This is a genomic window from Brevibacterium linens ATCC 9172, assembly GCF_900169165.1.
Classification (GTDB): Bacteria; Actinomycetota; Actinomycetes; order Actinomycetales; family Brevibacteriaceae; genus Brevibacterium; species Brevibacterium linens.
This window is the reverse complement of sequence record NZ_FXYY01000014.1, coordinates 1-57,044: the sequence shown is the minus strand read 5'-3', so window position 1 is coordinate 57,044 and position 57,044 is coordinate 1. Positions and strand designations below refer to the sequence as shown.

Below are 57,044 nucleotides of genomic sequence, written 5' to 3'. Positions count from 1 at the left end.
ACTTCATGGACTCGATCTTCGTTCCTCTGCTCGCTCCGCGCCCCGTCGTCTACCTGGCGAAGAAGGACTACTTCACCGGTCGCGGAATCAAGGGCGCGGTGACGCGCTGGTTCTTCAAGCTCAACAACCAGCTGCCCATGGACCGCGGCGGCGGATCGGGATCGCAGGCCTCTCTCGAATCCGGGCTGAAGGTCCTCCGCGAAGGCAATTCCCTGGGCATCTACCCCGAAGGCACCCGCTCGCCCGACGGCAAGCTCTACCGCGGACGCACCGGCATCGCACGCCTCGTCCTCGAGTCGGGGGCTCCCGTGGTTCCGGTGGCGATCATCGGCACGGACAAGCTGCAGCCGGCCGGTCGCCTCGTCCCCAAGCTCGGGCGTGTCGGCGTCGTCTTCGGCACACCGATGGACTTCTCGAAGTATGCGGGACTGCCGGTCGACCGTTTCATGCTGCGGTCAGTCACCGATGAGATCATGTACGAGATCATGCGCCTGTCGGGTCAGGAATACGTCGACACCTATGCGTCGACGGTCAAGACCAAGCTGCTGACGAGCGCGAAGCCGAAGAAGTCGGAATCCGATAAGGACGCGGCCACGGGCGCGTCCAAGGACGGCGATGCCGCGACAGGCAATGGAGAGGCGAAGACGCAGGGATCCTCCGGCCGGGGCGCGCCCGAATCCGACAGCGACGAGCCGTCGCCGTCGGCCTGATTCCCTGATTCCTCGCCTCGGCCCACCCTCAGCCGCCTGAATGACATCCATGTGACATGTTCGAATACTGCGGTAACAGCGACACGCGGAAATTGTTACCTCGGGGTGTTTGTCCTGGCCGGGACGGCAGAATAACTTGGAGTTGTTGAATCCCACTGTAGGTTCGCTGGGAAGAGGGCTAGAATGACTATGTTCTCGGTCCTTCCAAGCGACCTTCGCTTCCCCCAGGGACTTAAAGGAGGAGTCGGTGTGAACCGCTCAAGTCATGAAAGCGTCGACATGACGCCGATGCCGTCAGCGGCCCAGGGCCTGCTGTTCGATGATGATCTGCCCGTGCTCGATGAAGAGGCCGGCTACCGTGGTCCCACCGTCTGCAAGGTCGTCGGCATCAGCTATCGTCGTCTCGATTACTGGGCGCGCACCGATCTGGTGACCCCGTCGATCCGCAATGCGACCGGATCCGGCAGCCAGCGGCTCTACAGCTTCCGTGACATCCTCGTCCTCAAGATCGTCAAGCGACTCCTCGACACCGGCGTCGGGCTGCAGTCGATCCGCACGGCGGTTGAGCACCTGCGCTCTCGCGGCGTCGAGGATCTTTCCCAGATCACTCTCATGTCCGACGGCGCGAGCGTCTTCGAATGCACGTCACCCGATGAGGTCGTCGACCTCCTCCAGGGTGGTCAGGGCGTCTTCGGGATCGCCGTGGGGCGCGTCTGGAACGAAGTCGAGGGAACGCTCTCCGAATTCCCGAGCGAACGCATTCCCGAAGACGATGCGGCGCTCGAAGCCATGGACGAACTCGCAGCACGACGCGCACGCAAGTCCGGCTGACAGCCGACAGAGTTTCTGCACCACCACCGAGGCGGCCCGCTCAGATCGAGCGGGCCGCCTCGGTTCTTGGCTGGGTCGTTCCGAACGCGGTCGCTCCGATCGCGACCTGAGAGTTCTCATCAACTGCAGAACTGCCGCCGCGAACCTGGGTTCGGGGCGGCAGTCGACGATCTGCTGGGGGAGCAGCGGCTCAAGCGTTCACTTCTTCTCGGTCTGCTGAGCGCCGTTCTTGGCCGGGGCCGCACCGCGTCGGCCCCGGATGTTCTCCGAGCGCAGCGCACGCTCCAAAAGAGCGTCGAACGAGCCGGCGACCTCTTCAGCCGGTTTGCCGGGCCAGGAGTGGATCGGTCGCGCCGAACCCTGAGCCTGCTGCATGACCGCGCGTTCGGCCAGAGGGGGATTGAGCACGAGCGGACCGAACATCTCACGCATCTCCTGGATGCGATAGTCGTGTTCGGTCGAACCGGCCCGCACCCGGTTGACGACGAGTCCGAGAGGCTGCAGGTCGGAGGCACCGCGCTGCCGCAGCTCATCGGTCGCGCGCAGGGCCCGATCGGCGGCCGCGACGGAGAACAGACTGGGCTCGGTCACGACCGCGACGCGATTGCTCGCCGTCCACGCCGTGCGGGTCAGGCCGTTGAGGCTGGGCGGACAGTCGATGAGGACGAGCCGGTAGCCTTTGGCGATCCGCGTCAGGGCGTCTTCGAGTCGGCGCAGATAGCGCTCGGACAGTGAAGGCCGATCGAATTCCGCAGCGCGCGGAGAACCGGAGATCACGTCGAGGTGGCCGAGCCGGTCTCCGACCCACCCGGAGGGGATGATCGCCTCGGACAGGATCTTCTGGGACTTCGGAGCAGCGAGCACATCGGCGATGTCGACACGCGTCGAGGTCGGCACATCGAGGCCGGTCGACGAGTCCGCCTGCGGGTCCATGTCGACGACCAGAGTGGGAATTCCTCTGTTGTAGGCCGCCGAGGCCAGACCGAGCGTCACGGATGTCTTACCGACTCCGCCTTTGAGGCTGCTGATACTGAGGACAAGCACGCTCCTACGTTAACGTATCGGCGGCTGCCGAGCCGTGCCGACCACGCCGAGACTCACGTCTCAGTCCAAAGTCGACCCCCGGGCGCAGGGGTGTTCCAGGTCACTTGTAGAGTATGTTTCCGACAGCTTGTCGACCAGTCGCCCAGTGCGGCCGATACAGAAGTGAGAGACACCTATGTTCTCCAAAGTCCTCGTGGCCAACCGCGGAGAGATCGCCGTCCGCGCTTTCCGTGCCGCCTATGAGCTCGGAGCCTCCACCGTCGCAGTCTTCCCGTATGAGGATCGCAACTCCGAACACCGGATGAAGGCCGACGAAGCCTACATGATCGGCGAGGAGGGCCACCCCGTCCGCGCGTACCTCAGTGTCGAAGAGATGCTGAGGGTGGCGAAGGAGAGCGGCGCCGACGCCATCTACCCCGGGTACGGATTCCTCTCCGAGAACCCCGATCTGGCACGTGCCTGCGCTGACGCGGGCATCACCTTCATCGGGCCCAAGGCCGATGTGCTCGAACTGGCGGGAAACAAGGTCCAGGCGCTGGCGGCCGCACGCAATGCGGGCATTCCGGTGCTCGACTCGACACGACCCTCGGCCGATATCGCGCAGCTGCTGGCCGATGCCGAATCGATGGAATACCCGCTCTTCGTCAAGGCCGTCGCAGGCGGCGGCGGCCGCGGAATGCGTCGCGTGGCTCAGGCGACCGAGCTCGAGGATGCGCTGAAGGCCGCCATGCGCGAGGCCGAAGGCGCCTTCGGCGACCCCACGGTCTTCATCGAGCAGGCCGTGCAGCGCCCCCGACACATCGAGGTCCAGGTGCTGGCCGACAACGATTCGAACGCCATCCACCTCTTCGAACGCGACTGCTCCGTGCAGCGCCGCCACCAGAAGGTCGTCGAGATCGCTCCGGCGCCGAACCTCGACCCCGAGATCGCGGCCGCCCTGCACGCCGATGCCCTGAAGTTCGCAAAGGCGCTGGGCTATCAGAACGCCGGCACCGTGGAGTTCCTCCTCGAGACCGACGGACCGCGCGCAGGCAAGCATGTGTTCATCGAGATGAACCCGCGCGTTCAGGTCGAACACACCGTGACCGAAGAGATCACCGATGTCGACATCGTCGCATCTCAGATGCGCATCGCCGCCGGAGCCGGCCTCGAAGAGATCGGCCTGCGACAGGAAGAGATGCGCATCAAGGGTGCCGCCCTCCAGTGCCGCATCACCACCGAGGATCCTGCCAACTCGTTCCGTCCCGACACCGGAACGATCACTGCCTACCGCTCGGCCGGCGGTGCCGGCGTGCGCCTCGACGGTGGAACCGTCCACGCCGGTGCCGCCGTCAGCCCCCATTTCGACTCGATGCTCGTGAAGCTCTCCTGCCGCGGCCGGGACTTCGCTCAGGCCGTCGGCCGGGCCAAGCGGGCGCTGGCGGAGTTCCGCATCCGCGGGGTGTCGTCGAACATCGGCTTCCTGCAGGCCGTTCTCGACGATCCCGCATTCGTCGCCGGCGACCTCTCCACGTCCTTCATCGAAGAGCGCCCGCAGCTCTTCGACGCACGCGTGAGCGCCGACCGCGGGTCGAAGCTGCTCGACTACCTCGCCGACGTCACCGTCAATCGGCCCCATGGCGAACCGGGGCTGCGCATCCGCCCGGGCGACAAGCTCCCGAACATCGACCTCTCGCAGGCTCCCGCCCCCGGCAGCCGCGACCGCCTCGCCGAGCTCGGTCCGGAGGGCTTCGCGCGTGCCCTGCGCGAGCAGACCGCGCTGGGCGTCACCGATACGACGTTCCGTGACGCTCACCAGTCACTGCTCGCCACCCGCGTGCGCACCCGCGATCTGCTGGCCGTGGCCTCACACGTGTCCCGGATGACGCCCGAGCTGCTGAGCATCGAGGCCTGGGGCGGTGCCACCTATGATGTGGCTCTGCGCTTCCTCGGTGAGGATCCCTGGGAACGCCTCGAGGCTCTGCGCGCCGCGGTGCCCAACATCAATCTGCAGATGCTGCTGCGCGGCCGCAACACCGTCGGCTACACCCCGTACCCGACCGAGGTCACCGACGCCTTCGTCGACGAGGCCGCTCGCACGGGCATCGACATCTTCCGCGTCTTCGATGCGCTCAACGACGTCGAGCAGATGCGCCCGGCGATCGAAGCCGTGCGCGGAACGAACTCGGCGCTGGCCGAGGTGGCTCTGTGCTACACCTCGGACATCCTCGACCCGACCGAAGAGCTCTACACGCTCGACTACTACCTGCGCCTGGCCGAGCAGATCGTCGAGGCCGGAGCCCATGTTCTCGCCATCAAGGACATGGCCGGTCTGCTGCGCCCTGCTGCCACGACCAAGCTGGTGACGGCTCTGCGGGAGAACTTCGATCTGCCCGTCCACGTCCACACCCACGACACCGCCGGCGGCCAGCTGGCCACCCTCTATGCTGCGGCCGCTGCCGGGGCCGATGCCGTCGATGCCGCTTCGGCGGCCATGGCCGGAACGACCAGCCAGCCGAGTCTCTCCGCCCTCGTCGCCGCGTTCGAGAACACCGACCGCGACACAGGCATCAGTCTCGACGCCGTCAGCGATCTCGAGCCCTACTGGGAGTCGGTGCGCAAACTCTACGCACCCTTCGAATCCGGTCTCGCCGGACCGACCGGTCGCGTCTACCGCCACGAGATCCCCGGCGGTCAGCTGTCGAACCTGCGGCAGCAGGCCGTGGCCCTCGGGCTGGGGGAGCGGTTCGAAGACATCGAACACATGTACGCGGCCGCCGATTCGATCCTCGGCCACCTCGTCAAGGTCACCCCGTCGTCGAAGGTCGTCGGCGATCTGGCGCTCCATCTCGTCGGTGCCGGCGTCTCACCGGAGGAATTCGCTGAGAACCCGGACAAGTTCGATATCCCGGATTCGGTGATCGGCTTCCTCAGCGGCGACCTCGGTGACCCTCCGGGCGGATGGCCCGAGCCGTTCCGCACGAAGGCTCTCGCCGGCCGCTCCGCCAAGCCGCTCGTCGAACACCTCGAACCCGCGGATGCCCAAGCCCTGCAGTCACCGGGCCGGGAGCGGAAGGACAAGCTCAACGAGCTGCTGTTCCCCGGACCGACGAAGGAATTCCGGACGATGCGCTCGAACTACGGGGACCTGTCCGTCGTCGAGACCTCCGAATACCTCTACGGCCTCACCGGCGGCGAAGAACACGCCGTCGAACTGGCGAAGGGCAAGAACCTGCTCATCGGCGTCCAGGCCATCGGCGGAACCGACGAACGCGGAATGCGTTCGGTCATGTTCACCCTCAACGGACAGCTGCGTCCGCTGCAGGTGCGCGACCGGTCCGTCGAAAGCGAAGTCAAGACGGCGGAGAAGGCCGACCCGAACAACCGCGGTCATGTCGGCAGCCCGTTCGCCGGCGTCGTGACCATGCAGGTCCACGAGGGTGACACGGTCGCTGTCGGAGACACCATTGCCACGATCGAAGCCATGAAGATGGAAGCGACGATCACCACGCAGACGGCCGGAACCGTCTCCCGCGTGGCCATCGCTGATGTCCAGCAGCTCGAAGGCGGAGACCTCGTCGTGGTGATCGATGCCTGAACGCGAGATCCGGCTATGGGGCGACCCCGTGCTGCGCAGCAGGTGTGAGACGGTGACCGTCTTCGACGATCACGTCGAAGCCCTGGCCGCCGACCTCGTCGACACCGCACGGCCCGAGGGCCGTGCGGCCGTGGCCGCCCCGCAGATCGGGGTCGGCCTGCGGGCTTTCGGCTACGACCTCGACGGTCGCACCGGCTATGTCATCAACCCGGAGATCGTCGAGCTCGGCGGGCAGCTGCGTGACATCGAAGAAGGCTGCCTGTCCGTGCCCGGACTGTTCTTCCCCACCCCGCGCTACGAGTTCGCTCGGGTGCGCGGGGTGGATGCGCAGAATCAGCCGATCGAGATCGAGGGCACGGAGGTCTTCGCCCAGATGCTCCAGCACGAGGTGGGTCACCTCGACGGGCAGGTCTACATCCAGACTCTGCCCGGAGAGCGCCGGCGGGAAGCTATGAAGGCCATCCGCTCGGCCGACTGGTTCCTCGCGCGGATGTCCTGAGCACATCGATACGCACACCATCGACCACAATGACCTGAGAAGGAGAAGTTCTTGAGCATTCAGCGCACAGCCGTCATCGGCAGCGGACTCATGGGAGCCGGAATCGCCGAGGTGCTGGCGAAGTCCGGTCTCGACGTCATCGTCCGTGAGATCAACGAGGAGGCATCGGCCGCCGGTCGGGCCCGCATCGAGAAGTCCCTGGCCCGCGCCGTGGACAAGGGAAAGCTCGATGCCGCTGCCCGCGACGAGACCCTCGGCCGCCTGCGGTTCACCACCGACATCGGCGATCTCGCCGACCGTCAGCTTGTCATCGAAGCAGCCAGCGAGAACGAAGACATCAAGAAGTCGATCTTCGCCGAACTCGACCAGGTCGTCACCGACCCGGAGGCCATTCTCGCGTCGAACACCTCGTCGATGCCGATCATCCGCTTCGCGCAGTCGACCTCGCGTCCCGAACGCGTACTCGGCGTCCACTTCTTCAACCCGGCACCCGTGCAGCCGCTGGTGGAGATCGTCTCCTCGGTCCTCACCGCCGACGACGTCCGTGACACCGTGACCTCGTTCGTCGCCGAGGTGCTCGGGAAGAACCCGATCCAGGCTGATGACCGCCCCGGGTTCATCGTCAATGCCCTGCTCATCCCATACCTGCTCAGCGCGGTGAGGATGCTCGAATCCGGGTTCGCGACGAAGGAGGACATCGACGCAGGCATGGTCGGCGGCTGTGCCCACCCGATGGGCCCGATCAAGCTCGCCGACCTCGTCGGTCTCGACACCTGCCTCTACGCTGCCCAGAGCATGTATGAGGAGACCGGTGATCCGGCCGCGAAACCGCCGATCCTGCTGTCGCGTATGGTCGATGCCGGTCTGCTCGGTGTGAAGTCCGGACGCGGCTTCTACGACTACTGAGCCGGCGACCATGGACCAGACAGGTCCGCCCCGAACCATTCGGTTCGGGGCGGACCTGTTTTAAGTCTGCAGGCAGCGTAGGTCTTTCAGCCGGCCAGCAGCTTCTCATAGCTGGCCAGTCGCACGCATGCCACGAGACCCTGAGCCGCGAGTTCGACCTCATCGAGTGTCGGCATCGTCGGGGCGATGCGGATGGTGTTGTTGTGCGGGTCGAGTCCGTACGGGTGAGTGGCTCCGGCCGGCGTCAGTTTCACACCCGCCTCCCCGGCGAGTTTGACCACTCGATCCGCGATGCCCTCCATCGTCGTCAGAGTGATGAAGTAGCCCCCGTCCGGTGAGGTCCACTGTGCCAGTTCATCTGATCCGAGGCCGTCTTCCAGCGCCGCAAGTACGGCGTCGAACTTCGGGGCGACGATTTCGGCATGCCTGCGCATATGCTCTTCGACCCCGGCGGGTTCGGAGAAGAACCGGACATGGCGCAGCTGGTTGATCTTGTCGGGGCCGATCGCGACCTTCCCGAGGTTCGCTCGCATCCAGTCGACCGTGGCCGGGCCGCCTGCGAAGAACGACACACCGGCACCGGCATGCGTGATCTTCGATGTCGAAGCGAAGATCCATGCTCGTTCGGGATTGCCTGCCTCGGCGCACAGAGAGAGGATGTCGAGATTGTCCGGATGGTCCTCACGCAGATGGTGCACCCCATAGGCGTTGTCCCACAGCAGAGCGAAATCGTCCGCCGCGGTCGGCATGGCCGCGAGCTCCCGTGCCCGCGCCTCGGTGATGGTGATTCCGGTCGGATTGGAATACATCGGCACCAACCACATGCCTTTGACCGCCGGGTCCTCGGCCAGACGCTGCGCCTCGGAGATGACCGGTCCCTCGTTGTCCATCGGGATGGTCAGAAGCTCGAATCCGAGGGATTCGGCCAGGGTGAAATGACGGTCGTAGCCGGGCACGGGGCACAGCAGTTTGTGCGGTCCCCGACCCCACGGGCGGTCGTCGACTGCTGTGCCGTGCATGAGCGCGAAGGTCAGGGCCTGGGCCATGAAGGTCAGCGACGCATTGCCTCCGGCCAGCAGCTGATTCGCCGGCACCTTGAGCAGCGGGGCGAAGATCTCACGCAGTTCGATGAGCCCGTCGAGCCCACCGTAGTTGCGAGCGTCGACACCACCTGGGGTGAACACGTCGTCACCGCTGACCGCGGTGAGCAGATCGGCGGCGAGGTCGAGCTGCTCGGGTGCGGGCTTGCCGCGGGTGATGTCGAGGTCGAGGCCGCGTGAGGCGAATTCCTCATAGGCAGCGGAGGCCTCATCCAGTCGGGACTGGAGATCGGACGGTGCGGACATGCTGACTCCTCAGGGCTGGGAACGGGCCGTTGACTCCATCCTATCGACTCGCTGGCTGACAACGACGCTAGAGTGGTCTGCAGCGGTCGCCAGGACGACCGACATAAGTTCGGTGAAAGGCAGGGGCAGATGGTGCGACCACGCGCGCAGGCCGCACACGGGCGCCGTTTCGGTGCTCAGGCCGGAGTCTATGACGAGGTGCGCCCCGGCTATCCGCAGACGGCTCTGGATCTGGCGCTGACCGGCTGGGACCGGAGTTGGTCCGATCTGCAGGTCTGCGACCTCGGTGCGGGCACCGGGATCCTCAGCCGTCGGCTGCTTGCCCTCGGCACCGATCTCATCGCCGTCGATCCCGACACGGCCGCGCTCGAGCGCAATCCTGCGCCCACCATGGTCGGCACGGCCGAGGCCACGGGCCTGGAAGCCGAGAGCTTCGACCTCGTCACGGTCGCACAGGCCTGGCATTGGTTCGACGAGTCGAGAGCCGCCGCCGAGGTGGCCCGCATCCTCCGTCCGGGAGGCCGACTGCTCATCCTCATCAACCAGCTCGATGTCCGTGTCGACTGGGTGCTGCGCCTGAGCCGGATCATGCACGCAGGAGACGTGTACCGGCCCCAGTACCGGCCTCAGCCCGGCAGCGGTCTGACTCTCAACGAGAACAGACTCGTCGAATTCGCAACGGAGGTCTCCGTCGATGGAATCGTCGACCTCGCTCGCACACGCTCCTATTGGCTGCGCTCGGACGAGAAGACCCGGAACAGAGTCGAATCGAATCTGCGCGAATATCTCCGTGTCGAACATCCGATCCCGGACAGGGCGGAGCTGCCGTACATGTGTCTGGCCTACCTCCTTCAGCGCCGCTGAATGCACGAAGCGGGCCCCACCCGCGTTCGGGTGGGGCCCGCGCTCACGGAGTCAGCTGCCGGCGCCGGGGGAGCGGGGTTCGTCCGCCGAGGACGATTCGACCACTTCGGGGGCGGTCTGTCCGGAAGCGTGCGAAACGGAGATCTTCCGCGGACGGGCCTCCTCGGCGACGGGGATCGTCAGTGTGAGGACGCCGTCGCTGTAGTCGGCGCGGATGCGATCCAGGGCCACCCGGTTGCCGAGCGTGAGCTGGCGGGCGTAGGTGCCGTTGGTGCGTTCCCTGGTCAGCCACTTCACGTCCTTGTCGGCGACCTCGGATTCGCGGCGGGCGCGGACCGTGAGCGTGCGGTCTTCGACGTCGACGTCGATGCTGCTCGGATCGACTCCGGGCATGTCGATGCGGGCGATGAAGACTTCGCCGTCACGGTAGAGGTCCATCGGCAGAGTGGTGGCATTCGGGGTGCGGGTGACCTCGGAGAAGAATCGGTCGAGGTCGCGGATGGGGTCGAAACGTGTAGCCATGTGCTTCCTTTCGTTCGGGTCCTACATTGAGTCAAACACACTCAACTTTGAATTGATTCCGAACTCATGAAATTCTCAGTCTGTGAGCCTGGTTCCCATACTCCTCGCCCTCCTTCCCGTCACGGTGCTCATCGCCTTCGGCCTGGTGCTGAAGAGACTGCCGGGTTTTCGGAGTCCCGAGTTCTGGTCGGGCGCGGAGAAGCTCGCGTACTACTGTCTGCTTCCGGTGCTGCTCTTCACCTCCGTCGCCGAGGTGGATGTGGCCCATGTCCCGCTCGTGCGGTTGGCGGCGGCGCTCGTCGTTCCCACCGCGGTCGTCTCCGTGGGCATCATTGTGACCCGTCGGGTCATCGCTCGTGATCTTCCCGCCTTCACCTCTGTTCTGCAGGGAGGCATCCGCTTCAACACCTATATCGGGCTGTCCTTGGCGGGCAGCCTGTTCGGCTCCGAGGGCAGCGCCGTTGCCGCGATCGTCGCAGCGATCCTCGTCCCCACGGTCAACGTCGTCTCGAGTCTCGGTTTCGAGTTCCTCCGCACCGGGCCGAGCTCGCTGTTCGCGCTGCTGAGGGCGATCGTGACGAATCCTCTCGTGCTCGGCTGCGTCGCCGGAGCAGCTGCCAACGTCAGCGGGCTGGGCCTGCCCGACGTGGCGTCCACGGTTCTCGATCCCCTGGCGTCGGCCTCGCTGCCCATCGGTCTGCTGTGCGTCGGTGCCGGCTTGCAGACATTCTCGCTGCGCTCCCATACCCGGGCCATCATCGCCTCCACGGCGATCAAGCTGCTTCTGCTGCCGGGCCTGTCGCTGGCAGCCCTGGCCCTCTTCGGCGTCCCGACGGTGCCTGCACTGGTCGGATTGGTCTTCCAGTCGATTGCGACGGCGAGCTCGGGCTACGTCATGGCGAGGCAGCTCGGGGGAGACGCGAAGCTCATGGCCGCACTCATCGCCGGACAGACCGTCATCATGCTCGTCACTCTGCCGGTCGTACTCCTCATCGGCCAGTCGGTGCTCGGCTGAGTACGGAGTCCGGTGCCGACGTCACAGGGGCCGACAGCACAGCGGCCGACCCCGCACTGGGATCGGCCGCTGAGTACTCGATTCGAGTCCACCCTCGACTCACGCGACTCGAGATGAGCGCTGAGCCTCAAGTGGTCGGTCTGCAGATATCACTCGCCGTCGGCGGTGATATCGGGGTGGCGTGAGCCGAGCTCGGAATCGATGCGCAGGACACCGGCACCGTCGGTGCCGACACGCTCGAGGCGACCGACGATCTCCGAGATGCTCGACTCCTCCTCGACCTGCTCGTCGATGAACCAGTGGAGCAGCGGCAGCACGTCGAGGTCGGCTTCGTCCTGGGCGGTGCGGTAGAGATTGCGGATGGATTCCGAGACCTTCTCCTCGTGCGCCAGAGCGGCCTTGAAGAAGTCGATCGGCTGCGAGCCGGAGACCTTCGGAGCGGCGATATCACCGATCTGAGGGGCGAATCCGCGGTCGAGGCAGTGCTGGGTGAACTTCGCGGCGTGCACCTGCTCTTCTTCGGACTGGGCGCGCATCCAGCGCGTCATTCCGGGCAGATCCTGATCGTCGAGCTGGATGGAGAGCTGGAGGTAGACCAACGAGGCTTCGAGTTCGAGGGTGACCTGCTCGTTGAGGACCTTCTGCATAGCGGGGCTCAGGTGCATCTGTTACTCCTTTGCTGTTCGAGGCGGATCCATTCCGCCTGCTTAGAGAATATCCTGACACCTTTTCTAGAACCGTTCCAGTGTGGAAAGGCTCGGCAAACTCTGCCCAGGTTTGCCATACCTGTCCCCGTCCGTCCCGCGCTGCGCCGACTCCGGCGCGACGTTCCGCTCAGAGCTCCGGCCGCCGACGGTGGTGACCGGTCGCCGATTCGAAGGCATGAGCGACTCGGAGCAGTTCGACGTCAGCGCCCGGTTTCGCCACGATCTGCACACCCACCGGCAGGCCGGAGGCCGAGAATCCTGCCGGCACCGAGATCGCGGGGCACCCGGTCGCCGAGATCAGGCACAGGGCCCGCATCCAATCGAGGTAGTTCTCCAACTGCACACCGTTGATCTGCGTCGGATATTCGATGTCGGCATCGAACGGCAGGACCTGGCAGGTAGTGAGCACGAGGACATCGTGTCCGGCGAAGTATCGGTCGATCTCACCGTGGAGGCGGGTGCGTGCGGATTCGGCCGCAACCACCTCGGCGCCGGTGAGATCGAGGCCCATGCGGATATTCCACCTGACCGATTCCTTGATGTGCTCCGGGTGCGCTTCATACAGCCCGCCCCAGGACCCGACGAAGTCGAGGGCACGGCGCACATTGAATACCTCATCGGCGTCCGTGAGATTCGGAATCTCCGCGTCCACCTGCGCGCCGAGACCGCTGAACACCTGAGCCGTGGAGGCGACGATGTCCTTCACCTCGGCCTCGACAGGCAGCAGTCCGTCCAGGTCGGGGCTGAATCCGACCCGAAGACCGGTGAGGTCGGGGGAGTGGTCGGCGGCACGAGCGAATTCCGGGAGGTCGAAGACTCTGCCCGATTCCAGGATCGATGCCGGCGCCGAGGGGTGCGGCCCTGAGGCCACCGACATCAGCAGTGCGACATCCGAGACCGTGCGTGCCATGAACCCGCTCTGCCCAAGCCACGCATAGGGGTTGCCCGGGGCAGTGTGCGGGATGCGGCCGTTGCTCGGTCGCAGCCCGACGACGTTGTTGAACGATGCGGGCGAACGCAGTGATCCGCCCATGTCCGATCCGTCCCCGGAGGCTTGGATCCCGGCCGCGAGCACCGCCCCCACTCCGCCGGAGGACCCCGATGCCGATTTCGTTCGGTCGTAGGGGTTCACCGTCGTGCCGAACACCTCGTTGAAGGTGTGCGAACCGGCGGCGAACTCGGGGACATTCGTCTTGCCCGTCGTCGTGATCCCGGCGGCTTTGAGTCGGGCGATGATGAGCGCATCCGATTCGGGAACCCGATCGGCCATGAGCGGCGATCCCCAAGTCGTGCGCATTCCCGCAGTGTCGTGAGTGTCCTTGTGCGTCATCGGCACCCCGTGCAGGGGCCCGAAGCTCTCACCGCGAGCGGTCGCTGAGTCCGCCGCCTCGGCCTGGGCGAACGCGGCCTCGTCGTCACGGGTGACGACGGCATTGAGGACGGGGTTGACTGCGTCGATGCGGTCGAGGTGGACCTGCAGTGCTTCACGGGCGGAGACCTCTTTGGCGGCGATCCGGGCGGCCAGTTCACGGGTCGACCACCACAGCATCTCCTCACTCATGCGCGGTCCTTTCCGACCTTGCTCAGCACTGCTGACAGCGCGGCTCGGATGCCCGTCTCGAGCGTGGTTTCGACATCGTCAGGAGCGAAGAACGGGGAGTGGTTGCCGGCCGGGGTCTGTCCGCCTTCGAATTTCGCAGGGGAGTAGCCGCCGAAGAACCAGTAGACGTACGGCACACCGATGTCATCTCCGAACGCTCCGACATCCTCGCTGCCGGTGGCAGGCTCGGTCAGGTGGACCTGCTCGGCACCGAGCTCGGCTCCGACGTGAGTGAGGAACGACTCGGTTTCGTCGGGGTCGTTGAAGCAGCGCGGGAACCGATACATCTCCTCGATCTCCGGTTCCGGGGCGCCGGAAGCCTGCGCCTCGGCGAGAACGATCCGGCGGACCCGGTCGAGGACGACTGCGCGGACCTCCTCGGTGAAGGTGCGGATATTGAGTTTGAACTCGGCGGAGTCCGGGATGATGTTCTCCTTGAGCCCGCCGTGGAACGTGCCGACGGTGACGACGGACATGTCGCGGCCGGAGATCTCACGGGACACGACCGACTGGAGCCGGGTGATCATATAGGCGCCGAGGACGATCGGGTCGATCGCATTCTCCGGCTGGGATCCGTGCGCCTGTTTGCCCTTGACGGTCACGCGCAGGCAGTCGGACATCGCCATGGCGGTGCCGCTGCTGGCGTAGATGTGGCCGGCCGTTCCGGGCCACACATGCTGACCGAAGATGACTTCGGGGCGCACGATCTCATCCCAGAGTCCGTCGTCGAGCATGGCCCGCGCACCTTGGCCGGTCTCTTCCCCCGGCTGGAAGATCATGACGACCGTGCCCGACCACAGGTCCTTGTGTGTGACGAGGTGCTTGGCGAGGTAGAGCCCGACGGTGATGTGCGTGTCGTGGCCGCAGCCGTGCATGACCTTCGTGGTCTCCCCGTCGGGCAGAGTGCCCTCTGCGGCGGAGGCGTAGTCGAGTCCGGTGTCCTCGCTGATCGGCAGGCCGTCGATGTCGGCGCGGTAGCCGATGACGGGCCCGTCGCCGTTGTCGATCACGGCGACGACGCCGGTTCCGCCGAAGGTGCGGGTGGTCAGTCCGAGGGCGTGGAGGCGGGAGGCGATCTCGGCGGCGGTGTTCGTCTCCTGCATCGACAGCTCGGGAGTGCGGTGGAAGTGTTTGTAGTCGGCAATCGTCTGGTCGAGATCGGCGCTGATCGACGCGCGGAGAGCGGGCTTGAGCGACATGATGTCCTTTCGGCAGTGGTGTGGTGCCATCTTGGCAGGAATTCTCGAATGCGGGGGTCAGTCTCGGAGACTGAGCGACAGGGGCATGGTGTCGTCAGTTGATGCCGACGGTATCGGTGCCGTCGCCGCCCGACCTCTTGTCCGTGACCGATTTGTTGCGGGTGAACCAGGTGATGAGGATGGTCAGGAACACGACGATCGCGACGTCGCCGGGCGCGAGCACGGGAACCAGTCGGACGAGGACGAGGATGACCAGAGCCGCCATACCGAGGGCGATGAGCGTCGACTTGAGCTGCTTGAGGGACGCGATGAGCTGGACGGTGACACCGCCGAGGATGGCCGGGAGGATGTAGAGCTTCGCGACGAGGGTGGCCGACTCGGGGATGAGGGTGACGAGCCACGTGCCGAGGATGCCGACGAAGATGACCATCGAGGTGACGTGGATGATCGCCGCCCCGCAGATGGCCATCGTCGCCGCATATTCGCCCTTGCGGGTGCCGGGCTTCGCCCCGATCGCGTCCTGAGCGACGATGGCCGAGGGCAGCAGCTTGTTTGAGACGTTGCCGATCATGAAGGCCTGGTACATTCCGGCGGGTCCGAGGATCGGGAAGTAGGTGAGAGGTTCGACGATGTAGAAGACGCCGTAGACGGCGAACACGGCGAGGAACCCCGTGAGGATCTCACCGAAGTCGATGTTCGCGTCTGCGACGAAGATCAGATAGAACGGCACCGAGGTGGCGATGAGGAATCCGATGAACAGCGTGATCGAGCCCCACCGGCTGGTGGTGCGCTCGAACGCCGCGTGCGAGGGTGATGTGATGATCGATGACATGTTCTCTCCTCAGGCTTCGGGCAGTCCGAGACCGGCATAGTGGGCGAAATACGCGGCGACGAGGCCGATGAGCAGGGAGAATCCCAGTCCCCATTCCTTCAGCCAGTTCTGTTTGAGTGTCTTGGCCAGCAGCAGGCAGATGCTCATCACGACTGCCGAGACGATGACGGCGATGACGTGCGCCGGCGATTTCGGCAGCTCACGGAAGGTCAGGGCCGCGAAGGCCGCGAGCAGTGCCGCGCCCGGGATGATCGACATGAGCGCCGGATTGACCTTCTCGAGTTTGTGGGAGCTGCGCTTGAAGATCGGGGTGAGGATGAGAGTGGAGATCATCCAGCCGGCTCCCGAGAGGCTCATCGCCATGAGAGCCACGATGAAGACCCCGCGGGTGAAGGTCTCATCACCGAGGTTGGCGCCCATGGTGCCTGCAGCCAGCGACGCAGAGGCCACCTCGGTGGCGGCGGAGCCGATGAGCCCGACCCTGACGATGACCGGGGGAGTGCCGAAGAGCGGCAGCAGGGCGATGGCGACGAGGACCACCGACAGTGACGGTCCGATTGCGGCGACACCACCGGCGCGGAAGGCCGACCTGACCTCCTGTTGGCTCATTCCCGCCGACTCGGCGTTCTTCTTCACGGCGGTCATGTAGATGAGCGATTGGACGACGACGACAGCCATCACCGCCAACGCGAGTATCCAGAGAATCGGTGCATTTGCGAGGCCGATGTAGTCGGCCGAACCGCTGGCCACTGTCATGGTCAGCTCCTCACTTCATCGTCGAGCAGCAGGGGCCCGAGTGGCAGGTCACATTGGTATACCATCACGCGGGACGCAGGGACAACATATACTGACCGAACGGTCAGGGCCACCGTTTGGCCGGAAGATCTCGTTGTCCGAGACGCTGCGGCGAGTCCGTGCTTCCGATCTGAATCGAACGAGCGGTGCCGGAGAGTGGACGAATGCCGAGCTCATCAATCACCTGATCGGCGGGGGAGTCCGCTGCACGCTGCTGCTGGGGCAGGCGAGCACTGCGAAGGTCGAAGCCACCAGGGGAGTCGATCACCGCGGCAATGACAGGCTCGAATCATTCTGGGCTCACGAGACAGCATTCAGAACGCTCGCTGAGGAGTGCGATCTGCAGGTGCCGGTCGCACATCGGATCGGGAGCATTCCCGGCGCGCAGCTGGTGCAGATGCGCATCCTCGAGCTAGCCCTCCATGCCGCGGATCTCTCACGCGGCACCGGTCACGATTGGCCGGTCGACGAGAGCCTGGCCGCGTTCATCGCGGAGGAACTCGGCGATCTCATCATCGCCCTCGGTGCCGAGGGCGGATACAGGCCGCCGCGCCCGCTCGACAAGGGCGCCTCGGCCGCTCAGCGGGTGCTGCTGCTGTCGGGTTGGTGACCGGTTCAAACCCGTCACCGGATGGAGACGGGATGGCTCAGCGCTTCTTCGGTGAGATGTACATGGTGATGCGTGCCGTGACGAATGCGGTGCCCTCAGCGTCGATGACGTCGACGGGGACGACCATGTCGAACTTCTCGTCGCCGAATTCAGGGATCGCCTCAAGGCGGGTGACGGCCGTGATCTCTCCCTTGCTGGCCTTGGCGTTGTACTCCACGGTCATTCCCGCAGGGATCCAGCGGTGTGTGGGCGGCACGGTCGCTTCGGTCATGACACCGGCGGCGACCTCGGCCATATTGCACGATGCGATCGCATGATAGGTGCCGATGTGGTTGTGCATTCCGCGACGATTCGGTGCAGTGACGCGGCACAGCCCCGGGCGCAGCTCTCTGATCTGCGGTCGCACGGTGCGGAAATAGGGTGCCTTGAAGGAGATGGCCTGAGAGAACAGCCAGGAGCCCACGCGACCGCCCAGCGGCATCTCCTGCATCTTCTTCCAGAGCTTGAAGGTGGGTGCCGAGTCGGCGATCTGCGCGGCTGTAGTGTCTGCGTTCATGGGTGCACCTCTGCTGTGAGCTGAGTTACTGTTCAGTACAGACTAGCATCCGCCCCATTCGGCCCGCGCTCTTCATAGTCGCGGTGAGATAGATCGTGTTGGCGCGCAACAGGGGAGTAGGCGAGCACCGGCACTGTGCCGCCATGTCCAGACTCATAGCGATGCTCGACCTCACCGAACCCGATGATGCGCGAAGCCCACACCACAGGCACTTCGCCGGAGATCCCTGCGAAGATCTCGCACAGGCGATCGGCCTCGGCGCGCCTGGGACCGCGGGCACGGTCGAGAACCTCGCCAACGCCTTCACCGGTCGGTCACATCGCCGGCTGCCTCGTCGCCATTCCGCCTCCTCGTGTCGGACTGACGGATCCCAACGCGAACCGTCGAATTCAACTGTATCCGGGCACCCCGGGGAGCGGCTCCATGTCTGTACTTAACATAATGTATATTATCGGCGTTATATCCAGAGCCGGATCACCGACAGAAAATGCCCGTGAGCGACGCGTGGGTCACTCAGGGGCATTTTCTGATCACGATCACAGCGCACGTGTTCGCGCCTGCAGATCGTTGATCGTCAGATCATTGCGCGGGATCAGCTGCCGACGATGACATTTCCGCCGAGTCCGACCTTGCCGCTGTCGCTCGAACCGCCGTCGTCGCCGGACCCGTCGCCGTCATCGGCGGCACCGTTGGACTTCGTCAGTCCGGCCTTCTCGCCGCAGACCGGCCATGCGCCCGGACCCTGTTCCTCGAGCACCTTCTGAGCGATGTGGATCTGCCACTCCTTGCTGTGCTCGTCCGCAGTGCCCGAACCGCCGAAGGCATTCCAGGTCTGCTTGGAGAACTGCAGTCCGCCGTAGTATCCGTTTCCGGTGTTGATGTGCCAGTCACCGCCGGATTCGCATTCGGCGACCTTGTCCCAGACGCCCTTCTCAGATGCCTGTGCCGGCTGCGTTGCGCTCATTCCGGTCAGCCCGGCGGCTGCGACAGCGCCGGCGCCGACGAGCAGGGCGGCCTTGCGGAGGCTTGTGCTGTAGAGGTTCACTGTGTCTTCTCCAAAGTACGACTGCATTTCGGCTCTGTAACCCGGTCGTTACCAAGCCGTTATACACCGTAACGAATCAACTGCCGCATTTGAACCCGAGACCGTGAAATCAGCATCCGAATCGCCTCCGCGCTCTCTGAGCGAAGTGTGAAAAGCAGCGGCTCCCCCGGTCAGGCCGGTCAGGCATTCACATATGCGGCCAGATGTTCGGCGGTCAGCGAACCGTTCGTCTTCTCTCCTGCGACCAGGTCGGCTGGGCTGCCTTCGAACACGATGGAACCTCCGTCGTGTCCGGCACCGGGTCCGAGGTCGATGATGTGATCGGCATGAGCCATCACGGCCTGGTGGTGTTCGATGACGATGACGGTCCGACCTGAGTCGACAAGTCCGTCGAGCAGACGCAGCAGGTTCTCGACATCTGCCAGGTGCAGTCCGGTCGTCGGTTCATCGAGGATGATCACCTGCGCCGCCTCGGCGACCTTCGCCGACAAGTGCACCGCCAGTTTCAGTCTCTGACGCTCTCCCCCGGACAGCGTCGTCAGCGGCTGGCCGAGACTGACATAGCCGAGTCGCACCTCGGCGAGGATCTTCAGAATCTTCACGACCGCCGGAATGCGCGACTCCCCCGCACCGAAATGCGCGATAGCCGAATCCACCGGCAGGTCGAGGACCTCACGGATATTCAGTCCGCCCAAGGTGAATTCGAGCACCTCGGCTTGGAACCCCTTGCCCTCACACTCGTCGCACGGTGCCGACACACCGCCCATGAGCGCCATATCCGAATAGATGATCCCGGCGCCGTTGCACACCGGGCACGCGCCTTCGGAATTCGCGCTGAACAGGGCGGGTCTGACCCCATTGGCCTTCGCGAACGCCTTCCGGATGGGCTCGAGCATCCCCGTATACGTGGCCGGGTTGCTGCGCCGGGATCCCTTGATCGGCGCCTGATCGATCATCACGACTCCATCGCGCCCCCGCAGGGACCCTTCGATGAGGCTGCTCTTGCCCGAACCGGCGACTCCGGTGACGACGGTGAGCACGCCGAGGGGCACATCGACATCGACGTCGCGCAGATTGTGCGATCCGGCACCCCGGATCTCCAGTGCCCCCGCCGACTCCCGCACCGTGTCCTTGAGTGCGGTATCCGAGGTGGCGACCGGTGAGAGTATCCGATTCCCGGAGACCGTCGACGGTGCCGGTGAAGGTGACCTCTCCCCCGGTACTGCCCGCGCCGGGACCGAGGTCGACGATGTGGTCGGCGATGAGGATCGTCTCGGGCTTGTGTTCGACGACGAGGACCGTGTTGCCTTTGTCCCGCAGCGCCAGCAGCAGGTCGTTCATCGCTCGGATGTCGTGCGGATGCAGGCCGATCGTCGGTTCGTCGAAGACATAGGTGACGTCCGTGAGCGACGAGCCCAGGTGGCGGACCAGTTTGATCCGCTGCGCCTCTCCCCCGGACAGCGATCCCGCCGATCGGTCCAGGGACAGATATCCGAGGCCGATGTCGTTGAAGGCGCGCACGTCCGCACGCAGTGACTTCAGCAGCGCCGAGGCGGCCCCCGGCGTGATCTGATCGAGCCATTTCGTGATGTCCGAGATCTGCAGGGCACACACATCGGCGATGGACCGACCGGCGATCAGGGAGGACCGCGCGGCCGCATTGAGACGAGTGCCCTCGCAGTCGGGACAGGTGGTGAAGACGACGGCCCGGTTCACGAATTCCCGGATGTGCTTCTGCATCGAGTCACGATCCTTGGACAGGAACGACCGTTGGATCCGCGGGATCAGCCCGTCGAAGGTGATGTTCGTGCCGTTGATCCTGACCTTCTCGCCTTCGGCGTAGAGAAGGTAGTGTCGCTCCTTCTCATCGAAGTCGGCGATGGGTTTGTCCGGGTCGAAGTAGCCGGATTCGGAGAACATGCGCACGGACCAACCGCCGGGTTTGTACCCGGGGACCGTGATGGCTCCGTCGTTCAAGGATTTCGACTCATCGACCACCTCGGCGATGGAGATGTCCGTCGCGGTGCCCATTCCCTCGCATTGCGGGCACATTCCGCCGTTGACGGAGAAGGACCTGCGTTCGACCTGCTCGCCCTCGCCCTTGTCGATACTCACCGCGCCTTTCCCGCTCAGCGTGGCCACGTTGAAGGAGTAGGCGTTGGTCGACCCGAGGTTCGGTTCTGCCAGACGAGCGAAGAGGGTGCGCAGCTTCGCATTGATGTCCGAGACCGTACCCACGGTGGATCGCGGGTTCGCTCCGATCCGCTCCTGATCGACGAGGATGGCCGTCGTCAGTCCTTCGAGGACATCGACTTCGGGTCGGGCCATCGCAGGCATGAAGCCTTGGACGAACGCGGAATAGGTCTCATTGATCATCCGCTGGGACTCGGCGGCGATGGTGTGGAAGACCAGCGAACTCTTGCCGGAACCGGAAACGCCGGTGAAGACCGTCAGGCGACGTTTGGGGATCTCGACGCTTAAGTTCTTGAGATTGTTCTCCCGGGCTCCGCTGACGCGGATGAGGTCATGGCTGTCTGCGGTGTGCACAGGTCTCAGCCTCTCTGCTGGATGCGGATCATGTTTCCGGCGGGATCCCGCAGGGCACAGTCGCGCAGACCATAGGGCTGGTCCATCGGTTCCTGCACGATATCGCCACCCTTGGCCTCCACCTCGGCGAAGGCCTCATCGACGTTCGGGCTCGCCAGCACGATCGCGGCATAGCTGCCCTTGGCGATGAGACCTTCGATGGTCTCCCGTTCGGTGTCGCTGATCGTCGGGTCGGTCACGGGCGGGGTGAGCACGATCGATGTGTCGGGCTGGCCGACCGGTCCCACCGTCAGCCAGCGCATGCGTCCGGCACCGACGTCGAGGCGCAGCTCGAAGCCGAGGATGTCACGGTAGAAGGTCAGGGATTCGTCCGCATCGATGTGCTGCAGGAAGCTGGCGTTGATCGAGATGTCCATGTCAGCAATCGTAGACTGCTCAGTCAGGTGGGACTTCTCGATTCCTGACCGGTCGCAGGGCATTCTTCACCACGATCGTCGGAAGCCGGTGCTCGCCTGCGGCGACACCGTCGCGGTAGCGCGTCGGTGAGAGTCCGACGAGTTCACTGAAGCGGGTGCTGAAGGTGCCCAGGGAGGAGAAGCCGACGGTGAAGCAGATCTCGGTGATCGTGAGATCACCGCGACGGATGAGGGCCATGGCGCGTTCGATCCTGCGCGTCATGAGATACGAATACGGCGATTCGCCGAAGGCCGCTCTGAACTGACGGCTGAGGTGCCCGGCGGACATGTGCACGCCTGCGGCCAGGGCCTCCACACTCAAGGGCTGGTCGAACTCGCGGTCGATGCGGTCCCGGACTCGGCGCAGAGCCACCAGTTGCTCATTCACCCCTCGTCGACTCCCTGTTTCAGGGTGCGTCCGCGGAAGAAGTCGGGATGGCGGAGAGATTGGATGATCATGATGACCACGCCCAGGGCCAGCACTCCGATGCCGAGGACGAAGACGAGTCCGATGCCGAAGACGGACGACCCCGATCCGTAGTCGGGATCGAGGGAGTCGATCGCGGTGGTGACGAAGATGACCAGCAGGGTCACTCCGCCGATGAGCGGGAACAGGAACCGGAAGAAGAACGTGCGGGTCGAGGCGAACAGGCTGCGGCGGAAATACCAGATGCAGGCCAGACCCGTGATGCCGTAGTAGAAGCAGACCATGAGTCCCAGAGCGGTGATCGTGTCCCACAGGGCGTTCTCCGACAGCAGACGCATGACGACGTAGAAGATGATCGCCGCTCCCGCCGAGGTGACGGTGGCCACGGACGGCGATTTGTACCGCGGGGAGACGCGGCCGTACTTCTCCGGCAGCGCTCCGTAGTGGCCCATCGCCAGGATCGTCCGAGAGGGCGAGACCATCGTCGCCTGCAGCGACGACAGAGACGAGGAGAGCACCGCAATGGATACGAGAACCGCGAAGGGACCCATGACAGGGCCGGCGAGTGAGGCGAAGATCGATTCCTGGTTGTCCGGATTGCCTGCCCCGAGCCCCTCGGTGCCGATGCCGGCGAACGAGATGACCGCGATCGTGCAGGCGATGTAGATGATGACGATCGCGATGATCGTGAGCATGGCGGCCCGGCCCGGGGTCTTCTCCGGATCCTTCGCCTCCTCGTTCATCGTGATCACCGTGTCCCAGCCCCAGAAGAGGAAGATCGACAGTGACACCGCTGCCGCGACGGTGGAGAAGTCGCCGGCCGACAGCGGGTTGAACCAATCGAGTGAGACCGGGGTCGGGTCGAAGGCGGTGCCGTTCGCCACCTGCACGATCGCGGCGATGACGAACCATCCCAGCGCCAGGACTTGGAAGGCGACCAGCCACACCTGCAGCTTCTCCGTGGCTTCGACTCCCCGATACGACACCCAGGCTGCGGCGGCGGTGAGAATGATCGTGACGGGGATGTTGATCCACAGAACCCGTGTGAGTTCGGCGATGGACGGATCGGAGAACACCTGCGACAGGAGGAGGAAGAGGAAGTCGACGGCCACGGCCGCGAGATTGGACAGCACGAGGACGGTGGCAGCGACGAGTCCCCAGCCGCCCATCCATCCGAGCCAGGGCCCGAATGCTCTGGTCGCCCAGGTGAAGGTGGTTCCCGAGTCCGGCATCGCCGTGTTCAGTTCCCGGTAGCCGAAGACGACCAGGAGCATCGGCACGAAGCCGATGAGCAGCACGGCCGGGGTGTGCACCCCGACTTCGGAGATCGTCGGGCCCAATCCGGAGGTCAGCGTGTAGGCCGGGGCGATGCAGGAGATGCCGATGACGGCTCCCCCGATGGCTCCGATCTTGCCGGCGGAGAGTCCCTTGGCGCTCAGTCCGCTCGTGTTCGTCGACGGTGACGGCTGTGTGCTGCTCATGGTCAGGAGATCTCGCCGAGGATCCTCTCGGCGGTGGCGGTGCCGATGCGCACGGCTCCGTCGACGTGCTGGTAGCCTTCGGCGGCGATATCGGAGCTGGCGAAGTGGATCGGTCCGACCGGGTCGTTCTGGAACGGCCCCCACCGGTGCAGACCGCCGAGGTCGTAGCTGGTCGCATAGGCACCGCGGGTCCATTCCTCCGCACCGAAGTCGGAGAGGTAGAACACGCGCGGGTCGAGAGCCTTCGGGCCGAGGAATTCGGCCAGCGCCTCGAGGATCGTCGCCCGGCGGGTCTCCTCGTCCAGGGCCCACATGGCGTCGGCGTTGACATCGGAGATGAACCCGACGAGGGTGCCCTGCTCTTCGCCGTGGTTCGTGTTGTCGTAGACCTCCTGCACGAGACGGGAGGCACCGAACCCGGTTCCGCACAGTCCGTCCTCGCGCCAGAACGGAGTGTCGTAGGTGGCATGGACCTTGATGACGAGCCCCATGGACTGGTGTTGGTGGAAGATCTGCTGGAGCCGAGGCAGAGGTGGGTCGTAGCTGATGCGCGAGTAGAGGTTCGGCGGAACGGCGACGATCGCCTGGTCTGCGCTGACGCTCAGATCGTCGGTCGAGACGTGGACTCCGGTCTCCGACCATTCGATCCGGCGGACCGGCTGCTGCAAGCGCACGATGTCCCCGCCGAGTTGCTCGGCCATCTGCACGGAGACCGACTGCATTCCGCCGACGACGCGACGATCGAGGATGAAATGATCGTCGACGAGGTTCGAGAATGATCCCGCCGAGGCGGCCATGAGGATGGCCTGGAGCGTTGAGAAGGTGGTGGCGGGCTTGGTCAGCATGCCGCCGGCGACGAACAGTCCGATGTTCTCGCAGGCGAGTTCGTCCTCGGACTGCTCTCGCAGCCAGTGGTGGAAGGAGATCGAGTCGAGTTCGGCAGCGTCCTCGGCATCCCAGGGGGTCTTCGGTCCGATTCGGGCGGCGAGCTCGTCGAGGAGGCCGATGAGACGTTCCATCTCGGCCTGGGTCGACTCCCCCACGGGGAACATCTCGCCCGAGTAGACGGTGCGGGCTCCGTCGGGTGCGATGTAGACGCTGTCGCCGTCGCGGTAGCGGGGGTAGGTCTCTTTGCCGAGTTCGTCGAGGAGAGCCAGCAGCGCGGTCTGATCTGGAGAGACCCACTGTCCGCCGAGTTCGAACATCTGCCCGTCGATGTGTTCGGTCCAGGTACGTCCGCCCACACGATCACGAGCTTCGAGGACGATGACGCTGCGTCCGGACTTCCGCAGCCGACGGGCCGCGCTCAGGCCCGATGGACCTGCTCCGATGATGACGACGTCACGAGCTACTTCGGACACGTGGAACTCCTCGACAGACTGTGTGATGGTGGCTTCAGGTTAGCTACCCCACAGTCGAAAACCAAGGTCGAAGAGACGAATACGAATTTCGCAGCGACAGAGCAATCCGTAGCCCTAGGCTCGAATCAGCGACTGATTACCTTTGCCTATAGGGTCGAAAAGTTCGAAACTCGCATTTGCGTCGCTGAACCTGCGGATTCCGCAATCAGCGGCTGCCGCAGACGGCGTCACTGCACTTCGTACTTGCCGTTGATCTGTCCGGCGCCGACGCCGCCGACTGCCTCCATGGCGGCCTTCGACAGGTCGAAGCAGCGGCTGCCGTGGTACGGACCGCGATCGTTGACGCGCACGGTCACGGACTTGCCATTGGCGGTGTTCGTGATCTTCACCTTGGAGCCGAACGGCAGAGTCTTGTGGGCGGCGGTGAGCTTATTGGCATCGAAGATCTCGCCGTTGGCAGTCTGCCTGCCGTCGAATCCGTCACCGCCGCCGTAGTAGGACATCGGGCAGCTGCCCGATACGCCGGTCGACTTCCCGGAATTCGACGGTCCGTCGTTCTCGTCCGCGGCTCCGCCGGACGATCCCTCGTCGCCAGAGGATTCCCCGCCACCGGACGTCTCTCCGCCACCGGGCGATCCTTCGTCCTTCGTCTCGGCAGTCTTCGACGGCTTGGGGCTCGGCGTCTCGATATGAGTGTCGATCGTGACCTCTGCCGGCTTCTCCTTGGCCTGTTTCTTCGCTTTGGCGAGGAATTCGTCGGTGGCCTGCGTCGGCTCGGAGACGGCGACGGCCGGCGCTTCGGCCACGACCTGGCCGCTCGTGGAAGAGTCGTTGGGAACCATTGCGAGGCTCGAGGCGACGACGGCTGCCGTTGCGGCGGTCGGCACGATGAACGCGGAGAGCACCGGGCGGGTGCGGACCGCTGCCAGCACTCCCCCGGCGGTGTTCTGCCGGTCGGCGGGTGCGTGGCGTCCGGTCTTCTTCTTCGCTGACAGCGCGGAGAAGATCGAGCCGGTCTTCTTGGTGTTCGGAGCTGAGTGTCTGCCCACAGTCGTGTTCCTCGTCATCGTCACAGAGTGTCTCGGCAACTCGGAGATGCAGGGGGAAGACCTCTCGCAGCCGTGCGCTTGAGGATTGGCTCCAAGTTATCTGATCGTTATCTCCACAGATTCTAGTTAAGGAACTGTTACAAAAGCAATGTGGCACACCGTTTCGGTGTGCCACATTGCTGAGACTCTGTTCACGGGCAGCGTCGGCCCACTGCCGATTCGCTGATCCGTCGAGCCGGTTCGCGGACGGAACCGATCAGGGACGACGAGGTTTGCGCGTCACCAGTTTCCGGACACCGTCGGCTCCGGTCGTCACGGTCTCCTGTGCTCGGTCGAAGGCCCGTTCGACCTTGCCGCTGCGCACAGCGTCATCGATGGCGTGCGAAATACTTCCCAATGCGCGGTTGACGCCGTTCTCGCCGACTTCGATGAGGCGAGAGGTCGATGTCGCTTCACGCACATTCCTCACACCGGTGCTCGCTGCACTGTACGCGCGTCCGGCGACCCGGCGTGCGCGTTCGGTCGGAGTCTTCGCGGTTGCGTCGATGACATCGTCGGGTTCGAGGGGTTCGCGGTGTGAGCTCATGACTCCATCCTTGAACAGCGCCTCGGTGAAATCAACACCCTGACTAGGATTGGAGTATGAATTCCCAGCGGGAGGTCATCGCAGACCCAGAGATCATCGCGCACCGAGGCGGACTGTGGCCCGGGATGAGCGAAAACACCCTCGAGGCATTCGCCGCGGCCGCCGCTGCCGGGGTGCGGTGGATGGAGACCGACGTCCACGCCTCCGCGGACGGCATCCTCTTCGCCGCTCATGACGCCGACCTCAACCGCATCGCCGGGATGTCCAGTTCCATCCGCGAACTCCCTGCTGACGAACTCGACGAGGTCGACCTACTCGCAGGCGGCCGACTCCCTCGTCTCGAGGCTCTGTTGGCCGCGCTGCCCGAGGTGCAGTGGAATATCGATGTCAAGGCCGCTCACAGCATCGGTCCGATGATCCGGTTGGTGCATAGTCTCCATGCCGCTGACAGGATCCGCCTCGCGTCCTTCGACTCGGGAACCCTGCGACGGCTGCGCACCGCCCTGCCTGGGGTGCGCACGTCGACAGGCACGACAGAGACAGCGTTGTTCGCCCTCGGTCGACTGCCGGGTCTCCCCGATCACGGGGCCGCTGCCCTGCCTCCGGGAGTCGACGCGCTGCAAGTGCCGGCGTCGTTCAACAAGATTCCCGTGGTCACTGCCGATTTCGTCGCCCGAGCTCACCGGACGGGCCTGCTCGTTCATGTCTGGACGATCAATGATGCGCCGACGATGCAGTCGCTGCTCGACCTCGGAGTCGACGGAATCGTCACCGATGATGTCGAACTCGGCCTCGAGGTTCTGGCGCATCGGCGGGGTTGACTGCCCCCTTCCTCCCCGTCGATTCGCGCGTGCCGCCCCGGGGCTGTCGGCGAGGAATATCCGGGCACGGTAGACTGTTGCATTGCGTCCAAGGTGTGCAGTCGAGTCGGAAGGTCTTAGATATGAGCGAACGCAGTCTCCGCGGAACACAGTTGGGCTCGCGCAGCCTCGAAACCGAAGAGGGCGTCGAGCCGGCACCCCGCCAGATGGTCGAATTCGAATGCGAAGACGGGACCCGTTTCAAGGTGCCGTTCTCGATCGAAGCCGAAGTCCCTTCGACCTGGGATTCCGGAATGCACGGCATCGGCGTCCGCGTCGGAGTCAACGAGCCCGACGGCGATCCCGTCAAGCATGTGCGTTCCCACTGGGACATGCTTCTGGAACGCCGGTCTTTCGACGAACTCCAGGTGCTCCTCGACGAACGCCTCGCGATCCGTCGCGGTGAGGTACCGGCCCAAAGCTGAACCAGCCGCAACAGGGAGCCATAAGGGGTGCAGGTCAACGGACCTGCACCCCTTCTTACTACCTGACGGCGGCCTAGCAACCTCGCGCGAGGTTGCTAGGCCGCCGTCAGGTAGTAATTGAGGGGGTTAGGGGGTGCGGGTGAGGAGACGACGCAGCTGATTGCGACGGCGAGTCAGGCCCCAACCGGCGACCTTCGTGAACGCTTCGGTGATGATCGAGCCGCTCATCTTCGATTCGCCGAGCTCGCGTTCGACGAAGACGATGGGCACCTCGGCGACCCGGAACCCGGCCTCGACGGTGCGGTAGGTCATGTCGATCTGGAAGCAGTATCCCTGCGACTGGACGTCGGAGAGATCGAGCGCCTCGAGCACGGGACGTCTGTAGGCACGGAATCCTGCCGTTGCGTCCTTGACTCCCAATCCCATGACCGCGTTGACATAGACGTTCGCGCCGCGGGAGAGGAAGAACCGGGATCTGGGCCAGTCGACGATCTCTCCGCCCGGAACCCACCGGGATCCGATGATGAGGTCTCCTCGCCCCTCCGCGGCAGCGTCGAGCAGCTGCCCCAGGTCGAGGGAACGGTGCGAGCCGTCGGCGTCGAACTCGCAGATGATCTCGTAGTCGCGTTCCAGCGCCCATTGGAATCCGGCGATATAGGCCATGCCGAGTCCGGACTTCTCGGTGCGGTGGAGGACGTTGATCCGGGGATCTGCCGCAGCCTGCTCATCGGCCCACTCCCCCGTTCCGTCCGGGGAGCTGTCATCGACGATGAGAACGTCGATATCAGGCTGCTGATCGAACAGTCCGGCCAGAGTCACGGGGAGGGCGAGACGTTCGTTGAAGGTGGGGATGACGACAAGAATCTTGGAAAGCACGCACTCCACGATACGCGGTCGTCGCCTCAGACAATGAGTCGACACCCCCGCCTTCGGACCACGCTGCCGTGGCGGCGAGTTATCTATTGACGGGAGTGCCGACTCCATCCCGCACCAAGCGGAATGCTCACGTCGAATCTAGTGGCCCATCGAGACTTCGCAAAATCGCCGTGACCTGGGCTGATACCTGAAACCGCAGGTCACAGGCCCAACCGGAAGAACGAAAATTTCGAGTTATCGGTGTGTCGGCTGGACACGCCTGACCCCGCTGAGGCGTCAGCGGGCCCTCCCGCATCTGCAGGTCCGGATCAGAGTTCCACCCGGGTGGGCAGAGCCACGTCCGGAGACAGCTCGGGCAGTCCCGGAGTCCCGGACCGCGGATCGGTGCTCCAGGCGGCGACGCGCGGGTCGGCGACCTGGACGACGAGACGGTCGACCTTCCACCGCACGATATCGGCATCGGCTCCGGGCGCGAGCACTCCCCCTTCCGGGTGTCCGGCCGCGCGATGAGCGAAGCGGGTCGCCGCGTTGAACGCAGCGCGGGCACCGATGCCCCCGTCGCCGACGACGGCGCTGCGCACTCCTGCCCAGGGTGAGGTCTCGGAATGGCTGAAGGACACCTGTGCCCCGGCCGAGAGCAGCTGAGCCAGGGGCTGCGGCTGCGCGGGGTCGAGCGTGATGGCGATTCCGCTGCGGCCGAGGGACTGCACCTGCTCGTCCGAAACGGCGAAGTCCAGCCGCAGACGGTAACCGTGACGCTGGGCATGAGCGGCATCGGCACGCAGGACCTCGAGCACGGCGGTGAGCTGGTCGTTCGAATCGACGAGGATGAACAGGCTCAGCGCCGGAAGATCCTCGAGCGTGAGGAGATCGGCCGCGGAGATCGAAGCACGTCCGGCTTCGACGGAACCGGAGCCCAGCTGCGGGTAGTCGACGATCGACAGACCGTCCGGGGCGTCGGCAGCGAACTGCGCAATCTGCTCGGCGCTGCCGATCGCGTGCACATGCGTGAACCCCTGCGCGAACAGATCGGCCGCCGTCGGGACTGATTCGTCGACGATCAGACCGGCGTGAACGAATCCGGGTGTGAGGAAGTCCTCACCGAGGTCGATCGCCTCCGGGTCCAGGGCCTTGGCCGCTTCATCGGAACCGATGAACGAGACCTTTCCGTCCGCATGCCCCAGTGCCGTCGCGAAAGGGTCGGCACTGCTGTAAACATCTCCACCAAAGTACATAGTCACAGCCGACAGGCTACACCGTCGGCCGTGGCGGCTACACCTGTGTCAGGAGGGTCGGGTATCGTCACCTGATGTGAAGCCCTTGGTTCTGCTCGATACGCCAGCTCTGTACTATCGCGCCTTCTATTCGGTGCCGGATTCGATCGTCAATGCCGACGGTCATCCGGTCAACGCCGTGCGCGGGGTGCTCGACACCGTTGCCCAGATGGTGCGCCGCTTCGACACCGATCGTGTCATTGCGACGATGGACGCCGATTGGCGTCCGGCCTTCCGTACCGCGATCATGCCCGAATACAAGGCCGCACGCGTCAAAGATGAGGAGGCCGGCACGGAGATCCCTCCCGAGCTGGCAGTGCAGCTGCCGATCATGAATCGCGTCCTCAGCGCTGCCGGAATCCCCATCGCCGAGGTGGCCGGAACCGAAGCCGATGACGTCATCGCCACGATGGCCGCCCAATCGACGACCCCCGTGATCATCGTCTCCCCCGATCGGGACCTGCTGGCGCTGCTCGACTCGTCCGCCGATGTCAGTGTTCTGCGCCCCCGCAAGGGCGGCGAGTGGGAGGCCCTGACCCAGGCGGGTCTGCCGAACGCCTACGGAGTGCCCGACGGCACCCGCTACCGTGAGCTGGCAGCTCTGCGCGGCGACCCGTCCGACGGGCTGCCCGGAGCCCCCGGGATCGGGGAGAAGACTGCGGCGACCCTGCTGGAGAACTTCGGTTCCCTCGAATCGATCATCAAGGCCGCCAAAGCCGGCGTGAAGACCGGTGGCCTCAGCCCGAAGCGGGCCGCAACGATCATCGAGGTCGAAGAGACCCTGCACAAGACGCTCGAGGTCATGCGCTGCCTGACCGACGTCGACCACGGCATCGACCTCGACAGCGTTCCGAACGGCCTTGACCGCGCCGCAGTCGTGGACGCCGCTGACGGACAGAACATCCGCCGTTCCGTCGACAACCTCACCAGTGCGCTCGAATCCGTGTCAGGAGCCGACGCTGCCGCAGCCTCGCACGAGGCCGCCTCCCAGGCGGCCGCACAGTCCGACGCGGTCGCGCAGCCCAAGTCGCCCGAGTCCGCCGAATCGGCGCCGCGGTCGGCCGGGACCGATTCATGGGTGCAGTCACGGCTCGTCGGCTTCGACCTCGAGACCACCGGAGTCGAACCGGCCACCGCCCGCATCGTCACCGCCGCCTTCGTCGACTCGCCTGCTCAGGTGCGCACATGGCTGGCGGATCCGGGCATCGAGATCCCGGAATCGGCGCGTGCCGTCCACGGCATCACCACCGAATTCGCACGCGCCAACGGTTCGGCCGCCGCCCAGGTCGTCAGTGAACTGTGTGCAGAATTCGCCGCACTCCGAGAAGAAGGCGCCGTCGTCGTCGGGCACAACGTCGTCTACGACCTCAGTGTGATGGCAGCGGAAGTCGCCCGCCATCGACCGGACATCGATTTCGCCTCGATCATCCCGACGATCGTCGACACATTCGTCGTCGACAAACAGATCGACCCCTATCGCAGGGGAAAACGAACGCTCATCGAGACGGCGAAGACCTACCGCATCGAACTCCTCGACGCCCACGATGCCGCCGCCGACGCCCTGGCCGCTCTGGACATTTCCCGAGCATTGGCCGAAAAGTCCACGGAAATCTCCTCGCTGAGCAACGATGAGATCATGGCCGCACAGGCCGATTGGAAGCGCTCACAGGCGGCAGGACTGCAGGCCTGGCTGCGGAAGAAGGGCAACGCCGAGGCCGTCGTCGACGGTTCGTGGCCCATGTCCTGAACGCTAGACTCGACACCGACGCACCAACGACGAAGGACGACAATGGGATTCTTTTCTCGCCTGCTCAACCGACCCGGCTCTCATGCGGAGAAGACGACAGGTTGGTTCGAGCGCGCCGCCGACGATCTGGACGCGGCCGGGCGCGAATTCTCCGAACTCAGCGATTCCGAACTCACGGAGGCCGCCGGTGAGGTCTTCGCATCGGGCAGCCAGCAGCAGACGCTCATCCGCTACTGTGCTCTGGCACGCGAAGCCGGTAAGCGGGTCCTCGACGAACGAGCCTACGACACTCAGCTGCGAGGGCTCGTCGGACTCCTGCAGGGCAGCATCGTGCAGATGGCCACCGGTGAGGGCAAGACCCTCGTCGGCGCGCTGGCGGCAGCCGGCTACGCACTGCAGGGACGACGCGTGCACGTCGTCAGCGTCAACGACTACCTCGCCGTTCGAGACCGCAATTGGATGAAACCGCTGTTCGACCTCCTCGGTGTGAAATCCGCTTCGATCTCGGGCGCACAGGCCGACGATGAACGACGTGGGGCCTACCGTGCCGAAGTCGTCTATGCGTCGGTGACCGAGGTCGGTTTCGATGTCCTCCGCGACCGGTTCCTCACCGAGGATGCCGATCAGCGGGTCCCCGAACGCGACGTCGTCATCGTCGACGAGGCCGATTCCGTGCTCATCGATGAGGCACGTGTGCCGCTGGTCCTCGCCGGTTCGGCCAGCGTCCAGGACACCGATACCGCGATCGCAGCGCTCGTGTCCCGACTCAGTCCGGACACCGACTTCGAAGTCAGTGCCGACCGACATGCCGTCTCACTCACCGATGCCGGAGTCGACAGGGTCGAGGACGAACTCGACGTCGAACTCTTCAAAGAGGATTCCGAGACGCTCGCCGCCGTCAATCTCGCTCTCCACGCCCGGGCGCTGGTCAAACGCGATGTCGATTACCTCGTCGTCGACGGACGCGTCAAACTCATCTCCTCCTCCCGAGGCCGCGTGGCCGAACTCCAGCGCTGGCCCGACGGGCTCCAGGCCGCAGTCGAAGCCAAGGAGAGCCTCGACGCCACCGACAGCGGGGAGATCCTCGACCAGATGACGGTCGAAGAGCTCATCCACGGCTATGAGACCGTGTGCGGTATGACCGGCACCGCGCTGGCCGTCGGTGACGATCTGCGCGAATTCTATGGGCTGGAGATCGTCCCCATCGACACACATCTGCCAGTGATCCGCAGCGACGAACCCGATCGCCTGTTCACTTATCAGGAGTCGAAGGAACGCGCGATCGTCGAGGAAGTCGTCGACAATCACGCCCGCAGACGTCCCGTACTCATCGGCACCTCATCGGTGGCAGAGAGCGAGTCCCTGGCCGAACGGCTCACCGAACGCGGAATCGACGTCGCCGTCCTCAATGCGAAGGACGATTCCCGGGAAGCCGAGATCATCGCGAAGGCCGGCGCGCCGGGCGCCGTGACGGTGTCGACGCAGATGGCCGGTCGCGGCACGGATATCCGACTGGCCGATGACGACGTCGCCGAGGCCGGGGGCCTCCTCGTCATCGGTGCCGGTCGCTATCCGTCATCCCGACTCGACGACCAGCTGCGCGGGCGCGCGGGTCGTCAGGGCGATCCCGGCACGTCTGTGTTCTTCACCAGCCTCGAAGACGAACTGGTCACCAGGGTTCCCGAGATCCAACGCTTCGTCTCCGAGGGTGATGAGACCGGGCTCATCGAATCCAAGCGCGCACTCGGCCTCGTCGAACACGCTCAGCGCATCGCCGAAGGCCAGAACACCGCTCTGCATCGTGACACCTGGCGCTTCAATGAGCTCATGGCCAAACAGCGTGAGCTCGTCCTCGAACGCCGAGCCGAGATCCGCAAGGCCGACGAACCCGTCGAACAGCTGCGCAAGGAACTCGGCGACCGTGCCGATGAGATCGCGCAGGAGCACTCGGAGGAGCTGCTCGACTCGGTTCTCCGCGAGGTCATGCTCTTCCACCTTGACGCACGCTGGGTCGATCACCTCGCCTTCCTCAACGACCTGCGAGAGGGCATCCACCTGCGCACCTTCGCCAGAGAGAAGCCGCACGAAGCGTTCAACACCGAATCGATCCGCGTCTTCTCATCCTTCTGGTCCGATGTCATCGACGATTCGACGGCGACGATCAAGGAGGCGACGATCACCGAGGAGGGAATCGACCTCGAATCGCACGGGCTGAAGCGTCCGTCGTCGACGTGGACCTACCTGACGACGGAGAACGCCTTCGGCTCCGATATCGAGAACATCGTCAAGAAGGTCCGTCGCTGAGACGATGACGCTCAGGAGTCGGCGACGACTCCGCGCCGGATCGCTTCGACCGTACGACGCACGCGCACCGCGGTCTGCGGGTCGATGACCTCAGCGACCTGACCGAGGAGATCGAGACTCTGCTTGGCCCATCTGACGAAGTCTCCGGCGGCGATATCGCTGCCCCGCAGTGACTCCGACAGCGTTTTGCCTTCGGTCCACCGGTACATCGGTCTGATCAGCCCGCGATCCGGTTCGTCCGTCGTATTCAGTGCGTGCTGCTCTTCCAGGTGGAAGAGTCGACGCCAGATCGTCTCGGACTCATCGCAGACGGCCTTGAGATCGGCGCTCGGCGCCCGATGCGCGGTCAGGGTGTCTCTGCGCGATTGGAAGACGAAGATCGATGCGAACGCTGCGAGCTCCGGCTCATTGAGTCTGTCCCACAGCCCGGCCCGGATCGTCAGCGCCACCAGAAGATCCCGTTCGCCGTAGATCCGACGCAGCATCGTCGAATGCTCGGGGTCGAACCCGAGTCCCCGCAGCACGTCCTGGACCCGGTCGAAGACCAGAGCGATCGAGGTGGTGCGTCCTTCGATGCGGGCGATGAGCGATTCGTTCTCCCGGATGAGCTTGTCCGCGCGGTTGGCCCAACGGGCGTGGAGCTCCCGATCCGGGCAGTCGTGGCACGGGTGTGCCCGCATCTGCGCCTGGAGCTCGGCCACTGTGGTGCTCTCGCCCTGATGCTGTCGGCTCGATTCCCAGTGGGCTTCGGAATCCACTCGGCCATCGTGAATGGCGGCCTCGAGGATGGACAGCAGCTGCCTGCGGTCGCCTGCCTGCCGATGGTTGAATTTCTTCGGCACCCGGACTCGCCCCTGCGAGGCGACGGGTTCTGTCACCTCGTGCGGGCGCAGGTGCCACACCTTGCCCTGTTCGGTGAGGACGGTGGGAAGTCGGGAGACACCGTCTTTGTTGCTCATCGGAGCGATGATGACCGCGCGACCACCGACCCGCTTGGCCGGCATCGTCACCACATCGCCGATCTTGAGCGCGGTGAGGGACTCGACGATATCGCGCTGCCTGTTCCGCGATTTCGTCCTGGTCTCCTGCTTCTGCGTGTCCGAGATCGCCCGACGCAGCCCGGCGTATTCCGAGAAGTCACCCAGGTCGCAGTGCATCGACTTCTCATACGCCTCGATCGTGGCTTCGTTCTTGCGCACCTTTCGCGCCAGGCCGACCACGGCCTTATCGGCCTGGAACTGGGCGAACGAGGTCTCGAGCACCTTGGCCGCTTCCTCGGAGCTCATCCGCGACAGCAGATTCGCCGTCATGTTGTACGTCGGTCCGAACGCCGAGTTCAGCGCGTAGGAACGGTTCGACGCCAGGGCCGCCAGCTCGCTGACCTCGATGGTCGGGTGCCACACCACGACGGAATGGCCGATGCGGTCGATTCCGCGGCGACCGGCACGTCCGGTCAGCTGGGTGTACTCCCCCGGAGTGATCATCACATGCGCTTCGCCGTTGAATTTCACGAGCTTCTCGAGCACGACGGTGCGAGCGGGCATGTTGATGCCCAACGCCAGGGTCTCGGTGGCGAAGACGACCTTGATGATTCCCTGCGAGAACAGCTCTTCGACGAGCTGTTTGAACTGCGGGATCATCCCCGCATGGTGCGCGGCCACTCCGAGCAGCAGACCTTCCCGGAAGGTGTGATAGCCGAGGATGCCGAGATCCTCGTCGGCGAGATCATCGCGCAGCGACTCGAGAGCGGCGTTGACGATCGTCTTCTCTTCGCGGGAGTTGAGGTCGGTGCCCGTGCTCAGATACTGTTCGACGGCTTCATCGCAGCCGTTGCGGGAGAAGATGAACATGATCGCCGGCAGCATCGCCGCCTCGGCGAGTGATGCCACCACCTGGGTGCGGCTGGGGCGGCGGAAACGCGCCCGGGTGGCACGTGCCCGTTTCGACCGTGGGCCCCCGTGCGTGCGGGTGGCGTGGTTGAGAGCCGGGTCGATCCGGTCGGAATCGCTGTGCGTGAATAGGTCGTACATCCGGTGGCCGACCAGGACATGGTTGACCAGCGGCACCGGCCGGTGACTCGTCGAGACGATCGTCGTCGGTCCTCTGACCTCACGCAGCCAGGCTCCGAACTCTTCGACATTGGACACCGTCGCCGACAGCGACACCATCTGCACACGGTCGGGAAGATGGATGATGACCTCTTCCCACACCGGCCCACGGAACCGGTCGGCGAGGTAGTGAACTTCGTCGAGGACGACGAAGCCGAGATCCGACAGACCCGCCACGTCATTGTAGAGCATATTGCGCAGCACTTCGGTGGTCATGACGATGATCGGCGCATCGCGGCGGATCGACGTGTCACCGGTGAGCAGCCCGACATTGTCTGCCCCATGGACCTCGGCGAGGTCGTTGAATTTCTGATTGCTCAGCGCCTTGATCGGCGTGGTGTAGAAGACCCGTTTGCCCTCGCCCCGGGCCAGTTCCACGGCGAACTCCGCGATGAGCGTCTTGCCTGCGCCGGTCGGCGCCGTGACCAGCACGTCCTCCCCTTCCTGCAGGTGACTGCAGGCTTCGACCTGGAAGTCGTCGAGGGCGAACTCGGTGCGCTCCATGAACTGTCCCAAGGGGGTGCGGGCGAAATCCGCACGCGCCTTGAAGTCGGCATAGGCGGCGGAGGGACTCAGTGACTCCGCCGCAGGAGTCTCGGTCGAAAGCGGTGTGGGGTCAGTCATTCTTCTCTTCGTCGGTCAGTTCGTCCTCGTCGACCCACAGACCCTGCGCGATGAGGCGCTTCTTACGTCGGCGATCATTGAGCACACAGATCACCCAGGCCAGGCAGAACAGGGTCATCATGGGGATGACGAGGAAGAACATGGACATTGCGTCCGGAGTCGGGGTGGCGATCGCGGCGAACAGGAACACGAGCAAGACGATGATCCGCCATGACTTCATGATCCTCTCCGCCGACAGGATTCCGAGCATGTTCAGTCCCACCATGAGCACTGGCAGGACGAAGGCGAGCCCGAAGACCACGATGATGATCATCACGAAGCTCAGGTAGTCCTGCGCCGGGATGATGTTCGTGCCGCCCTCGGGAGTGAACGAGGTCAGAGCCGTCACGGCATTGGGCAATGCGAAGAACGCCATCGTCGACCCCGCCAGGAACAGCGGAATCGCTGCCCCGAGGAAACCGAGGGAGTACAGCTTCTCCTTGCGCTTCAGCCCCGGGACGATGAAGGCCCAGACCTCGTAGAGCCAGATCGGGCAGGAAAGGAAGAGCCCGATGAAGAACGAGAGTTTGATCTTCAGATCGAAGGGTGAGGCGACTCCGGCGAAGTTGATCTCGGCCATCCGTCCGCCGTTGTCGCGGATCGTGCGGATCGGCTCTTGGAGGATGTCGAGGACGGGGTCGTAGAGGAACCAGCCTGCCACCGCACCCAGAGCGATGGCGCTGGCGGAGATGATGACGCGGTTGCGCAACTCGACGAGGTGCCCGACGACGGGCATCTTCTTCTCAGGATTGTTCTTCCGTGATCGAGAGGGCTTCCGCTGACTGTTCTCTTTCACTTCTCGTGAGACTGCGGGTCCTGCTTCTCTCGCCGCGACTCCTCGGTGCCGGTGGTCTCACCGGCGGACGTGGAGGAATCGGTCGAGGAGTTCTGGTTGAGCGCTCCCGGCTCGGTGCTCTTGCCGGATTCGTCCTCGTCGCCGCGCAGATCCTTGACCTCGGACTTGAAGATCTTCATCGACTGTCCCAGGCTTCGGGCCAGCTGCGGCAGTTTGGGTGCGCCGAAGATGATCACGATGATGAGGATCACGATCGCGATCTGCACGAAACTTGGTCTCATGGGGAGCTCCTTGGATTGTTGATGCTGTGGAAGAGTCTACGCGCTGCGGCTGAGCCTTTCATCCACTTCCGGACGGCGTCTTCGTCTCAGCCGAGCCTGTTCAGGGCGCCCGCAACGGCTTCGGTGTCGTCGATCTCGGTGATGACATCGGCATGACAGAGCAGGAACCGGCTGAGCCAATCCACAGAATGCACGAGCAGGCGGATGCGCACGCTCGTGTCTCCATCGTCGAGGTACTCCCGATTCGTCACGTCGAGTTCATCTGCCAGCCATGCTCCCGCGGCTGCGAGGCCGAGGGTGACCTCATAGGAGTTCGTTGTGGCAACGCTGACCGCCATCGGCGGATGCGCGGCCGACTCCCAGGACCGGATGCGACCCAGCGCGAAACGGCGAGGCGCTCCGGCCGAATAGCACCACGCATCGACGTACCAGTCAGCACCGGGGACCAGCCGGGTCGGGGCGATGGTCCGCGTGGTGAGTTCGTCACGGGAGCCCACATAGTAGTCGATCCGCAGCGCAGTGCCGTCTTCCACCGCTTTTCGCAGAGCGGCCAGAAGCTCTTCGTCGGCGTCGATGGGGCTGACGTCGACCGCCGTGCGCAGGTTCTCTCCTGCCGCTGCGCGCAACTTGGCCGCGGCGGTGGCCACCGCCGCGGAATCGAGCCCTGGCAGGGACGAGAGCATGTCGAGAGCGAGCACGAGGATTCCGGCCTCCTCGGCGCTGAGCCGCACGGGCATGGAGACCTCTTCGGCGTTGGAGATGAAGATCTGCCCGCCCTCCCACGACGCATCGATGAGGTCATCGGGCATATGGCCGGGTCGACCGGTGACGAAGAGCAGCTGAAGATCGTCGATGAGGGTGGCGGAGTCGATGCCGAAATAGGCAGCGGTCTCTTCGAGATCCGCGCCCGGATGGGCATCGAGGTACGGGACGAGGCTGAGCAATCGGGTGAGGCGTTCACGCGCTGAGGACACTGGTGCCTCCCAAACGGTTGAGCGATCGGCGAATCGTTTCGCGTCTGCGGTCGACGGCGCGCACGAGTTCGGGCGGATCGACCACGTCCACGGCGTCCCCGAAGCCGACGATCTCGGCGGCGAGGGCATCGACATCGGAATAGCCGATGACCACCTCGTCGCCGTCGCTGCGGATCCGTCGACGGCGCAGCGGATCGGCCCGGTGAGCGCGGATGTGCAGCGTCGCCTCGGCGACGACGGCCATCTCGGAACTCGACTGCAGCGCCAGCTGCGGGGAGAAGTCCTCGGGGATCTCATAGTCTCCGGGTTCGCGGCCGCTGAGCTTCGCGATCCCACCCTCGACGCGGGAGAGCCGGAAGGTGCGTCGGGCCTCGCGGTCGAGGTCGAAGCCGAAGAGGTAGACACGGTCGCCGCGGCTGAGCAGCGCATAGGGTTCCAGCTTCACCTTCCGCACGCTCTGACCGGGCTTGTGATACCGGAAGCCGATGGCTTCGCGGGCGTTGATGTGGTGGAGGGCGGTGGCGAAGTTCGCGCTGGCCAGCCGGTGTGCGGCGGTACCCGGATCGACGTTTCCCGGCCCGTCGGCGGACTGGTCGAGGTCGATGCCGAGTGCGCGCAGCTTCGTCAGCGCCTGAGACGAGGACTCCCCGAGCTCGGTCTCGGACCAGAACGCGGCGGCCACGGTCACAGCGGCCACCTCTGCGGGAGTGAGGTCGACGTCGCCCATCGCATAGTCGGCGGTGGAGATCCGATACCCCGTCTCCCCCGCATCACCGTAGACATCGTGTTCGGCTCGCGTTGCGATGGTGATGCCCATGTGTCGCAGCAGCTCCTTGTCGCGGGAGAATTTGCGATCGAAGGCGACCTCATCGAGCCCGGAATAGCCGTCGATGGCGCTCATCAGCGTCTTGCGCGACACCCAGCCGCGGGAAGCGCGCAGGGCGATCAGCAGATTCATCAGCCGTTCGGTCTGCTGTCTCTGTCTGCTGGTGCGAGGTGTATTCACGATTCCACCGTAACCTAGGCCGGGCGATAGTCTTGGGACCATGATTCATTGGCGCAAAGGAATCGTCGCAGCGATTCGCTCCACCCGGCCAGGATACACAGAGCTCGACGTCGACCTGGACGAGACTGTGCCGGGAACCGATGTGAGATCCATCCGGGCGATCGCCTACACCGATGCCGTAGGACAACCGCAGAGCCAGGACACCGTCATCGTCAATGTCTCGGCTCTGGCGAAGAGGCTGGGCACCGGCGGCTTCGGGCTCATCGTCGCCCTGCCCGATGCGCTGCCGACCGATCCTCCGGAGGGTCCCGGCCATCTCGTCAAGGACCGCTATTCCCCGTTGCAGACGATGGTCCTCGGCGTCGACGATCAGGAATCGCAGCATCATTCCACCCTCGCCGAGGCGGAGCACCTCGACGGCATGCCCGTGATCGTCGCCGATCTGCATTCGGCTCTGCCCGCGGCGATCGCCGGAATCCGCGCCGTCGACCCGTCGCTGTCGGTGGCGTATGTGCTCAGTGACGGCGCGGCTCTGCCGTCTCCGTTCTCGCAGGCCGTCGCCGGGCTCAAGGAGGCCGGCTGGCTTAAGGGCGTGATCAGCACCGGGCAGGCCTGGGGCGGAGACCTCGAAGCGGTGACGGTCCATACGGGACTGCTCGCGGCCAAGCATGTGATGGACGCCGACATCGCCATCGTCGCGCAGGGACCCGGGAACCTCGGCACCGGCACGAAGTACGGCTATTCGGGTCTGGTCACCGGAGAGCACCTCAACGCCGCAGCCCTGCTCGACGGGCGTCCTGTCGGCCTGCTGCGGATGTCGAATGCCGATGCCCGCGGCCGTCATTTCGGCATCTCCCATCATTCGCTGACGCCGTTGAGTGAGATCGCTCGACCGGGGATGACCGTGCCGGTGCCCGACTTCTCCACCCTCACCGAGGCGGAGCGAACCGAGATGGACCCGGATCCCGAAGTCGTGACCGCGACGGTGGCCGAGCAGCTGTCCCGGCTTGAGATGCATGATCTCGTCGACGTCGATCTGATGGGACTGTGGGATGCGCTGCGTGCCTCACCGGTGCGTCTGTCGACGATGGGCAGGAAGCTGCCGGCCGATGCGGCATCGTTCCTCGCCGCGGCCGCCGCGGGACGCTGCGCCGCCGGGCTCGTCCGCCGCTGACCGCGTCGAACACAGGTCACCGCCTCATCTCCGCAGAATCCCCCTCCGTGTCGGCGAAGACAGAGAAGACAGATGTGGCCGGGGTCCGAAGAACCCGGCCACAGTCGTCTGGCAGGATCAGCGCGTGCTGATCATCGTGCTGATGCTCAGCGCACGTTCTCGAGGTCGCAGACGAAGATGAGCGACTCTCCGGGCTGGATGACTCCGCCGGCGCCCTGATCGCCGTACGCCAGGTGCGGCGGGATCTGCAGGGTGCGGCGTCCACCGACCTTCATACCCTGGATGCCCTGGTCCCAGCCGGAGATGACCATTCCGGAGCCGAGACGGAACTCCAGCGGGGTGCCGCGGTTGTACGAGGCGTCGAACTCCTCGCCCGTGGAATGGGCCACTCCGACGTAGTGCACGCTCACGGTGTCGCCGGGTCCCGCCTCGGCGCCGGTGCCGATGACATCATCGGTGATGATGAGCTCGGTCGGGGCGTCTCCGCCGGGGAAGTCGACTTCGGGCTTCTGCTTGCTCATGTGTTCCTCCTGGTGTCGGTTCTGTTGAGTGATCGGATCGGGTCTCAGCCCTGGGCCGAGAGGATGTCGACGACGAAGATCAGGGTCGCATCCCCCGGGATGGACGGTTCGCTGCCCTGTTCGCCGTAGCCCTTGTCCGGCGGGACGACGAGGACGACCTGGTCGCCGACCTTCTGACCGACGAGTCCCTCGTTCCAGCCGTCGATGACCTGAGCCTCGCCGACCGGGGCGACGACGAAGGGCTGTCCGTCCTTCTTCCAGTTCGAGTCGAAGGTCTTCGAGGTGTCGTCCCAGAGCCAGCCGGAGTACTTCACGGCGACGCTCTGACCCTTCTTGACCTCGTCGCCGTCGCCTTCGATCGTCGTGTAGGTCTCAAGCTCGGTCGGTTTCTTGCCTTTCGGCTTCGAGATCGACGGGGCACCGTCGTCGCCCCACTTCACGGTCACGGGGTTGTCCGACTGATCGGCCTTCTCACCCTCGGCGCGGGTCAACGGCTTCTTCGCGTCCTCGATGTCGATGACGTAGACGAGCGTCTGGGAGGCTTCGCCCTGCTGGGCACTGCCGTTGAGCGACATCATCACGCGTGATCCGACCTTAACGTCGATGAGTGCGTTGTAGAGGTCTTCGGAGATCTGCGACTTGTCCATGGGGAAACCTGCCGCGGCGTCCGAGTCGTAGCTGGATTCGACGGTTTTGCCGGTCGTGCCGGAGACCAGCGTCATCTGTGCCGTGACCTGTTCGCCGTCGGCGATCTTGTCGCCGGTGCCCTGTTCGAGCACCTTCTTCTCGGTCTTGTCCATGACCAGCGGTGCCTCAAAGCTGACCTCGGGCTTCTTCCCGATCTTGCCGTCGACGGTGATGTCGTCGAGGCTGGTCGACTTCGCATCCTGAGCGGCCACCGACGGCGGAGGTGTGGTCGAGTCCTCGGACTCATCACCCTGCCCGCAGGCCGAGAGCAGCAACAGGCCCGCCGCGATGGCGCTGAGCACTTTGGTGCGCACTGGTTTCCTTTCGTCACGCCGAGGCCGTGCCCGGATAGGGGCCAGACCGGATCACAGGGCGATCTTACAGGCCTGCGATGAGTGTTTCCGCCTGCGGGTGCGTCGTGGCGAACGGGTCCTTGAGTGCGACTGCTCGACCGGATTCGTCGTTGAGACGCAGGTGCACCCAGTCGACGGTGTAGTCGCGTCGGGCGGCATGGGCCGCGCGGACGAATTCACCGCGGATCGCCGCCCGTGTGCTCGCAGGCGGTGTGTCCTTCGCCCGTTCGGCCGCCTCGGCGGGGACGAGGATCTTCGCCATTCCGGCGGCTTCGAGCTTGGGAAACAGTCCCGTTGCGGGTGTGATGTCGTGGAAGGCGATGTCGAGGCGATGGATGCGTGCATCGGTGATATCGGTGATTCCGCGCTGCATGGACCGTTCGATGAGGGTGCGTTTCATCACCCAGTCGATCTCCGTGTCCACGGTCGAGAAGTCCTGCGATTCGACGGCGGTGAGCATCCGCGTCCACAGGTCGATGATGTAGTGGGCGAGTTCGTCGTCGCCGAGGCTGTGCTCCCCGGATTCCACGATCCGCTGTGCCCGGTCCCGGTAGTCGGCGAGCAGTCCCAGCGGCGTCGTCGTGGTTCCGTCCGTGCGTTCGAGCACGACCCGTCCCGTGAGATCGCGGGCGACGAGGCGGATATCGCGCACCGGGTGGCGCAGCCCGTTTTCCGGGATCCGCGCCCCCTGTTCGATGAGGTCGAGCATAAGAACGGCGGAACCGATCTTGAGCGCCGAGGTGGCTGTCGACATCGAGGAATCACCGACGATGACGTGCAGCCGCCGGTACTTCTCCGCATCGGCGTGCGGTTCGTCGCGGGCGTTGATGATCGGACGCGACCGCGTCGTCGCCGACGACAGTCCCTCCCACATGACATCGGATCGGGCGGAGAGACCGAACATCATCTCCGACCGGTCGGCTTCCTCATCGGGGGTGAAGGCCGAACGGCGCGGGATCACGGCTCCGGCACCGACGAGCAGCTGCCGGGTGACGAGGAAGGGCAGCAGCACCGTGGTCAGACGGTTGAAGTCGAGGGTGCGGCGGATGAGGAAGTTCTCGTGCGAGCCGTAGGAGTTCCCTGCCGCATCCGTGTTGTTCTTGACCATGTGCACACGTCCGCCGATGCCGTCGGCGTCGAGGGCGGCCTGCGCCTTGTCCAGCAGGTCGATCATCAGACCTTCGCCGGCCCGATCCTGGGCGAGCAGGTCGCCCAAGTCATCGCACTCGGCCGTCGCGTACTCCGGGTGGGAGCCGACGTCGAGGTAGAGGCGCGACCCGTTGGGCAGGAACACGTTCGACGACCGACCCCATTCGACGACGGGGCGGAAGAGGTAGCGGGCGATCTCCTCAGGGCCGATGCGCCGCCCCTCGGGATCGGCGGTGTGGGCGAGTCCGTATTCGGTTTCGAGCCCGTAGATGCGTGCCATTCAGTCCTCCCGCAGTTCGCTCATCGCCGCATCGTCGAGGCGGCGGAACGTCCGCTGCTTCGACGTCGTGCGATCGAGGACGGCGGCCTCGAGTGCGTCGGTGGCCAGGCTCGCCTGGGTTGCGGCGGCCAAAGCGGCGGCACCGTGGTTGAACACCTCGCACAGACTCATCTGCGAGCTGCGCACCCCTGCCAGAGATGCCGTGATCGCATCGGCCTGACCGCCGATGGCCACATGTTCGGTCTCGTCGATGACGGAGCCGTCGTAGCTGAGCCTGTAGAGCTGGTCGGTCTCGGGGGTGAGTCCGAGTTCGGCGACGACCAGTTCGACCTCGAAGGGCTTCGACTCGGTCGTGAAGACTCCTGCCAGCGTCTGCGCGTACGCGTTGCTCAGTCCACGAGCGGTGACGTCGGTGCGGTCATAGGAGTATCCGCGCAGATCGGCATAGCGGACTCCGGCCTGACGGAGGGTCTCGAATTCGTTGTACTTGCCGACGGCGGCGAAGCCGATCCGGTCGTAGATCTCAGCGATCTTGTGCAGCGTCGGTGACGGGTTCTCCGCCAGCAGCAGGATTCCGGCGTCGAAGCGCATGACGACCACGGAGCGGCCGCGGGCGATGCCCTTGCGGGCGAAGTCCGCCCGATCCTTCATCAGCTGTTCGGGCGAGACGTAGAACGGTGCCTGACTCATCGACGATCCTTTCGCGGTGGCTGTGCCGCACTCATCACCGAGCGGTGGCCGTGCGGCGGGCGACGACCTCGGTGGCGGTGTCCAAGACGGTGGCCGAATCGACCTCGGTGACCCCGTTCTCGAGGTCGACGGTGACGATCGTCGGGGCGATCTGGCGGACGAAGTCCGGTCCGCCCGTCGCCGAATCGTCGTCGGAGGCGTCGAAGAGAGCTTCGACGGCCACGGAGATCGCCTGCTCCTGGTCGAGATCGGCCCGCCACAGCTTCTTCAGTGCCCCGCGGGCGAAGCCGGAACCGGAGCCGATGGAATGGAACCGGTGCTCTTCGTACTTTCCGCCGGTGACGTCGAAGCTGAAGATCTGGCCCTGGGGTCGCGATTCGTCGACTCCGGCGAACAGCGGGACGACGGTCAGTCCCTGCATCGCCAGGCCGAGGTTTCCGCGCAGCATCGCCGCGAGTCGGTTGGCTTTGCCGTTGAGCGACAGGCGGGCGCCTTCGATCTTCTCGTAGTGTTCGAGTTCGAGTTGGAAAAGCCGGATGAGGTCGAGGGCGACAGCGGCAGTGCCGGCGATGCCGATGACGGAGTAGTCATCGGCGGCTTTGACCTTCTCCATCGAATGCGAGGCGATGAGGTTGCCGATCGTCGCCCTCCGGTCACCGGCCATGAGGATTCCGCCGGCGGTGCGGAAGCAGATGATCGTCGTGCCCTCCGGGGACTGGTCGGCCAGATCTCGGGTTCCGGGATGCGGCAGCGCTTCGGGCGCCAGGGAGCGGGCGAGTTCGACGAACGAGTTGCTCGTCGAACTCAAGAATGCAGGAGGGAATCCTGCCATCTCATTGGCCGCCCTTCTGCACGAAGTTCTTGACGAACTCCTCCGCGTTCGACTCGAGCACACCGTCGATCTCGTCGAGGATGGAATCGACGTTCTGAGTGTTGATCTGTCCTTGCACGGCCTCCGGCGGATCGACGGGGGCATCTCCCCCACCGGACGATTTGTCTCTCTGGACCTGTTCCTGCGAGCTCATCTCACACTCCTTCAGAAGTTCTTCGAATTCAGTCTATCCACTCCGAGTGCCTTCAGCAGGCCCTCGGCGGTCGCGATTCCCTCCACCCGATCGGCGAGCAGCTCCCGGGTGCCCTTGAGGGGTTCGTGCATGGGCAGACGCACTACCCCGAAGGATTCCGCGTTGACCACGAGCGAATCCCAGCTCGCGGCCACGAGATCCTCCCCGAGGCGGCTGACCGCCACGGAGCGCAGGAACGCCCGGGTCCCGTCGGGAGCGTTGACCACGGCGGCTTCGACCTCGGCGTCGGTGGTCATCCGGCGGATGCGCCCGGCACGTTCGAGCTTGTGGAAGAGCCCCTTCTCCGGGCGCACATCGTGGTACTGGACGTCGATGAGGGCCAGCTTCGGATGGTCCCAGTCGATGTCCTCCCGTGTTCGGTAGCTCTCGAGCAGCACCCACTTGGCGACCCAGTCGATGGAGTCGGCGAGAGTCTTCGGGTCGGTCGAGAGTCCGTCGAGGAACCGGCGCCACTCGGCGAGCACCTGACTCGTCTCGGCATCGTCGGGGTCTGCGTGTTCGAGGCAGGCTGAGTAGAAGGCCTCTTGGATCTCGAGCGCCGTTGCCGTCGTCCCGTCGGTCAGCGGCAGCGGGGTGGTCAGGCTGAGGTCGTGGCTGACGTCCCACAGCGACTGCAGGGCATCGGCGAGTTCGATCCGCGGTGCCAGCCCCGCCTCGATGAGGCCGAGGACGAGGGAGGTCGAGCCGAAGCGGACGAACGTGGCGGGCTCCGCCAACGTGGCGTCGCCGATGATGACGTGCAGCCGACGGTACTTCGCGGGATCGGCGTGCGGTTCGTCACGAGTGTTGACGATCGGACGCCGCAGGGTCGTCTCGAGTCCCACCTCGGCTTCGAAGAAGTCCGCACGGGATGAGATCTGAAACCCCTTGCCCTCGCCCTCGCGGCCGATGCCGACCCGTCCCGATCCGCACAGGATCTGCCGGGTGACGAAGAAGGGGACGAGGCCGGCCACGAGGTCGTCGAAGTCGGTGGACCGGTCGACGAGGTAGTTCTCATGGGTGCCGTAGGAGGCTCCCTTGGAATCAGTGTTGTTCTTGTACAGATTGACCGGTTCCGCGCTCTTCTCCAGGGTCCGCACCGACTCGAGGGCGACGAGGTCGCCGGCCCGGTCGAAGGTGACGATATCGCGTGGGGTGAGCACTTCCGGGGAGGAGTATTCGGGATGAGCGTGGTCGACGTAGTAGCGGGCGCCGTTCTCCGTGACGACGTTGGCCAGGTACTGGGCTTCGACATCGTCCTGCGGGAGATGGGTCAGCTGCGAGACGTCCGCATCGGCGATGTTCATGAAGAAGCCGCGAGCGTCGGCCAGCGGAGACTCGGTGGCGAAGTCCCAGAAGTTCTGGGACGACTTCAGTCCGCGCGGCCCGGCATAGGCGTCGACGACACGAGCCGAGTCCCGCATCGGGTTCGCCCGCGGGTTGCCCGGCTGGCTGAGGCCGAACTCCGTCTCGGCTCCCATGACGCGTCCGACTCTGAGCATCTGCTTCTCCTCCACGGTCTAGACTCGGGGACGTGGCAACGAAGAAATCTCATCTCCCCATCGCCCTGATCGTCGACCTCGTTCTCGTGGTTCTGTTCACGATCGTCGGTCATTACACACATTCTCACAATTTCGATCCGCAGGGGCTGATGACCACAGCGTGGCCGTTCGTGGCAGCCCTCGTCATCGCCTGGCTGCTCACGGCCGTCTGGGATCGACCGATCGCTCCGCTGGCCACGGGCACCGGCGTCTGGGCGATCACGGTCCTCGTCGGACTCGTTCTGCGCGGAATCACCGGTGCCGGCGGCGATCCGGGTTCGGTGCCGGTGAGCTTCATGATCGTCGCGACCTCGCTCAATCTCATCACCCTGGTCGGCTGGCGTCTCATCGCCACGGCCGTCTCCGGCGGTTCCGGCCGCCGCAGACGCGGCCGCTGAGCGCTGCTCTACCCGATTCAGACGAGATCGGAATTCGGCCGCACCTCGGCGATCTCGGTCTCGTACGGCACGGTCGGGGCTCCCCTCGTCGTGTCGAGGTGCATCATCCGCAGATGGGTGACGCGCTCTCCCTTTCGCCCGGAGATCCGTGCCCATTCGTCGGGGTTCGTCGTGTTCGGCAGGTCTTCGTGTTCGCTGAACTCTTCGGCGATCGCATCCTCGAAGTGCCCGGTGCGCAGACCGCGTTCGCCGGTGTCGAGCAGCGACTTGATCGCCGCCTTCTTCGCCCGGTCGACGATGTTGTGGATCATCGCCCCGGAGGCGAACGCAGAGAAGTGAAGGACTTCCTTCGAACCGTCGGCGTAGCTGACCTCGACGAACTCGTTCTCCGGGGTCTCGGCGAACATCCGTTCGACGCAGCTGTCGATGAGTGCCGAGACTGCCTCGGCGGGGGTATCGTGGCCGGCGAGCACGCTCGAGTGCAGCGGCAGCTCGGCGGTCAGATACTTCTCGAAGATGTCGCGGGCCGCCTCGGCGTCGGGGCGTTCGATGCGGATCTTCACATCGAGTCGGCCAGGGCGCAGGATCGCGGGGTCGATGAGATCCTCACGGTTCGAGGCGCCGATGACGATGACGTTGTCGAGCTGCTCGACGCCGTCGATCTCGGTGAGCAGCTGTGGGACGATCGTCGTCTCCACGTCCGAGGACTTGCCGGTGCCGCGTGTGCGGAACAGTGATTCCATCTCATCGAAGAACACCACGACGGGGAACCCGGCTGAGGCTTTCTCTCGCGCTCGGGCGAAGATCAGGCGCAGCTGGCGTTCGGTCTCGCCGACGTATTTGTCCAGCAGCTCCGGACCTTTGATGTTGAGGAAGTAGGTCTTGCTCGTGCGGACCGTCCCCGTGCGATCGGCCAGGGAATTCGCCACGGCCTTCGCGATGAGCGTCTTTCCGCAGCCGGGCGGCCCGTAGAGCAGGATGCCCTTGGGCGGTTTGAGTCCGTGCTCGGTGTAGAGCTCGGGATGTTCGAAGGGCAGTTCGACGGCATCCTTGATCTGCTCGATCTGGTCTGCCAGTCCGCCGATGTCCGAGTAGGTGATGTCGGGGACCTCTTCGAGCAGCAGCGAGGAGACCTCGGGCTTCTCGACGACCTGCAGGGCGTAATGGGTGCGGGTGTCGACGACGACGGCGTCGCCGACGCGCAGTCCTGCGTCGACGAGATCGGCGGCGAGGGTGAAGACCTGTTCGTCATCGCCGGGGGCTCCGACGAGGATCCGCTGGGAATCGACGAATTCGCGGACGTTGACGACCGATCCCACGGGTGGGAAGTCGCCGGTGCCGATGATGACGAGACCTTCGGACAGCAGAACGTCGGCTCCGGCTCGCAGACTCTCGGGCTCTATCTCGGGGGCGACGGCCACACGCATCCGGCGGCCGCCGACGATGACATCGGCAGTCACCGCGTTCTCGCCGAGCGCGATGAGTGTGCCCCAGTTGTTCGGCGGCTCAGTCAGGCGCCTGGCCTCCTCCTTGATCCGGCCGAGCTCATCACGGGCCGTGCGCAGAGTCTTCGACAGTGCCTCATTGCGTTTTCCCGCTGTGTAGAGCTGCTGGCGCAGGGACGCGGTGTCCTCGCGCAGCTTCCTCACTTCGGTCGTGGTCTCCGTCATCGATCCTCCTTCGGCCCTGTGCTGGTGCCGGTCGGGCTGTCTGTGACATCTGTGGGCTGCGCCTCTGCGGAGCCTCCGGGCTCGGTGCGCAGGCGTCTGCCGGCCTCTCGCATCACCCGGCGCAGCTTCTTCCCGTGTGCGGTGCGGGTGCCGATGGCCGCCTCGGTGACTTCCGGTTCCGTCCACGCCGCCACATCCTCGGCGGCCGCGGTGGCCCCCTGAGGACGTTTCTTCTTCTCCAGCGGGCTGATGCCGTCGGCCATCCGGCGGGCCATGATGAGGAACCCGGTGTGGGCGATCATCCGGTGGTCGGGGCGGACGGCGAGTCCGTCGACGTGCCAACCGCGGACCATGGCCTCCATGGACTCGGGTTCGGCGAACCTGCCGGTGGCGCGCAGGGCTTCGACGAAGCGGGAGAGCTGCGGGACGGTGGCGACGTAGGCGATGACGATTCCCCCGGGTGTCAGGGCTTCGCTGACCGCCTCGAGCGTGTTCCAGGGGGTGAGCATGTCGAGGACGACGCGGTCGACGCTGCCGGGGCCGAACGTCTGCGGCAGGGTCTGCGCGAGATCGCCGACGGTGACCGCCCAGTTGTCCGGTTCGCCGTCGAAGAAGTCGGCGATGTTGCCGGCCGCGATCGTCGCGAACTCCTCACGCAGTTCAAACGAGTGGACGGACCCGTTCGGGCCCACGGCTCGCAGCAGCGCCATCGACAGGGCTCCGGATCCGACGCCGGCTTCGACGACCGTGGCCCCGGGAAAGATATCGCCGAGGGTGACGATGAGTCCCGAATCCTTCGGGTAGACGACTGCGGCGCCACGGGGCATCGAGAGCACGAAGTCTTCGTAGCGTGGGCGGAAGACCTGGAAGTCGATTCCCCCGGTGTTCGCGACGATGATTCCTTCTGTGCGCCCGATGATGTCGTCGTGGCTGATGAGCCCCTTGTTCGTGTGGAAGTGCTCACCCGGGGCGAGCACGAAGGTGTGCATCCGCCCCTTGGGGTCGGTGAGTTGGACCTTCTCTCCGGCGCCCAGAACGCGCGGGGGCCGGGAATGGAGTGGCTGAGTCATGATGTGTCCACTCTACGCTGGTAAGGAATGCCTCACACAACCGGTTCAGGCTGCGAGCAGCTCGTCGAAGAACTCCTGCAGGTCGATGACTCCGATCAGGGTGTTGCCGTCCATGACCAGGCTGAACTGCGCCTTGGGTCGATGTGTGAGCGATTCGAGCAGGTGCGGGGCGGTGATGTCCTTGGGCACGCCGATCCATCCGGCCAGGGGCCGGGCGACCTCACCGGCGGGAACGGCGTCCAGGGTCTCGGCGAGCCGGCCCGCTGCGGCGTGTCGGTCGACGAGACCGTACGGCAGGCCCTTCTGGTCGAGGACGACGATGAGTGTGCGCTCCTTCGCGTTCCCAAGCGTGTTCGCATAGTCGAGGGTGTCGGCCAGGTCGGCGTCCCAGGTGGCCGCGATCGCCGGTTGGATGACCTGGGAGAGGTCGTAGGTCTCCATCTTCCGGGCCCGTTTGGCGTGGGTCGCGGCATCTCCGGCGGAGAACCACAGCATGATCGCGATGAGTGACATCCAGGCGACGGTCAGCGGGTCGGGTCGTTCGCCGGCCAGCAGCGGGGTGATCACCGACCAGCCGATGAAGCCGACGGCGATGATGCGGCCGACCCAGCTGGCCACGATCGTGCCCAGAAACTGTGACCCGGTGATGCGCCACATGATCGCCTGCAGCGCCCAGCCGCCGTCGAGCGGGATGCCCGGCAGCAGGTTGATGGCGCCGAGGGCGACGTTGGCGAAGGTGACGGCGATGAGCAGCAGCCACGGCACCGAGGTGGGGCTGGCGGCACTGAGGCACCACCATCCCAGCAGGGCCAGAACGATGTTGACGATGGGGCCCACGATCGAGATGACGAAGCTCGTCATCGCCGCTTTGTCACGCGGGTTGTCCATCTGCGGTTCGAACCGGGTGAACCCGCCCCAGATGTTCAGCTCGATCGCGGCGACCTTCTGCCCGTAGAACTGGCCGGCGACGCCGTGAGCGAGTTCGTGGAGGAAGACGGAGGCGAAGAGGAGCACGGCATAGGCGAAGGCGACGAACCAGGCCCCGATGCCCAGATCCGGTCGGACCTGGTTGAGCCACGGTGTGAAGAGGATGGTGATCACGATGGCGGCGAGGAACCACGACCACGCCAGAATCACCGGAGCGCCGAGGACGGTGCCCAAGCGCAGACCCGATGACGCACCGGGGTGGTGGTTTTTCGCGGCCATTGAAGGGGTTCCTCCGGTCGATGTCGTGGTCAGCGGACCACTGAGGGTCGGTTACTCAGCCTAACAGCGACCACGCTCCGACCGCTGGTCGCCACGTCGTGTCCGGGCAGGTCGTTACAGTGGAGTTATGGCCGAGCTCATCAGTCTCTCGCCCTCCCGGGCCAACGACTTCATCCAATGCCCTCTGAAGTTCCGCTTCCGCAGCATCGACAAGCTGCCGGAGCCGCCTTCGCAGGCGGCGTTCCGCGGCACGGTCGTCCATTCGGTGCTCGAGAAACTCTTCACCGCACCGGCAGGCGAACGCACGGCCGAACTCGCGCAGACGATGCTCGTGCCGGCGTGGGAGGAACTCGTCGAGAAGGATCCGGAGGTGCTCGAGATCTTCGGGGACGACGCCGAGAAGGAGACGTTCTTCACATCGGCGCGTCGGCTCATCGATTCCTACTTCGTGCTCGAGTATCCGGAACATCTCGAACCGGAGGAGACGGAGAAGTTCGTGCGGACGACACTCGACAACGGTCTCGAACTGCGCGGCTTCATCGACCGGGTCGACGTCGCCCCGGGTGGCGAGCGGCGGCTCGTCGACTACAAGACGGGCAAGCAGCCGAAGCCTCAGTACGGGCGGGAGGCGAAGTTTCAGATGGGCTTCTACGCTCTCGTCGTCTACCGCCTCTCCGGCGAACTCGTCCACACTCTGCAGCTGATGTACCTGGGTTCGCGCAGTGTGCTGAAATCCCACCCGACGATGGCCGAGGTCGAACAGACGCAGTTCGAGATCGATGCCATCTGGAACGACATCATCGCCTCGGCCGAGTCGGATCGGTGGCGGCCGAAGAAGTCACCGCTGTGCAATTGGTGCACGTTCAAGCCGCTGTGCCCGGCCTGGGGCAATACCGCTCCCCCGACCCCGGAGATCACGAAGATCGTCGGGGCTTAGGGTTCAGGCGCTCTGCTGAGCATGCAGGCGTCGCAGGTCGGCGACTCCGCGGCCTTCGAGGCTGTCCCACAGGATCCGGCCCGGACGGGGCTCGAGGTCGACGAAATGCGGGATCCCGATGGCAATGGTTCCCGCCGCCTCGGCACTGGCCAGACCCGGCTTCGAATCCTCCAGGGCCACGCAGTCGGCCGGGTCGAGGCCGAGCAGGGCGGCTCCGCGCAGATACGGCTCGGGATCCGGTTTGCCGGCGGAGACCTCATCGCCGGAGACGAGACCGGCGAAGCTGTTCGGCGGACAGCTGGAGATGACCGCCTCGGCCAGTGGTCTGTAAGACATCGTGACCATGACGTTCGGGATGCCCTCGGCCTTGAGCTCGGCCAGCAGCTCCAGCGCACCGGGCCGGAACGGCACGGATGCTCGGATCTGTTCGATGACGTTGCCCATCAGGGTCTCGACGATCTCCTCGGCGGGCAGGTCGAGACCGGCCTCGCGCATCATTCGAGCGGAGACGATCAGCTCGTTGCCGACGAATTCGAGCCCCTGCTCCTCCGACCAGGACAGCCCGTGGGCGTTCATGAGTTCGGTCTCGGCGCGGATCCAATACGGCTCGGTGTCGACGAGGGTTCCGTCCATGTCCCACAGGACGGCGGAAGGGTCGGCTGATGCGTGGTTCGTCATAGGCCCAGCGTAGTCTGGAACCATGAGTATTCTTCCATCCGGGTCCGGGGCACTCGTCTTCATCGCCTTCGAAGGTCAGGATGCCGATGCTTCCGAAGCGGCGAGTTCGCTGGCCAAGGATCTCATCGAGGTCTGGCACCTGGACGATTCCGAAATCCTCGACACCGATGGGTTCTACGAATTCCGTTTCTCCGAACCCGAGATCATCCGCGATGAGGCCGGAACGGCGTCGATCGCCTGGCCGGGTGTCGCGGTGCATCGGGGCCGCCTCGGCGAGTTGCCGATCACGGTCATCCAGGGGCACGAACCGGGGCTGAAATGGCGGGAGTTCCTCACCCTCATTCTCGCGCACGTCGGTGACGACGATACCGTCGTCCTCCTCGGTGGGCTCCATGCCGAGGTTCCGCATACGCGGCCCCTGCCAGTCGTGGCCAACACGGAGGACGCTGAGCTCGCGTCCGGGCTCGGCATCGACGTCAACGGCTATGAGGGGCCCATCGGCATTCTCGGACTTCTCGCAGTCGCCTGCCGCTGGCGCGGAATCAGGGCGATCAACCTGTGGGTGGGCGTGCCGGACTATCTCGCAGAGTCTCCGTCGCCGAAGGCCGAGCTCGCCCTGGCGAAGGCGGTCGAACGCTATGTCGGCATCGAGATCGACATCCATGTGCTCGAGGAGGAGAGCCGGGCCTGGGAACTCGGTGCCGACGAACTCGTCTCCTTCAACCCGCGGCTGGCAGAGCTCGTCAAGGCGTTGGAGAAGCAGAACGATTCGGCGGACCTGCCGGAGGCCAGCGGAGACGCCATCGCGGCCGAGTTCGAACGCTATCTGCGCAAACGCGGCCGCGATAAGTGAACCACGCTCATTCGGCGTTCAGGCGGTGAGGGCCGAGCGATGTCGGTCGAGTGATATCAGTCCAGCAGGCGGATGCCCAGGAGGGCATCGACGGCGTCGGCGACGCGGTCTCCGCTGAGCGCCGCGGTCTCCGAGGGTTCGGAGTCCGCATAGTGTTCGGCCCATTCGTCGAGGATCCCCAGAGCTCGCGGGCTGTCGAGGTCATCGGTGAGTGCTTCCCGCAGCAGACCGATGATGTGCTCGCGCAGACCCTGGCGACATTCGGATTCGCATTTGGCCGCATGCCTCCATGATCGCAGGCGCGCCTCGGCGATGGACAGCTGCTCGTCGGTGAAGCTCCAGTCGCTGCGATAGTGGTTGGACAGGATCACGGTGCGGATGGCCATGGGGTCGACTCCGCGTTCACGCAGCTTCGAGACGAGGACGAGGTTGCCCTTGGACTTGCTCATCTTCTCGCCGTCGAGGCCGACCATCCCGGTGTGCATATAGGTCTTCGCCATCGGCGTGTCCCGCCAAGCCGAGGCGTGGGCGGCGCTCATCTCGTGGTGCGGGAAGATGAGGTCGCTGCCGCCTCCCTGCACATCGACGGGGAAGCCGAGGTACCGATCGGCGATGACTGTGCATTCGATATGCCAACCCGGACGTCCCCGGCCCAGTGCTCCGCCGTCCCAGGACGGTTCGCCTTCGCGTTCGGCCCTCCACAGCAGCGGGTCGATGGGATCCTCTTTGCCCGGGGTCTCGGGGTCTCCGCCGCGTTCGGCCGACAGTGCGGCCATGGTCTCGGCATCATCATGGCTGACGGTGCCGAACGGCGGAGTGATCTGTGTCGACACCCGATAGTAGACGTCACCGTTGTCGAGGGTGTAGGCGGCTCCCCTGTCCACGAGGTCGCGGACTCCGGCGGCGATCTCGTCGACGGATTCGACGACGCCGATGAAGCTGGCCGGCGGGATCACCCGCAGGGCTTCCATGTCTTCACGGAAGAGCTGGATCTGGGAGGCAGCGAGTTCGCGCCAGTCGGCTCCCGTGGCGTCGGCGCGCTCCAGCAGAGGGTCGTCGACATCAGTGGTGTTCTGGGCGTAGTCGACCTCGAGGCCCGCGTCGCGCCAGATCCGGTTGAGCAGATCGAAGGCCACATAGGTGGCGGCGTGCCCGAGGTGCGTCGCATCGTAGGGGGTGATGCCGCAGACGTAGAGTCGAGCGGTCTGCTCGGATCCGCGCAGTCGGCGCGGGCTGCGGGTGCTCGTATCGAACACCGTGGGCACCTTGCCGGTGCTGGTCAGACGGGGCAGTTGAGGTTCGGGCCATGACTTCACGGCACCCAGCCTAACCGAGAGGCAGGCGTTCGGCACTTCCGGGTTGACGTGATACCGCTTTCAGATCGGCGGCCAGGGAATGACGGTGCGATCGTCAGGTGCTTCGGGGAAGAACTCGGCGGCGAGAAGCCGGTTCGCCCGGTCTTCCAGGGCCTGGATCTCGTCGGCCGACAGGCAGTCGTTCAGCTGCGTCCGCAGCGTTTCGCCCATGGCGGCGACTTCCTGCAGAGCATCGATCTCTTCGGCGCAGAACGAGGTGCGAGAGAAACCCCACAGCACGGTGCGCAGCTTCTCCTCCCGGTGGAAGGTCAGCCCGTTGTCGATGCCGAAGACGCCGATGTCGGACGCGGCGGTGCTCGGCAGCGTGCTGCCGGTGATGACATGGCCGGCTTTGCGGTCGGCGTTGTTGGCCAGCAGGTCGAAGAAGGCGATGGTGCGCAGGGCACCGTCGACGGAGTGGGAGAGCACGAGGTCGCGGCCGTCTTCGGTGCGCAGGGCGAAGATCGGGGTGTGGTCGACGGGGATCGCGCTGACCGTCGACAGGGTCACCGCTTCGTCATCGTCAGAGGCTTCGACGTAGGCCTGCAGGGATCCGCGGCCGGCCGGCAGATCGTCGCGCAGCACCGTCGGCGGGACCACTCCCAGATCGAGCGCGGACGACAGCCGGTAGGCAGCGACCTCGCGCAGAGCCAGGGTCTGCTCCGGGAAGTCGATCAGGGGCCGTTCGCCGGAGATCGGTTTGTAGACGGCCTTGATCGCCCGGCCCGCGTGTTCGAGCACGAGCAGCCGGGTGTCATTGCTGGCGCGTGGGATCGCGCCCATCTCCGTCCACTCCCCCGCAGCCAGTGCGTCGAGGACAAACCCGTGGTCCATCACCGATCAGGCGCGCGGGATCCCGTTGGCCCGGGGGCACAGGTGGCCGTCGGGTTCGAGCGGGAGGGAGCAGAACGGGCAGTCTCCGCGTCCGGCACTGATGACCTGTTCGCCGCGCCGGGCGAACTCGCGGGCGGCGGCGGCGTCGAGGACGATGCGCAGGACCTCTCGTTCGACCTCGTCGTCATCGGGGTCGGCAGAGGTTCCGGCCTGGGCGTCCGCCTCGGTGAGTTCGAAGCACTCGATGACGAGTTCGTGTTTGACGGTATCCCAGCCCAGGCTCATCGTGCCGACACGGAACTCCGGTTCGATGGGAACGTTGAGTCCCGCGTTGTCGATGAGATCGTCGAGCGCCGTCTGCGGCACCCGAGCGGCCGGGTCCTTGATCATCACCATGTCGAGCAGTTCGGTGATCCGGTCGGAGAGGATCTCGACCTGTTCCTTCTCGACGACCACGGTCGTGAGCGCGGTGCCGGATTTCGCTTGGAGGAGGAACGTCCTCTCGCCGGGAAGTCCGATTGTGCCGACGACGAAACGATCGGGTGTGGGGTGGTCGTACAGAGCTGCCATGTCTTCAGCCTAGTGTCCTGCGCCGTAAATTCGTGTAAGAAGTTGTAGAATGGAGTATGCCTCGCACCGGTCGTCCGAAAGCTGAACTGATCCTCACCGATGAAGAACACCAGACGTTGACTCGCTGGTCCCGTCG

At 65.0% G+C, this 57,044-nt stretch carries 53 protein-coding genes and 1 pseudogene (1 of these 54 running past the window's edge); 16 read left to right on the top strand and 38 right to left on the bottom strand.

The features are described 5' to 3' along the window. Positions 1–710, top strand: the 3' portion of a protein-coding gene (locus BLIN9172_RS11565) for a lysophospholipid acyltransferase family protein (RefSeq protein ID WP_240812062.1). 127 nt of this gene lie to the left of the window's left edge; 710 of the gene's 837 nt are visible here — the last part of the coding sequence; the start codon falls outside the window, past its left edge; its stop codon occupies positions 708–710. 249 nt (positions 711–959) lie between these two features. Further along, complete coding sequence (locus BLIN9172_RS11560; protein WP_025778331.1) at positions 960–1,541, top strand: MerR family transcriptional regulator; 582 nt, start codon at positions 960–962, stop codon at positions 1,539–1,541. A gap of 198 nt (positions 1,542–1,739) precedes the next feature. Here BLIN9172_RS11560 and BLIN9172_RS11555 read toward each other — a convergent pair whose 3' ends face one another. After that, on the bottom strand, positions 1,740–2,585 hold the full coding sequence (locus tag BLIN9172_RS11555) for a ParA family protein (protein ID WP_025778332.1): 846 nt from the start codon (positions 2,583–2,585) through the stop codon (positions 1,740–1,742). Positions 2,586–2,760: 175 nt separating this feature from the next. Between BLIN9172_RS11555 and BLIN9172_RS11550 the strand changes: the two genes are divergently transcribed. Genes BLIN9172_RS11550 through BLIN9172_RS11540 form a run of 3 tightly spaced genes read left to right on the top strand, consistent with a single transcriptional unit; the run spans position 2,761 to position 7,567 of the window. After that, positions 2,761–6,162, top strand: a complete 3,402-nt coding sequence (locus tag BLIN9172_RS11550; RefSeq protein ID WP_101555219.1) for a pyruvate carboxylase — start codon at positions 2,761–2,763, stop codon at positions 6,160–6,162. Continuing rightward, positions 6,155–6,661 (top strand): peptide deformylase, encoded by a 507-nt coding sequence (locus BLIN9172_RS11545; RefSeq protein ID WP_101555218.1) that lies wholly within the window; start codon positions 6,155–6,157, stop codon positions 6,659–6,661. Before BLIN9172_RS11550 ends, BLIN9172_RS11545 begins: the two co-directional genes overlap by 8 nt. A 51-nt stretch (positions 6,662–6,712) precedes the next feature. Beyond that, on the top strand, positions 6,713–7,567 hold the full coding sequence (locus BLIN9172_RS11540) for a 3-hydroxybutyryl-CoA dehydrogenase (protein WP_101555217.1): 855 nt from the start codon (positions 6,713–6,715) through the stop codon (positions 7,565–7,567). An 86-nt stretch (positions 7,568–7,653) separates the two neighbouring features. Here the strand turns inward: BLIN9172_RS11540 and BLIN9172_RS11535 are convergent, their stop codons facing one another. After that, positions 7,654–8,913 carry an aspartate aminotransferase type Ic gene (locus BLIN9172_RS11535; RefSeq protein WP_101555216.1) on the bottom strand — a complete coding sequence of 420 codons (1,260 nt, stop codon included), beginning with the start codon at positions 8,911–8,913 and terminating at the stop codon, positions 7,654–7,656. 129 nt (positions 8,914–9,042) lie between these two features. Between BLIN9172_RS11535 and BLIN9172_RS11530 the strand changes: the two genes are divergently transcribed. Next, a complete protein-coding gene (locus BLIN9172_RS11530; RefSeq protein ID WP_025778337.1) occupies positions 9,043–9,777 on the top strand; it encodes a class I SAM-dependent methyltransferase in 735 nt (244 codons plus the stop codon). A 51-nt stretch (positions 9,778–9,828) separates the two neighbouring features. Here the strand turns inward: BLIN9172_RS11530 and BLIN9172_RS11525 are convergent, their stop codons facing one another. Then, positions 9,829–10,299 carry an Hsp20/alpha crystallin family protein gene (locus BLIN9172_RS11525; RefSeq protein ID WP_025778338.1) on the bottom strand — a complete coding sequence of 157 codons (471 nt, stop codon included), beginning with the start codon at positions 10,297–10,299 and terminating at the stop codon, positions 9,829–9,831. Between the two features lie 82 nt (positions 10,300–10,381). On the opposite strand from BLIN9172_RS11525, the gene BLIN9172_RS11520 reads away from it, so the two are divergent. Further along, on the top strand, positions 10,382–11,314 hold the full coding sequence (locus tag BLIN9172_RS11520; RefSeq protein WP_025778339.1) for an AEC family transporter: 933 nt from the start codon (positions 10,382–10,384) through the stop codon (positions 11,312–11,314). A gap of 149 nt (positions 11,315–11,463) precedes the next feature. Here the strand turns inward: BLIN9172_RS11520 and BLIN9172_RS11515 are convergent, their stop codons facing one another. From BLIN9172_RS11515 to BLIN9172_RS11495, 5 genes are all read right to left on the bottom strand, one after another. Further along, positions 11,464–11,979: a ferritin gene (locus BLIN9172_RS11515; protein WP_101555215.1), complete on the bottom strand. Its 516-nt coding sequence runs from the start codon at positions 11,977–11,979 to the stop codon at positions 11,464–11,466. 169 nt (positions 11,980–12,148) lie between these two features. After that, positions 12,149–13,582, bottom strand: a complete 1,434-nt coding sequence (locus tag BLIN9172_RS11510; RefSeq protein ID WP_025778341.1) for an amidase — start codon at positions 13,580–13,582, stop codon at positions 12,149–12,151. Then, the gene (locus tag BLIN9172_RS11505; RefSeq protein WP_101555214.1) at positions 13,579–14,820 is read right to left on the bottom strand and encodes an amidohydrolase; all 1,242 of its coding nucleotides are present in this window, start codon (positions 14,818–14,820) and stop codon (positions 13,579–13,581) included. Before BLIN9172_RS11505 ends, BLIN9172_RS11510 begins: the two co-directional genes overlap by 4 nt. Before the next feature lie 94 nt (positions 14,821–14,914). Then, positions 14,915–15,652 carry a hypothetical protein gene (locus tag BLIN9172_RS11500; protein ID WP_101555213.1) on the bottom strand — a complete coding sequence of 246 codons (738 nt, stop codon included), beginning with the start codon at positions 15,650–15,652 and terminating at the stop codon, positions 14,915–14,917. Between the two features lie 9 nt (positions 15,653–15,661). Beyond that, positions 15,662–16,408 carry a DUF5058 family protein gene (locus BLIN9172_RS11495; protein WP_025778344.1) on the bottom strand — a complete coding sequence of 249 codons (747 nt, stop codon included), beginning with the start codon at positions 16,406–16,408 and terminating at the stop codon, positions 15,662–15,664. A gap of 133 nt (positions 16,409–16,541) precedes the next feature. Between BLIN9172_RS11495 and BLIN9172_RS11490 the strand changes: the two genes are divergently transcribed. After that, positions 16,542–17,057: a maleylpyruvate isomerase N-terminal domain-containing protein gene (locus BLIN9172_RS11490; protein ID WP_101555212.1), complete on the top strand. Its 516-nt coding sequence runs from the start codon at positions 16,542–16,544 to the stop codon at positions 17,055–17,057. A gap of 37 nt (positions 17,058–17,094) precedes the next feature. Here the strand turns inward: BLIN9172_RS11490 and BLIN9172_RS11485 are convergent, their stop codons facing one another. From BLIN9172_RS11485 to BLIN9172_RS11445, 9 genes and pseudogenes are all read right to left on the bottom strand, one after another. Then, complete coding sequence (locus BLIN9172_RS11485; protein ID WP_101555211.1) at positions 17,095–17,613, bottom strand: hotdog fold domain-containing protein; 519 nt, start codon at positions 17,611–17,613, stop codon at positions 17,095–17,097. Positions 17,614–18,205: 592 nt separating this feature from the next. Continuing rightward, positions 18,206–18,658 (bottom strand): transglycosylase family protein, encoded by a 453-nt coding sequence (locus BLIN9172_RS11480; protein ID WP_276608158.1) that lies wholly within the window; start codon positions 18,656–18,658, stop codon positions 18,206–18,208. 179 nt (positions 18,659–18,837) lie between these two features. Then, a pseudogene (locus BLIN9172_RS11475) lies at positions 18,838–21,214 on the bottom strand (ATP-binding cassette domain-containing protein). After that, a complete protein-coding gene (locus tag BLIN9172_RS11470; protein ID WP_101555209.1) occupies positions 21,211–21,621 on the bottom strand; it encodes a VOC family protein in 411 nt (136 codons plus the stop codon). The pseudogene BLIN9172_RS11475 and the gene BLIN9172_RS11470 overlap by 4 nt, the downstream one beginning before the upstream one ends. Before the next feature lie 19 nt (positions 21,622–21,640). Continuing rightward, on the bottom strand, positions 21,641–22,048 hold the full coding sequence (locus BLIN9172_RS11465) for a helix-turn-helix transcriptional regulator (RefSeq protein ID WP_101555208.1): 408 nt from the start codon (positions 22,046–22,048) through the stop codon (positions 21,641–21,643). After that, complete coding sequence (locus tag BLIN9172_RS11460; protein WP_101555207.1) at positions 22,045–23,568, bottom strand: APC family permease; 1,524 nt, start codon at positions 23,566–23,568, stop codon at positions 22,045–22,047. The genes BLIN9172_RS11465 and BLIN9172_RS11460 overlap by 4 nt, the downstream gene beginning before the upstream one ends. A gap of 2 nt (positions 23,569–23,570) precedes the next feature. Next, complete coding sequence (locus BLIN9172_RS11455) at positions 23,571–24,956, bottom strand: flavin monoamine oxidase family protein (RefSeq protein WP_338077668.1); 1,386 nt, start codon at positions 24,954–24,956, stop codon at positions 23,571–23,573. Between the two features lie 200 nt (positions 24,957–25,156). Beyond that, entirely contained in the window at positions 25,157–25,996 is an 840-nt protein-coding gene (locus BLIN9172_RS18755) for a septal ring lytic transglycosylase RlpA family protein (RefSeq protein ID WP_101555205.1), read from the bottom strand. 238 nt (positions 25,997–26,234) lie between these two features. Next, on the bottom strand, positions 26,235–26,564 hold the full coding sequence (locus BLIN9172_RS11445) for a hypothetical protein (protein ID WP_025778353.1): 330 nt from the start codon (positions 26,562–26,564) through the stop codon (positions 26,235–26,237). 56 nt (positions 26,565–26,620) lie between these two features. Between BLIN9172_RS11445 and BLIN9172_RS11440 the strand changes: the two genes are divergently transcribed. Both BLIN9172_RS11440 and BLIN9172_RS11435 read left to right on the top strand, forming a co-directional pair. Then, positions 26,621–27,385, top strand: coding sequence for a glycerophosphodiester phosphodiesterase family protein (locus BLIN9172_RS11440; protein WP_101555204.1), 765 nt, complete (start codon positions 26,621–26,623; stop codon positions 27,383–27,385). A gap of 122 nt (positions 27,386–27,507) precedes the next feature. After that, positions 27,508–27,849, top strand: a complete 342-nt coding sequence (locus tag BLIN9172_RS11435) for an RNA polymerase-binding protein RbpA (protein ID WP_025778355.1) — start codon at positions 27,508–27,510, stop codon at positions 27,847–27,849. 126 nt (positions 27,850–27,975) lie between these two features. On the opposite strand, the gene BLIN9172_RS11430 is transcribed toward BLIN9172_RS11435, so the two are convergent. Beyond that, positions 27,976–28,725, bottom strand: a complete 750-nt coding sequence (locus BLIN9172_RS11430) for a polyprenol monophosphomannose synthase (protein WP_240812061.1) — start codon at positions 28,723–28,725, stop codon at positions 27,976–27,978. A 308-nt stretch (positions 28,726–29,033) separates the two neighbouring features. Then, positions 29,034–29,960, bottom strand: coding sequence for an amidohydrolase family protein (locus BLIN9172_RS11425; RefSeq protein ID WP_101555202.1), 927 nt, complete (start codon positions 29,958–29,960; stop codon positions 29,034–29,036). Between the two features lie 76 nt (positions 29,961–30,036). On the opposite strand from BLIN9172_RS11425, the gene BLIN9172_RS11420 reads away from it, so the two are divergent. Then, positions 30,037–31,746: a 5'-3' exonuclease H3TH domain-containing protein gene (locus BLIN9172_RS11420; RefSeq protein ID WP_240812060.1), complete on the top strand. Its 1,710-nt coding sequence runs from the start codon at positions 30,037–30,039 to the stop codon at positions 31,744–31,746. A gap of 42 nt (positions 31,747–31,788) precedes the next feature. Beyond that, positions 31,789–34,050, top strand: a complete 2,262-nt coding sequence (gene secA2, locus BLIN9172_RS11415) for an accessory Sec system translocase SecA2 (protein ID WP_101555200.1) — start codon at positions 31,789–31,791, stop codon at positions 34,048–34,050. 11 nt (positions 34,051–34,061) lie between these two features. Here the strand turns inward: secA2 and BLIN9172_RS11410 are convergent, their stop codons facing one another. The 5 genes from BLIN9172_RS11410 to BLIN9172_RS11390 form a co-directional block, all read right to left on the bottom strand. Next, on the bottom strand, positions 34,062–36,782 hold the full coding sequence (locus tag BLIN9172_RS11410) for a DEAD/DEAH box helicase (RefSeq protein WP_101555199.1): 2,721 nt from the start codon (positions 36,780–36,782) through the stop codon (positions 34,062–34,064). Further along, on the bottom strand, positions 36,775–37,617 hold the full coding sequence (gene tatC, locus BLIN9172_RS11405; RefSeq protein ID WP_308297778.1) for a twin-arginine translocase subunit TatC: 843 nt from the start codon (positions 37,615–37,617) through the stop codon (positions 36,775–36,777). The genes BLIN9172_RS11410 and tatC overlap by 8 nt, the downstream gene beginning before the upstream one ends. Continuing rightward, positions 37,614–37,898: a twin-arginine translocase TatA/TatE family subunit gene (gene tatA / locus BLIN9172_RS11400; RefSeq protein ID WP_025778362.1), complete on the bottom strand. Its 285-nt coding sequence runs from the start codon at positions 37,896–37,898 to the stop codon at positions 37,614–37,616. Before tatA ends, tatC begins: the two co-directional genes overlap by 4 nt. A gap of 86 nt (positions 37,899–37,984) precedes the next feature. After that, positions 37,985–38,872 carry a WYL domain-containing transcriptional regulator gene (locus tag BLIN9172_RS11395; RefSeq protein ID WP_101555198.1) on the bottom strand — a complete coding sequence of 296 codons (888 nt, stop codon included), beginning with the start codon at positions 38,870–38,872 and terminating at the stop codon, positions 37,985–37,987. Further along, positions 38,856–39,878 carry a helix-turn-helix transcriptional regulator gene (locus tag BLIN9172_RS11390; RefSeq protein ID WP_231488558.1) on the bottom strand — a complete coding sequence of 341 codons (1,023 nt, stop codon included), beginning with the start codon at positions 39,876–39,878 and terminating at the stop codon, positions 38,856–38,858. The genes BLIN9172_RS11395 and BLIN9172_RS11390 overlap by 17 nt, the downstream gene beginning before the upstream one ends. 40 nt (positions 39,879–39,918) lie before the next feature. Here BLIN9172_RS11390 and BLIN9172_RS11385 point away from each other — a divergent pair, with 40 nt between their 5' ends. After that, complete coding sequence (locus BLIN9172_RS11385) at positions 39,919–41,052, top strand: DUF3866 family protein (RefSeq protein WP_101555197.1); 1,134 nt, start codon at positions 39,919–39,921, stop codon at positions 41,050–41,052. 146 nt (positions 41,053–41,198) lie between these two features. Here BLIN9172_RS11385 and BLIN9172_RS11380 read toward each other — a convergent pair whose 3' ends face one another. The 7 genes from BLIN9172_RS11380 to dop form a co-directional block, all read right to left on the bottom strand. After that, positions 41,199–41,573, bottom strand: coding sequence for an FKBP-type peptidyl-prolyl cis-trans isomerase (locus tag BLIN9172_RS11380; protein WP_025778366.1), 375 nt, complete (start codon positions 41,571–41,573; stop codon positions 41,199–41,201). A gap of 44 nt (positions 41,574–41,617) precedes the next feature. Next, positions 41,618–42,574: an FKBP-type peptidyl-prolyl cis-trans isomerase gene (locus BLIN9172_RS11375; RefSeq protein ID WP_231488560.1), complete on the bottom strand. Its 957-nt coding sequence runs from the start codon at positions 42,572–42,574 to the stop codon at positions 41,618–41,620. A gap of 64 nt (positions 42,575–42,638) precedes the next feature. Beyond that, the gene (gene pafA / locus BLIN9172_RS11370; RefSeq protein ID WP_101555196.1) at positions 42,639–44,042 is read right to left on the bottom strand and encodes a Pup--protein ligase; all 1,404 of its coding nucleotides are present in this window, start codon (positions 44,040–44,042) and stop codon (positions 42,639–42,641) included. Beyond that, complete coding sequence (gene prcA, locus BLIN9172_RS11365) at positions 44,043–44,732, bottom strand: proteasome subunit alpha (protein WP_101555195.1); 690 nt, start codon at positions 44,730–44,732, stop codon at positions 44,043–44,045. It abuts the gene before it with no gap. A 34-nt stretch (positions 44,733–44,766) separates the two neighbouring features. Continuing rightward, positions 44,767–45,564, bottom strand: a complete 798-nt coding sequence (prcB, locus tag BLIN9172_RS11360) for a proteasome subunit beta (RefSeq protein WP_101555194.1) — start codon at positions 45,562–45,564, stop codon at positions 44,767–44,769. A gap of 1 nt (position 45,565) precedes the next feature. After that, positions 45,566–45,757: a ubiquitin-like protein Pup gene (locus tag BLIN9172_RS11355; protein ID WP_025778371.1), complete on the bottom strand. Its 192-nt coding sequence runs from the start codon at positions 45,755–45,757 to the stop codon at positions 45,566–45,568. A gap of 11 nt (positions 45,758–45,768) precedes the next feature. Continuing rightward, positions 45,769–47,298: a depupylase/deamidase Dop gene (dop, locus tag BLIN9172_RS11350; RefSeq protein ID WP_101555246.1), complete on the bottom strand. Its 1,530-nt coding sequence runs from the start codon at positions 47,296–47,298 to the stop codon at positions 45,769–45,771. 32 nt (positions 47,299–47,330) lie between these two features. Between dop and BLIN9172_RS11345 the strand changes: the two genes are divergently transcribed. Further along, the gene (locus tag BLIN9172_RS11345) at positions 47,331–47,735 is read left to right on the top strand and encodes a DUF3054 domain-containing protein (protein WP_101555193.1); all 405 of its coding nucleotides are present in this window, start codon (positions 47,331–47,333) and stop codon (positions 47,733–47,735) included. Positions 47,736–47,752: 17 nt separating this feature from the next. On the opposite strand, the gene arc is transcribed toward BLIN9172_RS11345, so the two are convergent. The 3 genes from arc to BLIN9172_RS11330 are packed head-to-tail and all read right to left on the bottom strand — an operon-like array spanning position 47,753 to position 51,681. Then, entirely contained in the window at positions 47,753–49,405 is a 1,653-nt protein-coding gene (arc, locus tag BLIN9172_RS11340; protein WP_101555192.1) for a proteasome ATPase, read from the bottom strand. Further along, positions 49,402–50,475 (bottom strand): tRNA (adenine-N1)-methyltransferase, encoded by a 1,074-nt coding sequence (locus tag BLIN9172_RS11335; protein ID WP_101555191.1) that lies wholly within the window; start codon positions 50,473–50,475, stop codon positions 49,402–49,404. The genes arc and BLIN9172_RS11335 overlap by 4 nt, the downstream gene beginning before the upstream one ends. Before the next feature lie 45 nt (positions 50,476–50,520). Continuing rightward, complete coding sequence (locus BLIN9172_RS11330) at positions 50,521–51,681, bottom strand: site-2 protease family protein (protein ID WP_025778376.1); 1,161 nt, start codon at positions 51,679–51,681, stop codon at positions 50,521–50,523. 127 nt (positions 51,682–51,808) lie between these two features. Here BLIN9172_RS11330 and BLIN9172_RS11325 point away from each other — a divergent pair, with 127 nt between their 5' ends. Beyond that, positions 51,809–52,618: a RecB family exonuclease gene (locus BLIN9172_RS11325; protein ID WP_101555190.1), complete on the top strand. Its 810-nt coding sequence runs from the start codon at positions 51,809–51,811 to the stop codon at positions 52,616–52,618. 3 nt (positions 52,619–52,621) lie between these two features. Here BLIN9172_RS11325 and BLIN9172_RS11320 read toward each other — a convergent pair whose 3' ends face one another. Further along, entirely contained in the window at positions 52,622–53,296 is a 675-nt protein-coding gene (locus BLIN9172_RS11320; RefSeq protein WP_101555189.1) for an HAD family hydrolase, read from the bottom strand. A 22-nt stretch (positions 53,297–53,318) separates the two neighbouring features. Between BLIN9172_RS11320 and BLIN9172_RS11315 the strand changes: the two genes are divergently transcribed. Continuing rightward, a complete protein-coding gene (locus BLIN9172_RS11315) occupies positions 53,319–54,149 on the top strand; it encodes a proteasome assembly chaperone family protein (protein ID WP_101555188.1) in 831 nt (276 codons plus the stop codon). A 56-nt stretch (positions 54,150–54,205) separates the two neighbouring features. Here the strand turns inward: BLIN9172_RS11315 and mshC are convergent, their stop codons facing one another. From mshC to BLIN9172_RS11300, 3 genes are read right to left on the bottom strand one after another with little or no spacing between them, the layout of a single operon-like run. Next, positions 54,206–55,465, bottom strand: a complete 1,260-nt coding sequence (gene mshC / locus BLIN9172_RS11310) for a cysteine--1-D-myo-inosityl 2-amino-2-deoxy-alpha-D-glucopyranoside ligase (RefSeq protein ID WP_025778380.1) — start codon at positions 55,463–55,465, stop codon at positions 54,206–54,208. A 60-nt stretch (positions 55,466–55,525) separates the two neighbouring features. After that, complete coding sequence (locus BLIN9172_RS11305; protein WP_101555187.1) at positions 55,526–56,338, bottom strand: SCO1664 family protein; 813 nt, start codon at positions 56,336–56,338, stop codon at positions 55,526–55,528. 6 nt (positions 56,339–56,344) lie between these two features. Continuing rightward, positions 56,345–56,908 carry a DUF3090 family protein gene (locus BLIN9172_RS11300; protein ID WP_101555186.1) on the bottom strand — a complete coding sequence of 188 codons (564 nt, stop codon included), beginning with the start codon at positions 56,906–56,908 and terminating at the stop codon, positions 56,345–56,347. Positions 56,909–57,044: the final 136 nt, after the last annotated feature.

Bases quoted from the DNA above. Each gene is read 5' to 3' on its own strand.
- BLIN9172_RS11550 (WP_101555219.1), top strand. From the start codon at position 2,761: ATGTTCTCCAAAGTCCTCGTGGCCAACCGCGGAGAGATCGCCGTCCGC.
- BLIN9172_RS11440 (WP_101555204.1), top strand. From the start codon at position 26,621: ATGAATTCCCAGCGGGAGGTCATCGCAGACCCAGAGATCATCGCGCAC.
- BLIN9172_RS11500 (WP_101555213.1), bottom strand. From the start codon at position 15,652: ATGTCATCGATCATCACATCACCCTCGCACGCGGCGTTCGAGCGCACC.
- BLIN9172_RS11530 (WP_025778337.1), top strand. From the start codon at position 9,043: ATGGTGCGACCACGCGCGCAGGCCGCACACGGGCGCCGTTTCGGTGCT.
- BLIN9172_RS11435 (WP_025778355.1), top strand. From the start codon at position 27,508: ATGAGCGAACGCAGTCTCCGCGGAACACAGTTGGGCTCGCGCAGCCTC.
- BLIN9172_RS11535 (WP_101555216.1), bottom strand. From the start codon at position 8,913: ATGTCCGCACCGTCCGATCTCCAGTCCCGACTGGATGAGGCCTCCGCT.
- tatA (WP_025778362.1), bottom strand. From the start codon at position 37,898: ATGAGACCAAGTTTCGTGCAGATCGCGATCGTGATCCTCATCATCGTG.
- BLIN9172_RS11545 (WP_101555218.1), top strand. From the start codon at position 6,155: ATGCCTGAACGCGAGATCCGGCTATGGGGCGACCCCGTGCTGCGCAGC.
- BLIN9172_RS11445 (WP_025778353.1), bottom strand. From the start codon at position 26,564: ATGAGCTCACACCGCGAACCCCTCGAACCCGACGATGTCATCGACGCA.
- secA2 (WP_101555200.1), top strand. From the start codon at position 31,789: ATGGGATTCTTTTCTCGCCTGCTCAACCGACCCGGCTCTCATGCGGAG.
- BLIN9172_RS11380 (WP_025778366.1), bottom strand. From the start codon at position 41,573: ATGAGCAAGCAGAAGCCCGAAGTCGACTTCCCCGGCGGAGACGCCCCG.
- BLIN9172_RS11355 (WP_025778371.1), bottom strand. From the start codon at position 45,757: ATGAGCTCGCAGGAACAGGTCCAGAGAGACAAATCGTCCGGTGGGGGA.
- prcA (WP_101555195.1), bottom strand. From the start codon at position 44,732: ATGAGTCAGGCACCGTTCTACGTCTCGCCCGAACAGCTGATGAAGGAT.
- BLIN9172_RS11330 (WP_025778376.1), bottom strand. From the start codon at position 51,681: ATGGCCGCGAAAAACCACCACCCCGGTGCGTCATCGGGTCTGCGCTTG.
- BLIN9172_RS11515 (WP_101555215.1), bottom strand. From the start codon at position 11,979: ATGCACCTGAGCCCCGCTATGCAGAAGGTCCTCAACGAGCAGGTCACC.
- pafA (WP_101555196.1), bottom strand. From the start codon at position 44,042: ATGGCACGCATCTACGGGCTCGAAACCGAATACGGACTCGCCCACACC.
- prcB (WP_101555194.1), bottom strand. From the start codon at position 45,564: ATGGCAGGATTCCCTCCTGCATTCTTGAGTTCGACGAGCAACTCGTTC.
- BLIN9172_RS11510 (WP_025778341.1), bottom strand. From the start codon at position 13,582: ATGAGTGAGGAGATGCTGTGGTGGTCGACCCGTGAACTGGCCGCCCGG.
- dop (WP_101555246.1), bottom strand. From the start codon at position 47,298: ATGCTCAGAGTCGGACGCGTCATGGGAGCCGAGACGGAGTTCGGCCTC.
- BLIN9172_RS11305 (WP_101555187.1), bottom strand. From the start codon at position 56,338: ATGGACCACGGGTTTGTCCTCGACGCACTGGCTGCGGGGGAGTGGACG.
- BLIN9172_RS11315 (WP_101555188.1), top strand. From the start codon at position 53,319: ATGAGTATTCTTCCATCCGGGTCCGGGGCACTCGTCTTCATCGCCTTC.
- BLIN9172_RS11485 (WP_101555211.1), bottom strand. From the start codon at position 17,613: ATGAACGCAGACACTACAGCCGCGCAGATCGCCGACTCGGCACCCACC.
- BLIN9172_RS11300 (WP_101555186.1), bottom strand. From the start codon at position 56,908: ATGGCAGCTCTGTACGACCACCCCACACCCGATCGTTTCGTCGTCGGC.
- BLIN9172_RS11385 (WP_101555197.1), top strand. From the start codon at position 39,919: ATGATTCATTGGCGCAAAGGAATCGTCGCAGCGATTCGCTCCACCCGG.
- BLIN9172_RS11320 (WP_101555189.1), bottom strand. From the start codon at position 53,296: ATGACGAACCACGCATCAGCCGACCCTTCCGCCGTCCTGTGGGACATG.
- BLIN9172_RS11325 (WP_101555190.1), top strand. From the start codon at position 51,809: ATGGCCGAGCTCATCAGTCTCTCGCCCTCCCGGGCCAACGACTTCATC.
- BLIN9172_RS18755 (WP_101555205.1), bottom strand. From the start codon at position 25,996: ATGACGAGGAACACGACTGTGGGCAGACACTCAGCTCCGAACACCAAG.
- BLIN9172_RS11410 (WP_101555199.1), bottom strand. From the start codon at position 36,782: ATGACTGACCCCACACCGCTTTCGACCGAGACTCCTGCGGCGGAGTCA.
- arc (WP_101555192.1), bottom strand. From the start codon at position 49,405: ATGACGGAGACCACGACCGAAGTGAGGAAGCTGCGCGAGGACACCGCG.
- BLIN9172_RS11525 (WP_025778338.1), bottom strand. From the start codon at position 10,299: ATGGCTACACGTTTCGACCCCATCCGCGACCTCGACCGATTCTTCTCC.
- BLIN9172_RS11425 (WP_101555202.1), bottom strand. From the start codon at position 29,960: ATGTACTTTGGTGGAGATGTTTACAGCAGTGCCGACCCTTTCGCGACG.
- BLIN9172_RS11460 (WP_101555207.1), bottom strand. From the start codon at position 23,568: ATGAGCAGCACACAGCCGTCACCGTCGACGAACACGAGCGGACTGAGC.
- BLIN9172_RS11470 (WP_101555209.1), bottom strand. From the start codon at position 21,621: ATGGACATCTCGATCAACGCCAGCTTCCTGCAGCACATCGATGCGGAC.
- BLIN9172_RS11505 (WP_101555214.1), bottom strand. From the start codon at position 14,820: ATGTCGCTCAAGCCCGCTCTCCGCGCGTCGATCAGCGCCGATCTCGAC.
- BLIN9172_RS11335 (WP_101555191.1), bottom strand. From the start codon at position 50,475: ATGACTCAGCCACTCCATTCCCGGCCCCCGCGCGTTCTGGGCGCCGGA.
- BLIN9172_RS11495 (WP_025778344.1), bottom strand. From the start codon at position 16,408: ATGACAGTGGCCAGCGGTTCGGCCGACTACATCGGCCTCGCAAATGCA.